Below are 55,601 nucleotides of genomic sequence, written 5' to 3'. Positions count from 1 at the left end.
GTTCGTGGCATCGGTGATGCCGCCCAGGCCCACCTCGATGACGGCCACGTTGACCGGCTGGTCAGCGAAAATGGCGAAGCCCAGGATGGTGAGGCATTCAAAGTACGTCAGCCAAGGCCGGCCCTCGGCTTCCAGTTCCGCGTCAACGATCTGCAGGTAGGGCCGGATCTCGTCCCAGATCCGCACAAAGGTCTCATCAGGCACAGGGTGGCCGTCGATGCTGATCCGCTCGGTGACCTTGGACAGGTGCGGGCTGGTGTAGCGTCCCGTACTCAGGCCGTGGGCGCGGAGTACGGACTCAATCATCCGCGACGTCGAGGTCTTGCCGTTGGTTCCTGTCACGTGGATGATCGGGAACGCCTTGTTCGGTTCACCGAGCACGTCCATGGCCCGGAACAGCGGAGCCAGGCGCGGCTCCATCTTGTTTTCCGGCGCCCGGCCCAGCAGTTCCGCGTAGACGCTCTCTACGGAAAATTCGTCAGTCATGGATCAGGCCTCTACTTTTTCGACGGCGACAACCGGTTCGGCGGCGTCCGATGGTTCTGCCGTGAGGTCCACGGTGAGGGTCTCGCCCTTGACCAGTTCGGCGTTCGCCAGTAGGGCCGCCACGACGTTCTGCGCGGCGGTGACCGTGGTTCGGATCCGGTCACTCACGTTGAGCCCGGCGTCCTTGCGCGCCTGCTGGATGGCCCGGACCATGTCGCGTGCCATCCCCTCGGCCTCAAGCTCGGGCGTGACCTCGGTGTTGAGCACCACGAAGCCGCCTCCAGGCAGGACGGCCACGGCCTTGGAGCCGCCGTCACCGCCGTCGGAATCCGCCACTACGGTCTCCAGGGTGTACTCCTGGGGCTCCAGCCGCAGGCCGCCCGCGGTGACTACACCGTCGTCGTCCACTGACCAGTCGCCGGACTTGGCGCCCTTGATGGCAGCCTGGACGTTCTTGCCCAGCCGCGGGCCCGCGGCGCGGGCGTTGACCACCAGCTTCTGCTGGATGCCGAATTCCTCCGGGGACGCGTTCTCGGCGTCGAGCAGGCGGACAGCACGCAGGTTGAGTTCATCGGCGACGACGGCGGCGAAACCATCCAGCGCGCCGGCACCGGGTGCCACCACGGTGAGCTCCTGCAGGGGCAGGCGGACACGGAGGTTGGCTGCCTTGCGGAGCGAGGACCCGGTGGAGCAGATCTGCTGGACGCGGTCCATGGCCTGCACCAGGGACGGGTTTGCCGGGAATAGGTCGGCGTCCGGCCAGTCGGCCAGGTGCACGGAACGGCCGCCGGTGAGGCCGCGCCAGATCTCCTCGGACACGAGCGGCAGCAGCGACGCCGCGGCGCGGGTGACCGTCTCGAGGGCCGCGTAGAGGGCGTCGAAGGCGTCCTTGTCCTCGTCGAAGAACCGCTGCCGGCTGCGGCGGACGTACCAGTTGGTGAGCATGTCCAGGTAGCTGCGCAGCGAATCGCAGGCACCGGAGATGTCATACGAGTCCAGCTGCGCGGTCATATTCCGGACCAGGTCGCCGGTGTTGGCCAGCAGGTACTGGTCCAGTGTGTCGGCGTAGCCGTCGTAGCGCAGCGTGGCGTCGTAGCCGGCGCCACCGTTCGCGGCATTGGTGTACAGGGTGAAGAAGCTGTAGACGTTCCAGAGCGGCAGGATGACCTGGCGGACGCCGTCGCGGATGCCCTGCTCGGTGACGATCAGGTTGCCGCCGCGGAGGATGGGGCTGGACATCAGGAACCAGCGCATGGCGTCGGAGCCGTCGCGGTCCAGGACCTCGGAGACGTCCGGGTAGTTGCGCAGGCTCTTGGACATCTTCTGTCCGTCGGAGCCGAGCACGATGCCATGGCTGATGACATTGCGGAAGGCCGGCCGGTCGAACAGCGCGGTGGAGAGGATGTGCAGCATGTAGAACCAGCCGCGGGTCTGGCCGATGTATTCCACGATGAAGTCCGCCGGGTTGTGCGTGTTGAACCAGGCTTCGTTCTCGAACGGGTAGTGCACCTGGCCGTAGGGCATCGAGCCGGAGTCGAACCAGACATCCAGGACGTCCTCGACGCGGCGCATCACCGACTGGCCCTCTTCCGGGGTGCGGGGGTCGTCCGGGTTGGGCCGGGTGAGCTCGTCGATGAACGGCCGGTGGAGGTCCACCTGGCCGTCCTTGTTCAGCGGCAGCCGGCCGAAGTCGGCCTCGATTTCGGCGAGGGAGCCGTAGACGTCGGTGCGCGGGTATTCGGGATCCGTGGACTGCCACACCGGGATGGGACTGCCCCAGAAGCGGTTGCGGCTGATGGACCAGTCGCGGGCGTTGTCCAGCCACTTGCCGAACTGGCCGTCCTTGACGTTGCCGGGGATCCAGTTGATCTCCTGGTTCAGTTCGGACATCCGGTCCTTGAACTTGGTGACCTCGACGTACCAGGAGGACACGGCGCGGTAGATCAGCGGGTTGCGGCAGCGCCAGCAGTGCGGGTAGCTGTGCTCGTAGCTCGCTTGCCGGACAAGCCGGCCCTGGGCGCGGAGCACCTGGGTGATGGGCTTGTTGGCCTCGAAGACCTGGAGTCCGGCGATGTCGTGGAGGTCGCCGTGCTTGAACAGGGGCAGGAACTTTGCGCCCTCGTCGACGGAGAGCACCACCGGAATGCCGGCTTCTTCGCAGACCTTCTGGTCATCTTCGCCGTAGGCCGGAGCCTGGTGCACGATGCCGGTACCGTCCGTGGTGGTCACGTAATCGGCCACCAGGAAGCGCCAGGCGTTTTCCATGCCGTACTTTTCGTTGTCGGCGAAGTCATCCCAGAGCCGCCGGTACGCCAGGCCCTCCAGCTCAGCACCGGTGTGCGTGGAAACGACCGCCGCTTCGGCGTCCTCGAAGCTGTCGTAGCCGAGGTCTTTCGCGTAGTTGCCCAGCAGGTCTGCCGCCAGCAGGAAGCTGCCCGTCACCGGGGCGTCGGCCGAGGCGGCCTTGACGCCGTTGGGTCCGGCAGGGAGCACCGCGTAGATGATGGAGGGTCCGACGGCGAGCGCGGCGTTGGTGGGCAGCGTCCAGGGCGTGGTGGTCCAGGCGAGGGCCTGGACGCCATCGAGCTCCTTGGACAGCGCGGATTCGCCGGCGATGATGGGGAACGTGACGGTGACCGTCTGGTCCTGGCGGTTCTTGTAGACGTCGTCGTCCATGCGGAGCTCATGGTTTGACAGCGGCGTCTCATCCTTCCAGCAGTACGGCAGGACCCTATAGCCGTTGTATGTCAGGCCCTTGTCGTGCAGCTGTTTGAAGGCCCAGAGGACCGATTCCATGTACTCGACGTTCAGTGTCTTGTAGTCGTTGTCGAAGTCCACCCAGCGTGCCTGGCGGGTGACGTAGCTGCGCCATTCGTCGGCGTACTTCATGACGGAGGCCCGGCAGGCGTCGTTGAACTTGTCGATGCCCATGGCTTCGATCTGGGTCTTGTCCGTCATGCCCAGCTGCTTCATGGCCTCGAGTTCGGCAGGCAGGCCGTGGGTGTCCCAGCCGAACCGGCGCTCGACCCGCTTGCCGCGCTGGGTCTGGTAGCGGCCCACCAGGTCCTTGGCGTAACCGGTCAGGAGGTGGCCGTAGTGCGGCAGGCCGTTGGCGAACGGTGGGCCGTCGTAGAACACGAATTCGTTGCTGCCCGGCTCGCCGCCGGGGGCGTCGGCACTGCGCTGGTCGATGCTGGCCTGGAAAGTGCCGTCCTGGTCCCAGTACTTCAGGATGCGCTCTTCGATCTCCGGGAACTTCACGGAGGCGGAAACGCCGGCATTGCCGCTGGCTGGGGTGCTGGAAGCTGAGGCCTTGGGGTAAAACGTCATGTTCGACATCCTGGGTTGGGCGCGGTGAACCTCCGGCGCAGGCCGGCTGTTCCGTTCAGGATGCGAGGACGGCGTCCGTGCCGCCCTGGGACTGCACGCTCACCGCGGTACCACCTCACTTACCGGCGCTGCGTGTCCCTCACGGAACGGGCGCCGCACCGGCCTCTCGTTAACTGCTGTGACGGGCTTACCCGTCCGGTTCTACTGACGCGGCCGGCCCTGGACGGGCGGCAGCGGGTTCTTCCGGAAGCTCACCGGTGATTGCCGGGTCATAGCCACTGGCCAGTCTACTATTTCCGCCGTGTCCAGTGCCATTCCGGAGCCTGGGGCGCGGCTGCACCGCGTTTGGGCTCTGCGATAGGGTCGATTTACGGAGATTTCTGACAGGGGGACCAGATATGAACCGAATTGTTCTGGCCACTGCGGCCGTCGTCATGGCTGCCTCGTTGGCGTCGTGTTCCACACCGGAGGCCAAACAGCCGCCAGCTGATGGTGGGACGTTCGACACGATTGACGACCTGAAGGATGCCGTGGAATTAGCCGGGCTGTCGTGCCCCGAGCTGGTGCTCCACAATGACGCCAAGTATTCCGCTTCGTCGGGAAGCTGTGGAGAACTTCTGTCCCTGGCCGTTTACGGCAGCGATGCTTCCTTGGAGACGCAGCTCGATTTTTGGAAGCCCATCGGCCAACGGGCAATTAATGTCGGCAAGAACTGGACGGTTGTCAGCGAAGACTCCAAACTCATTCAACGGAAATTGGGCGGCACAGTCTTCCGGACCGGGCAGTAGGCCCAAGCTCATAATCCATCGCGGGGCTGACCGTGGCGGGCATGTTGCCTAGACTCGCTCCATGACAGCTTCGAAGCGTTCCGCAGGGGCCGCGCGTGCGGCTGCGGCGTGCCGGTGGCTGTTCCTTCCCGTGGCACTTCCGGTGGCGGCGGTTTCGGCCGTCCGCGCCGTACCCGCCGACTGGCCGGTGCTCGGGGTGCAGCTGGTGGCCTTCACGCCGTGGTTCGCCGTCCCCGGAGCGGCCGCAGTTGTCCTGGCCTTCGCCGGGCGACGCCGCTGGCAGCAGGTTGTGGGAGCCGTCCTGCTGGGATGCCAGGCGCTGTGGCTTTTTCCGTTGGACATTCGGGAGCCTGCGGCCGAGGCAGCGGCGCCAGTCCCGCTGGTTGCCATGACCATCAACGCGGAACTGGGCGGTGCGGACGCATCCGGCATCGTGGGGATGGTCCGTGACCGGCACGTGGACCTGCTCGCGGTGGAGGAATACACACCCGCACTGGAACGGAAGCTTACCGAGGCTGGACTGGACCAACTGCTCCCCCACCGGGTTGCCCATGCCAGGGAGGGCGCAGGCGGCGCCGCCGTTTACTCCACGTACAAGCTCAAGGAGGCCGGCGTTCTCCCCGGAACGCAATTCACCATGCCCGTGGCCCGCCTCGAACTGGCCGATGGCAGCGGGACGTCGCTGCGGATAGTAGCCGTCCACACCTTGGCACCCGTAGGCGACGCCCTCCAGCAATGGCGCAGCGACCTCGCTGCCGTGGGGAGAGTGGACAACGGCGCCGGTCCGCTGCTGCTGGCCGGCGACTTCAACGCCACCTATGACCACCACGAATTCCGGTCGCTGCTGGCGGGTACCGGGGGCAGCCGGACCCTCGTGGACGTGGCCGCGTCCCTTGGAAGCAGGCTCGTGCCCACCTGGCCGATGCGCGGCTACCGGCTGCCCGGCATCACGCTGGACCATCTGGTGACCAGCCCGGACATCCGGGGCTCGAACTATTCGGTCCAGCGGGTTCCGGGAACTGACCATGCGGCGGTGGTGGCCACCCTGCACATCAAGGGTTCCTAGCCCTTCCGGATCAGTTTGTGGGTTGCGGCCTGCGCCACCGGCCGGATGACGATCTGGTCCAGGTTGACGTGGTGCGGAGCGGAGACGGCGTACCGGACCACGTCTGCCACATCCGCGGCGGTCAGCGGCTTCTCCACCCCCTGGTAGACCTTCCCGGCGGCCTGCGCATCGCCCAGGCGGTTAAGCGCGAATTCCTCGGTCTGCACCAGGCCCGGCGCCACCTCGATGACGCGCACGTTGTGCTCCGCTTCCTCCAGGCGGAGGGCACTTGTCAAGGCGTGCTGGCCGAACTTGGCCGCGTTGTACCCTCCGCCACCCTCGTAGGCGTCCAGGCCCGCCGTGGAAGTCAGGTTGAGCACTGTTCCCCGGCCGGTGGCGCGGAGCATCGGCAGGAAGGCGCGGGTGAGCTTCATCGTTCCAAGGACGTTGACCCGGAACATCCACTCCCAGTCGGCGGTGCTGGCGGCGCCCACCTTGTCCGCCCCGCGAGCGCCGCCGGCGATGTTGATGAGCGTATCGATCCCGCCCGCCTCGGTGACCCGGGCGAGAAGCCGGGACACGTCGTCGTCCTCTGCGATGTCAGCAGGGATCGCGACGGCGCCCGTCTCCCCTGCCAGTGCGGCGAGGCGGTCGGCGCGGCGTGCGACGGCGAAGACCGTCCAGCCGTCCGCGCGCAGGGCGCGGACCGTCGCTTCCCCGATTCCGCTGCTCGCGCCGGTCACCAGTGCTGCCTTTTTCTGCAAGTCCTCAGTCATGGCACAACCCTAACGGGACCAGCGGGGAACGTCCGGAAACGTAACCACAGCCGGGCCCGGGGTGGTCGGACCGCGCGTCCGGAAGCAGTGCCGGGGAACGGTGCCGCCCGGGCTGCACGAGGTTGGTTGGGTGGGATCGGAGCGGGCATGAAAGAATTGCCCAATGGCTGAAGACATGCAGGGTACAGACACGCCCACCACCGCCCCCATCAACGTTCCGGACAAGCCGGCCCTCGAAGGCCTCGAAGCCGCACTCACCCGGCGCTGGCTGTCCGAAGGAACCTACAAGTTCAACCCCGACACCACCCGGGAGCAGGTCTACTCGATCGACACTCCCCCGCCCACCGCATCGGGCTCCCTGCATGTGGGGCACATGTTCTCCTTCACCCAGACGGACGTGCAGGCGCGCTACATGCGCATGACGGGCAAGAACGTCTTCTACCCCATGGGCTGGGACGACAACGGCCTGCCCACCGAGCGCCGGGTGCAGAACTACTACGGCGTGCGGTGCGACCCCGCCATTCCGTACAACGCCGACTACCGGCCGCCGGCCCAGCCCGCCAAGAACCAGCGGGACTTCGATGTCGTGTCCCGCCAGAACTTCATCGAACTCTGCGAGGAACTCGCCGTGGAGGACGAGAAGGTCTTCGAGAACCTGTTCCAGACGTTGGGGCTGTCCGTTGACTGGGACCTGACCTACCGCACCATCGATGACACCTCCCGTGCCGTGTCCCAGCGCGCCTTCCTGGCCAACCTGGCCGCCGGGGACGCGTACATGGCCGAGGCCCCCACACTGTGGGACGTCACGTTCCGCACGGCCGTGGCCCAGGCGGAACTGGAGGACCGGGAAGTCGCGGGCGCCTACTACCGCTACCCCTTCTTCACCGAAGACGGCGAAAAGATCTTCATCGAGACCACGCGTCCGGAATTGCTGGCCGCATGCGCCGCCCTGGTGGCAAATCCCGACGACGAGCGGTACCAGCCGCTGTTCGGCAAGACCGTGACGTCGCCGCTGTTCGGCGTCGAACTGGAAGTCAAAGCCCACCCGCTGGCTAAGGCGGACAAGGGCTCGGGTATCGCCATGGTTTGCACTTTCGGCGACTTGACCGACGTCACCTGGTGGCGCGAACTGCAGCTGCCCACGCGCGCCATTATGGGCCGTGACGGCCGCATCATCGCCGAGACCCCTGAGTGGATCACCAGCGAGTCCGGCAAGGAAGCGTACGCCGCGATTGCCGGCAAGACCGCCTTCTCCGCGAAGGAGGCCGTGGTGGAACTGCTCAAGGAAGCTGACCTGCTGGACGGCGAACCCAAGAAGATCACCCACCCGGTGAACTTCTTCGAAAAGGGCGACAAGCCGCTGGAAGTGGTGACCTCCCGCCAGTGGTACATCCGCAACGGAGGCCGCGATGAGGACCGCCGCGAACGCCTGATCGGCCGGGGCAAGGAGATCGACTTCCACCCGTCCTTCATGCGCTCCCGCTACGAGAACTGGATCGCCGGCCTGAACGGCGACTGGCTGGTCTCCCGGCAGCGCTTCTTCGGCGTGCCCATTCCCGTCTGGTACCCGCTGGACGGGCAAGGCAACCCGGACTACGACAACCCCGTCCTCCCCTCGGATGACATGCTCCCCGTGGACCCGGCAGCGGACGCCGCCCCGGGATTCGAGGAAGCCCAGCGTGACCAGCCCAACGGCTTCACCGGCGATGCCGATGTCCTGGACACGTGGGCCACGTCATCCCTGACCCCGCAGATCGTGGGCGGCTGGAGCCGGGACGAGGACCTGTTCGCGAAGGTGTACCCGTTCGACCTCCGCCCCCAGGGCCATGACATCATCCGTACCTGGCTGTTCTCCTCTGCGGTGCGCGCCGACGCCCTACAGAAGAGTGCGCCCTGGAAGCACGCCGCCATTTCCGGCTGGATCCTGGACCCGGACCGCAAGAAGATGTCCAAGTCCAAGGGCAACGTGGTGGTCCCCACCGATGTGCTGAATGAGTACGGCTCGGATGCCGTCCGTTACTGGGCTGCCTCGGCGCGGCTCGGGGCCGATACCGCGTACGAGATCGCGCAGATGAAGATCGGCCGGCGCCTGGCCATCAAGCTGCTGAACGCCTCCAAGTTCGTGCTGAACCTGGGTGCCACCGAAAACTCCGTCCTCTCGGACGACCTTTCGGTGCTGACCAACCCCTTGGACCGGGCATTGCTGGCCCAGCTGGCGAATGTCGTCAGCCAGTCCACAAAGGCGTTTGAGAACTACGACTACGCCCGCGCCCTGCAGCTCACGGAATCGTTCTTCTGGCAGTTCACGGACGACTACGTGGAACTGATCAAGGACCGTGCCTACGGAGCGGCAGGCGAATCCGAGCAGGAATCGGTGCTGGCGGCGCTGGCTACCACCCTGGACGCCCTGCTGCGGCTCTTTGGCCCCTTCCTTCCGTTCGCCACGGAGGAAGTGTGGAGCTGGTGGCGCACGGGCTCCGTGCACCGGGCCGCGTGGCCTTCGGCACTGGAGATTCCCGGCGGTGATACCACCATGCTGGCAACAGTGGGGACCGCGCTCAGCGGTGTCCGCAAGGCCAAGTCCGAGGCGAAGGTCAAGCAGCGGACGGAGGTGCTATCCGCCACGATCACCGCTGCGGAGTCACTGACGGCGCAGCTGCAGGCCGGGCTGGCGGATTTGAAGGCGGCGTCGAACGCCCGGGAAATTATCTTGGTGGTGGGTGACGGGGACCTCGCGGTGACCGATGTTGCCCTGGCCGCGAGCGACGAGCCCGCCAAGGCCTGACCGGCCGGCCGCCGGCCCTGCGCGCAGCGGCCCGTTTTGGGCAAAGGGGAAGCCCCATCAGCGTTTTGCCGTTGGTGGGGCTTCGACTTTCGGCCATCTGGTGACGTTTTTCCAATGGTCTGGCAGGATCCGCTGAATTTCCAGGTCTTACTACACCGTCACTGGTAGCTTGCATTCGACTTCGCCGATGGCTGCGTCGAAATTGCATATCACTGAATCTTTGGTTCCTGCGTCCCGCTTCTTGCGAAGTGGGTAAGATCCATTGTTCTCCCGGGCCGGCCCACGTGCAAGGGCCCCGGGAGAACTACTGTGGTGTAGTTCTCCCGGGGCCCTTGGCGCGCGTCCGCTCAGGCGTGCTTAGTCGAATTCGGGGCTTTCCGTGCGGCTGCGCTTGAGCTCGAAGAAGTGCGGGTACCCGGCGATTGCCGTGGTGGCGTCCCACAGTTTGCCCGCTACCTCGCCGCGGGGAATGCGGGTCAGCACGGGTCCGAAGAACGCTGTTCCGTTGAAGGCGACCACCGGGGTTCCGACATCCTGGCCCACCAGGGAAATGCCTTCCTCGTGGCTGGCCCGGAGTAGGGCGTCATAGGCGTCAGTGGTTGCGGCGTCGGCCAGGGACTCCGGGAGGCCGCATTCCGCGAGGGCCTTGGCAATAACTTCCGAGCGGTCCTTCTCGCCACGGTCGTGAATCAGGGTTCCCATGGCATCATAAAGCGGCTTGATGACCTGGGGGCCATGCTCTTCCCGGGCGGCAATGATCACGCGGACCATGCCCCAGGCGTTGTCCATGGATTCCCGGTAGGCCGGCTCAAGGTCGCGGCCCTCGTTCAGCACGGCCAAGCTCATCACGTGCCATTCGGTCTCGATGTCGCGGACGGATTCCACCTCGCCGATCCAGCGGGACGTAATCCAGGCGAACGGGCACAGGGGGTCGAACCAGAAGTCGGCTTTGTTCTTGGCGGGTGAAGTCACGGAGTCCTCTCGGTCAGGCAGACTTGCGGCGCTTGGCCGCGTGCGGAATCAGGGTGGGTTCGGCGCCCCGCAGCACCACGTCTTCGGTGATGACCACGCTGGCCACGTCCTCGCGGCTTGGCAGATCGAACATCACCGGAAGCAGGACTTCCTCCAGGATGGCACGGAGTCCGCGGGCGCCGGTCCCGCGCTCAAGGGCCTGCTCCGCGATGGCATCCAGGGCGGTGTCGTCGAACATCAGCTCAACGCCATCGATCTGGAACATCTTCTGGTACTGCTTCACCAGGGCGTTCTTGGGGGTCGAGAGAATCTGGATCAGGGCGTCACGGTCCAGGTTGGAGACCGTGGTGATGACGGGAAGCCTGCCGATGAATTCGGGGATCAGTCCGAACTTCAGCAGGTCCTCCGGCATGACCTCGCCGTACGAGTCAACCTTCTTGCTGGCCTCGTTGAGGGGGGCCCCGAAGCCGATGCCCTTGCGCCCGGAGCGGGAGCCGATGATCTCTTCCAGCCCGGCGAACGCACCGGCCACAATGAACAGGACGTTCGTGGTGTCGATCTGGATGAATTCCTGGTGCGGATGCTTCCGGCCGCCCTGCGGTGGCACCGACGCCACCGTGCCTTCCAGGATTTTCAGGAGGGCCTGCTGGACGCCCTCGCCGGACACGTCCCGGGTGATGGAAGGGTTTTCGCTCTTGCGCGAGATCTTGTCGATTTCATCTATGTAGATGATGCCCTGCTCGGCCTTCTTGACGTCGTAGTCAGCGGCCTGGATGAGCTTGAGGAGGATGTTCTCCACGTCTTCGCCGACGTAGCCGGCCTCGGTGAGTGCGGTTGCATCTGCCACGGCGAACGGGACGTTCAGGCGCCGGGCAAGTGTCTGCGCAAGGTAGGTCTTGCCACAGCCGGTGGGTCCGATGAGGAGGATGTTTGATTTGGCGATTTCGACGTCGTCGTGGTGCCCGGCGTCGCCAAGGCTCCCGGACTTGGGCGCGTGCCCGGCCTGGATTCGCTTGTAGTGGTTGTAGACCGCGACGGCGAGGGAACGCTTGGCGGGCTCCTGGCCAATGACGTATTCCTGCAGGAAGTCGAAGATCTCCCGCGGTTTGGGAAGTTCGAAGCTGCCGAGGTCCGCGACCTCGGCGAGTTCCTCTTCAATGATTTCGTTGCACAACTCGATGCATTCATCGCAGATGTAGACACCGGGCCCGGCAATGAGCTTGCGGACCTGCTTCTGGCTCTTTCCGCAGAAAGAGCACTTCAGCAGATCAGTGCTCTCGCCAATCCGAGCCATATGTGAACCCCTTAGTATCCTGCTGCCAGGCAGCCCTGCGCCATTGCTGAAAAATCGTTCCCGGCCAGCGGAGGCCGGATTGTGACATCTTCCACTCTAGGTCACATTCGACGCCAAGGGTGGAATGAAAAGGCCGGTGCGGCCAAATGAATCTGGCCTGCACCGGCTTTCCGGATTGTTACCGGGTGATCGCCTGGGGTTTGATCTTGCGGGAATCAAGGACCTGGTCGATGAGCCCGTAGGTCTGGGCTTCAGCGGCAGTGAGGATCTTGTCGCGCTCGATGTCGTTGTTGACCTGCTCGGACGTGCGTCCGGAGTGGTGGGCGAGGGTGTCCTCCAGCCAGGAGCGCATGCGCATGACCTCTGCAGCCTGGATCTCCAGGTCGGAAGCCTGGCCGCCCTGGCCGCCGGACAGTGCCGGCTGGTGGATCAGGACGCGGGCGTTGGGCAGGGCCAGCCGCTTGCCGGGGGTACCGGCCGCCAGAAGCACGGCGGCCGCGCTGGCGGCCTGGCCCAGGCAGACAGTCTGGATCTCGGGGCGGATGTACTGCATGGTGTCATAGATGGCCGTCATGGCAGTGAACGAGCCGCCGGGCGAATTGATGTACAGGGTGATGTCGCGGTCCGGGTCCGTTGACTCCAGGACCAACAGCTGGGCCATGATGTCGTCAGCCGATGCGTCGTCCACCTGGACGCCGAGGAAGATGATGCGGTCCTCGAAGAGCTTGGTGTACGGGTCCTGGCGCTTGAAGCCGTAGGGCGTGCGTTCCTCGAACTGAGGCAGGACGTAGCGGCTGGACGGAAGATTCCCGGCGGACCACCCGAAGTTGTAGTTCATTGTGTTTGCTCCTGATCGAAGGGGTTCTGGATGCCGGTTAGTTCTGGGAGGCTGATTCGCCGGAGGAGGAGTTGGACGTTCCGCCGCCGCCGGAGACCGAGCCGGCATGCGCGGCGATCTTGTCGAAGAATCCGTATTCAAGGGCCTCGGTGGCGGTGAACCACTTGTCGCGGTCGTTGTCCTTGAGGATGGTCTCAACAGTCTGGCCGGTCTGCTCCGCGGTCAGTTCCGCCATGACCTTCTTCATGTGCAGGATGAGCTCGGCCTGGATCTTGATGTCCGAGGCGGTGCCGCCGATGCCGCCGGAGGGCTGGTGCATCAGGACGCGTGCGTTCGGCGTGGCGTAGCGCTTGCCCTTGGTGCCGGAGGACAAGAGGAACTGGCCCATGGAGGCTGCCAGGCCGGTGGCCACGGTGACGACGTCGTTGGGAATGAACTGCATGGTGTCGTAGATGGCCATGCCTGCCGTGACGGAACCGCCGGGCGAGTTGATGTAGAGGTAGATGTCCTTTTCCGGATTCTCGGCGGACAGCAGCAGCAGCTGCGAGCAGATTGCGTTGGCGTTGTCGTCACGCACCTCCGAGCCCAGCCAGATGATCCGCTCCTTGAGGAGGCGGTTGTAAATGTAGTTGTCCTGGGCTGCAGGATCGACGGTCGCCATCCGGGGGGCCTCTGAGTGCTGTGACATGTTTATTTACCTCTCACTGGTGACGGTGACATCACTGAAAATCACTACTTGGACACTAACCGGTTTCCCGGACGATTTGTTCGCGCACTCACTGCTGTTCGCTGACGGCGCACGATCGGAGAACGGCGCACGCCCCGGTTTCCGGACCAACGCGAACGGCCCCCGGATCGGAAGGATCCAGGGGCCGTTGGCTGCGGGCGGGAAGGACTATGCCTTGGCCTCGGCAGTGGTTTCCTCTGCCTCGCCAACGTCAGTTCCGGCCGCTTCGGTGGCGTCGTCAGCAGCTTCCGCAGCGGGAGCTTCCTCGCCGCCGGGACGGACGAAGTCGCTCAGGTCAACAGCTTTGCCCTCGGTGTCGGTCACCGTGGCCTGGCCGAGGACGACGGCCAGTGCCTTGCGGCGGCGGACCTCGGAAACCATCATGGGGACCTGGCCGCTCTGATCGATGATCTGGGCAAACTGGTTGGGGTCCATGCCGTACTGGCTGGCGGTGGTGACGATGTAGTCGATCAGCTCGTTCTGGCTGACGTTGACTTCTTCCTTCTCGGCAATGGCGTCAAGGATGATTTCGTTCTGGAAGGCGCGGGCCGTATTGGCCTTGACCTCGGCGCGGTGCTCTTCGGTGTCGTGCTCACCGTCTCCGTGGCCGTTGCCCTCCTGGAAGTGGGCTTCGAGCTGCTCCTCCACCACCGAGTCGGGAACGGGGACCTCAACCAGCTCGACGAGCTTGTCCAGGACCTTGTCGCGGGCTTCTACACCCTGCTCAACGATCTTGGAGTCGGCAGCCTGCTTGGCCAGGTCCTCGCGGAGCTCGGCGAGGGTGTCGAATTCGGAGGCCAGCTGGGCGAAGTCATCGTTCGCTTCGGGCAGTTCGCGTTCCTTGACGGCCTTCACGACAACCTTGACCTGGGCGGCTTCGCCGGCGTGGTCGCCACCGACCAGGGTGGTGTCGAAGATGGCATCTTCATCCGCGCTGAGCCCGGTGACGGCCTCGTCCATGCCCTCGAGCATGGTGCCTGCGCCCACCTGGTAGGACAGGCCCGCAGCGGAGTCAACCTCTTCGCCGTCGATCGTGGCGGTGATGTCGATGGTCAGGAAGTCGCCGTCGGCAGCGGGACGGTCAACGGACTTGAGGGTGCCGAAGCGGCCGCGCAGCTCGTCAAGGGCCTTGTCGACGTCGGCTTCGGAGGATTCCGCGGCGGCAACCTGGACCTCGATGCCGGCGTAGTCCGGGAGCTCGATTTCGGGGCGGACGTCAACCTCGGCGGCGAACTTGAGGCCACCATCGGTTGCGGAGGGGTCCGGCACCTCGGTGATCTCCACCTCGGGACGGCTCAGGGGGTGGATGCCGGATTCCTGCACGGCAGCCTGATACCAGCCGTTGAGGCCGTCGTTGATGGCGGTCTCCAGGACGTAGCCGCGGCCGACGCGCTGGTCGATGAGCTTGGCGGGAACCTTGCCCTTGCGGAACCCGGGGACCTGGATCTGCGACGCAACGGTCTTGTAGGCCGAGTCGATGCTGGGCTTCAGTTCCTCAAAGGGGACCTCAACATTGAGCTTGACCCGCGTGGGGGTGAGGTTCTCGACAGCGCTCTTCACGGTCTAAGTACTCCTGGGTTGTGGGATGGGTTTCTGCAAACGCAATAGATGTCCAGGCCTGCTGGTCCTGGCCGCAGAGTCGGGGTGACAGGATTTGAACCTGCGACTTCCTGCTCCCAAAGCAGGCGCTCTAGCCAAGCTGAGCTACACCCCGTAAGTGCACAGGCAAGTCTACGGTGATACGCGTCGCGAATGCACATTTGACACGTAGGCCATGGATTAGGTTTAGTTGTATCCGGCTTCAACAGCCAGCCCGGAGTTTCCGCGAAAAGCGGATCTTCCTTCGGGGACGTAGCTTAATGGTAAAGCCTCAGTCTTCCAAACTGATTACGCGGGTTCGATTCCCGTCGTCCCCTCCGCGAACGTAAAAAGGCCCCTCTTTCGAGGGGCCTTTTTGTGTTTATACATCTGCCGGCTAGAACCATCGTGGGGCACTTTGGCGGCGTCTGCGGGAACAACGTACGACGACGGGCGGCGTGTCCGTGTCAAAGTGCCCCGTTTTGCGCGTGGCGGCAGTGGCCCGGCTAATCCCGGGGCTGCTGGCAGGAGGGGCACCAGTAGAGGTTCCGCCCCACGAGGTCGGCGACGAGCACGACGGTCCGGCACACCCTGCAGGGAAGGCCCTGCCGCTTATAGACGAAGTGGACGTCCTCGCCGACGGGGAAGTGCGGGCTCTTGGGCGGCACGGGGCTCCCGGCTGCGGCGGCCTTGGCGGCGGTGGTGCCGTTGAGGGTCCAGTACTTCGGCGGCGTGGTGATGATCCGCCCGTCGGTGACGCCATCGGCCATGACGCTGACGACGTCGCGCCACAGCTTCCGGGCATCGCTGTCCGGGAGGGCGCCGCCGGGAAGCCAGGGATCCAGCCGGCGCCGGAACAGCACTTCGGCGCGGTAGACGTTGCCTACCCCGGCAATGATCTTCTGGTCCATAAGCAGCGCTGCCAGCGGCGTCTTCCGGGCACGAAGGTTCGCAGCGAACCGGCCTGCGTCGCCGCGAAGGTTCCGCAGCGGATCCGGCCCAAGCCGCGCCAGGACGGCGTCGGCCTCGGCGGCGGTGATGGTTTCGCAGGTGGTTGCTCCGCGCAGATCCGCCCAGCCGTGACTCCCGGCCAGCCTGACACGGACGGCCCCTACCGGCGCTGGCGGACCATCGTAAGGTGCGCCGCCGTCGTCGTCCCCGTCAGCGAAGGCTTCCCGCTCCCCCACCCGGCGGGGCGCGCCGATGCTGGAGGCGCCGGCGAAGGTGCTGTCGCCGCCGAAGCTCCAGGCACCGTACAGGCCGAGGTGGACGTGCAGCACCAGTGCGTTGTCAAAGTGCAGGAAGAGGTGCTTGCCATGCGCCTCGGCGGCGACGAGGGTGTGCCCGTCGAGCAGGGCAGCTCCCCCGGCGAACCTGCCTTGGGGACTGGAGACGGCGAGGGTTTCGCCGAGGAAGACGTCGCCGAACTGCCGGGCGAGCCGGCGGACCGAATGTCCCTCAGGCACTACTCGATGACCTCGCCCGTGGCCTCGTAGGCTGCGATCTTGCCGATGCGGCGGACATGGCGCTCATCGTTGCTGAACGGCTCGGCCAGGAAGGCCTCGATCAGTTCGGTGGCTTCTTCCACCGAGTGCTGGCGTCCGCCCACGGCGACGACATTCGCGTCGTTGTGCTCGCGGGCCAGTGTGGCGGTGGAGAGGTTCCACGCCAGGGCGGCACGCACGCCCTTGACCTTGTTCGCGGCAATTTGCTCACCGTTTCCGGAACCGCCCAGCACGATTCCCAGGGCGTGCACGCCGGCCTGCTGGTCAGCAACCACCGCGAGGGCGGCGTTGATGCAGAACGAAGGGTAGTCGTCCTGGGCGTCGTAGACCTTGGGCCCGTGGTCCACCACCTCGTATCCCTTGCCTGTCAGGTGGGACACCAGATGGGCGCTGAGCTCCATGCCGGCGTGGTCGGTGGCGATGTGGACCCGCGGGAAGGCAGGGGAAGTTGTCACGAGCAAGATCCGTTCGGTTCGGGGGGCTGGCAGGCCGGCCGGGTGGGGGCCGGAACAACACCGATAAGGATACTAGGACTGCCGGGGTCAGGACTCCGGCTGCCCCGAGGCCGCCGGCGGGCCGCCGTCGGGCCGGGCCCTGGCCGCCACCCGGGTCAGGACATCGGCCAGCCGCGCCGCCGAAGCCTGGGTGCCGCCGCTCACGGCGAGCCGCTGGCCGTCCGTCTTGCTCACGACGACGGCGGGCCCGCTGCTGACGAGCATGGCCGCGGTGCCCCGGTGGTGCCGGTAGCCCCACCCGCCGTAATCCGCGGCCCTCACCTCGGCTGCGCTGGCGGCCGAAATGGATCCGGCGGGGACATCCATGACAGGTACTACACCGGCAAGCAGGACCTTCAGGCCGCGGCGGTCGGCCTTGACGCGGGCGAAAAGAAACGCCGCGCCGACGGCGGCCAGGAGGACCAGGAGGATCCCCAGCCACGGCACCACGACGGCGAGGAGCGCCGCCGGAAACAGCGAGGCGATCCCGATCATGACGAAGACCGAACTCCGGGCGTGCACCCACAACCGGAACGTGTCCAGGGCGAGATCCGGGTCCGTTTCATTGGCGATGGCTGTCTGCAGGGCACGGTCGTCATCCGGGGACCACTGCCGGTCAGCCTTGTAGACCATGGCCATGGTGACGCCCAGGGAAACGGCGGCACCGCTTCCAAGGGCCAGGACGGTCATGTCCACGCGTGACTGCCGGGCGTCAGCCAGCCCAACCTGGCCGATGAGTCCTGCCGCCAGGGCCGAGGTAATGAAAAGGCTGAGGAAGAACCCGACCCCCATCATGATCCGGCGCATCAGCACGGGCCGGCCCAGGGGTACCGCCTGCAGCAGGACCAGCCAGCCGGCAATGACAATCGCTGCTGCCCCGGCGCCCACGTAGGCGCCGAACGGGGCAAAGGCTGCACCGCCGTCGTCAGTCCAGCGCACCGCGACCGGGTCCGGAAGGTCCGGGCGGAGCAGCCAAGCGCAGAAGGCGAAGGCGGCGGCGAGCGCGACGGGGAACCCGACGGCAAAGCGCAGGGCCTTGGCATCCACCGAATCCAGCAGCTTTCCCATGTAACCAACGCTACCCCTGCCGCCGCCTCCGGAAATCTCCTGGCCGGGGCCGCGGCGCGCTGTGACCCGGGCAACTTGCCAAGGACCGCAAGGATGAAAGAATGCAGCAGAGTGCCGGAACCGGGACCACCGGCCGGCAACCGAAACTTCTCTGGAGGCCCTCCTTTGCCAGGAATGAACCTGACGCGCACCGAAGCCCGTGAGCGCGCAGAACTGATCACCGCCGAGTCCTACGATGTCAGCCTGGACCTGACCCGCGGCGGAGAGGTCTTCGGCAGCTCCACCACCGTGAAATTTGCGGCTTCGCCGGGATCGTCCAGCTTCATTGACGCCGTAACCCGGACCGTGCACAGCGTGACCCTTAACGGCCGTGCCCTCGATCCCGCAACGGTGTCCGACGGCGTGCGGATCCAGCTGCCCGGCCTGGAGGAGCACAACGAGCTGACCGTCGTGGCCGACATGCCCTACATGAACACCGGCGAAGGCCTGCACCGCTTCGTGGATCCGGTGGACAACGAGGTCTACCTGTACACCCAGTTCGAGGTTCCGGATTCGCGCCGGATGTTCGCCGTCTTCGAGCAGCCCGACCTGAAGGCAACCTTCGCGTTTACGGTCACGGCCCCCTCCCACTGGGATGTCATCTCCAACTCCCCCACCCCGGAGCCGGCGCAGGCCCCGGCTGCAGAAGACGGCGGAGCCCGGTCCGTATGGGCATTTGCGCCCACCCCGCGCCTGTCCTCCTACGTCACCGCCCTGATCGCCGGGCCGTACCAGTGCGTCCGCAGCGAAGTGACCAGCTCGGACGGCCGTGTCATCCCGCTCGGGGTGTTCGCGCGGAAGTCCCTGATGCAGTACCTGGACGCGGAGAACATTTTCGAGCTCACGCGGCAAGGGTTCGGGTTCTTCGAAGCACAATTCGGCTGCCCCTACCCGTTCGAAAAGTACGACCAGCTGTTCGTGCCGGAATTCAATGCCGGCGCCATGGAGAACGCCGGCGCGGTGACCATCCTGGAGGGCTACGTCTTCCGCAGCAAGGTCACCGGCGCGCAGATCGAGCGGCGCGCCATCACGGTGCTCCACGAACTGGCGCACATGTGGTTCGGGGACCTGGTGACCATGCGGTGGTGGAACGACCTCTGGCTCAACGAGTCCTTTGCCGAGTACATGTCCCACCTGGCGGCCGTGGAGGCCACGTCCTTCACCAGCGCCTGGACCACGTTCGCTTCGGTGGAGAAGTCGTGGGCGTACCGCCAGGACCAGCTGCCCACCACGCACCCCATCTTCGCGGAGATCAACGACCTGCAGGATGTCGAGGTCAACTTCGACGGCATCACCTACGCCAAGGGCGCCTCGGTGCTCCGGCAGCTGGTTGCCTGGGTGGGCCCCGAGCAGTTCATGGCCGGTGTCCGGGAGTACTTCGCGAAGCACTCGTGGCGCAACACCGAGCTGCGCGACCTGCTGGTGGAGCTGGAGAAGGCCAGCGGACGCGACCTTGACGGCTGGGGCCGGCAGTGGCTGGAGACGGCCGGCGTCAACACCCTCACCCCCGAGCTGGACGTGGACTCCGACGGGACGCTGAAGACCCTCAGTATCGTGCAGTCCGCGGTTCCCGAATGGCCCACCCTCCGGCCACACCGCCTTGCCGTGGGGTTCTACAACCTCAACGACGCCGGGAAGCTGGAGCGGGTGCACCGCGAGGAACTGGATGTCGACGGCGAACGCACCGATGTGCCGGGCGTCGCCGGCCTGGCGCAGCCGGACCTGATCCTCGTCAACGACGACGACCTCGCCTACGCCAAGGTGCGGCTGGACCCGAAGTCCCTGGCCACCGCCACCGCACACCTCAAGGACTTTGAAGCCAGCCTGCCCCGGACCCTCGTCTGGAATTCGGCGTGGGACGCGGCCCGGGACGGACAGGCTCCGGCCCGGAAATACGTGGAGCTGATCCTGGCCAACGTCGCCGCGGAGACGGATTCCTCCGTCATCCTGGTCCAGCTCCGCCAGCTGGCCACCACCTTGAACTTCTACGTGGCGGAAGAACACCGCGAAGCCACCGCGGTCGCGGCCGTGGACCGGTTGTGGGAGCTGGCTTCAGAGGTTCCCGGCGGTTCCGACGCGCAACTGCAGTTTGTAAAGTCCTTTGCCCTCCTGGCCCGCAGCGCGTCCCAGCTGGACCGGGTGGCGGGCCTGCTGGACGGGTCTGCCGCATTGGCCGGGCTGGCCGTTGACCAGGACCTCCGCTGGGAGCTCGTGGCGTCACTGGTGGCCGGAGGCCGGATGGGGCAGGACGGCATCGACGCCGAGCTGGCGCGGGACAACACATCCAGCGGACAGAACGCCGCCGCCCTGGCAAAGGCTGCGCTTCCCACCGCGGAGGCGAAAGCCGCCGCCTGGGAGTCGATCGTGGTCAGGGGCGAGCTTTCCAACGCGCTGCAGGGCTCGGCCGTGGCGGGCTTCATGCGGGTCCGGGACCGGTCGCTGCTGGAGCCGTATGCGGAGAAGTATTTTGCGGCCGTGCCGGGAATCGTGGCAACCCGGACACACGCACTCGCCCAGCAGATCGTCGTCGGGCTCTACCCGGCGCTGCTGACCACGCAGGCCACCATCGACCAAACTGACACCTTCCTGGCGTCGCTGCCGGCGGAAAGCGCCGCGCTGCGGCGGATGATGCTGGAAAACCGCGACGGCGTCGCCCGGGCCCTGCGCGCACGTGCCGCCGACGTGCTCCCGGACGGGAGCGCCGGGTGAGCCTCGACGTACACGAGTACTCGCTGACGGTCCAATGGACCGGCAACCGGGGTGAGGGCACGTCGTCGTACCGAAGCTACTCCCGTGACCATGACGTGCTCATCCCGGGCCTGCCGGTTCTGAAAGGCTCGGCGGACCCGACATTCCACGGGGACCGGGAGCGGTACAACCCGGAACAGCTCCTCCTGGCCGCGCTGGCGCAATGCCACATGCTGTCCTACCTGCATGTGGCAGTGAAACACGGCGTGGTGGTCACTGGCTATCGGGACGAGGCATCCGGGCTGATGCGGCTCAACCGCGACCGCAGCGGCCAGTTCGAACAGGTGACACTGCACCCCAGGGTCACGGTGGCCGACGCCGGCCAGGTTGACCTGGCTGCCGGACTCCACCATGAGGCGAACCAGGTCTGCTTCATTGCCCGCAGCGTGAATTTCCCTGTGGAGCACCAGCCCATCACGGTCGCCGGCTAGGCACCGCCCCGGTGGAGCGTGTTGACGAGCCGCTGCTCCACCGGGGGCGGAAGGCCGGCCTTGCGGGGCCGGTCCAGCCCGCGGGCGCGCTCATCATCCAGGGTGTCCGCCAAGGTTTCCTGCCAGGGCCGCAGCGCCATACCTGCGGCCCTGGCGGCCTTGTTGCTGCGGGCCATGAAGCCCTCATGCCCCGGCGGGAGCCAGAGCGGCAACGACTCCGGGCCTGACCAGTAGTTGACGCCCTGAGCCACCAGCCATTCTCCGGCGGCGGTGGCCGGGGCGCCACGGTGGCCGGCCGTTTCGCGGCAGGCGGCGAGCACATCGCCGAAGGACACCTGCTCCCCACAGGCGTTCAGGGCACCGGTGGTGCCCTGTCCGGCCGCGGCCAGGATCCAGGCAGCCAGGTCCCGGACATCAATGGCCTGGGTGGGGTGGGCTGCAATATCCGGGACCAGCACTGGCCCTTGGTTCCGGGCGAAGCGGGCAGGCCAGTAACCGTAACGGTCGGAGGGGTCGCCGGGACCACTGATCAGGCCGGCGCGGCACAGATGGGCGTTGCCGGCAGTCGCCTCAAGGGTGGCTGCCTCGATGGCCACCTTGGACTCTCCGTAGTTTTCCGGAGCGGACGGGGTGCCCCCGGCCAGCGCCGGAAGGAGGGCAGCATCTTCCGCAGCCCCTGGAACGGAGTGGTCCGCGTAAGCTGAGCAGCTGGAAACGAAAGTCCAGTGCCCAGACCGGGCGGCCAGCGCCTCGAGGGCGTCGCGGGCAGGTTCAGGGTCCCGCGCCACCTCGATCACGGCGTCCCACTCGCGCTTCACCTGGGCATATGCCGCAGCCCCGCTGGAACGGTCGGCCTTCACCCATGCCGCGCCGGGCGGCGGTTCAGCAGTTGCGCCCCGGGCCAGGCATGTCACGCCATGTCCGGCGGATATCGCCTGCCTGGCAATTTCCCGTGAGAGGAAGGCCGTACCGCCGAGGATGAGAATGCGCATTGCTCCACGCTACGGCGCTAGGGTTGAAAGAGAACAGCGCAATCCCCCAAGGAGCTATTTCCACCCATGGTCAGTATGTTGTCGATCATTCCCCCCGCCACAACGCAACCCGATGGCATAAGCATCCCGGGCATCGTGATCAGCCTCGGCATCGGCGTGGCCTTCTGGCTCGTGGCCACGTTCATCATCTCGCGGATCACCAGGCGCATCGCTGCCGGAAGCAATTTCTTCAAGAAGCCCATGTTTAAATGGGTGGCGCCGGCGATCCGTGCCTTGGACCATGAGAGGCGGGTGCAGCGCGCCGAAACCATCGGCTCCCTGCTGAACAGCGTGGTGGGTGTGCTGGTGGTCATCATCACCGGCATGTACGTGCTGCAGAACCTGGATATCAACATCGCTCCCCTGCTGACCAGCGTGGGAATCCTGGGTGTCGCCATCGGCTTCGGCGCCCAGCAGTTGATCCGCGACTTCCTGTCCGGGATCTTCATCACCATTGAAGACCAGTACGGCATCGGCGATGTCATCGAAACCAGCGAAGTGGTGGGCGTGGTGGAGTCCATGGGGCTCCGGATCACCCGCGTCCGCTCTGACGACGGCGCCATCTGGTACCTGCGCAACGGTGAGATCCTGCGCGTGGGGAACCGGTCGCAGGGCCGTTACCTGCCGCTGCATGAGTCCGACGACGGCACCACAGACCAGGCCTCGGCGCATGTGGAGACCAAGAAGACCGACCAGAAAGCCGGTGAATAGCATGACGCTTCCCATCGAGCCGCGCCCTGGTATCCCGGGCCCCCTCCAGCCGCAGCGGCCCCAGCTGATGCAGAATGACCCTTTCAGCCAGCCGGCGTACACCGACAGTTTCTACGATGCAGTGGGTGGGCACGAGACATTCGTGAAGCTCATCGACGTTTTCTACGACGGCGTCGCCACCGATCCGCTGCTGCGGCCGATGTACCCGGAGGAGGACCTGGCCCCGGCAAAGCGCAGATTCCTGATGTTCCTGGAACAGTACTGGGGCGGGCCCACAACCTACGGTGAGGAGCGCGGGCATCCCCGCCTGCGGATGCGGCACATGCCCTTCAAAGTCACACCCGAGGCAAAGGACCGGTGGCTGTTCCACATGCGCGCGGCCGTGGACGCCCTGGACCTGCCCCCGTTGTATGAGGGAACGCTGTGGGAGTACATGGAGCGGGCGGCGCTGTCCATGGTGAACAGTCCCACCGGCGCCTGATGCCGGCCCGTCAGGGGCCTGGGATTACAGGAGGCCGCTGCCGGTTCGTGCCAGGACGTGCCCGCGCGGACCACTGAGCCGGAACCACCGGCCGGCACGGTAGAGCGCCTGGTCCCCATCAGCGAGGAAGCCCAGGGCGAGGGCTGCGAAGGCGGCACCGGCCGGCAGGCCGGAGTGGTCCAGTTCCCGCCCCCACACGGCAGCCCGGGCATTGTTTACGATCAGGGCGCCGGGTTTGTCCGGCACAATGCCGGCCACTTCGCCGATGCCGGCTTCGGCGGCCTCCCGCAGGCGGGCATCGCTGATGGAGCCCAGCGGCTCCCATCCGCCCCGCGGGGCGCCAACCCCGGTCCAGGATTCGGTGACGGTGGTGGGCGGAACCGGCAGCTCGACGTCGGACTCTCCGGCGCGGGCCAGCCGGTCCAGGACAGCCGCCAACGTCACTGTGACGTCCGTTGCGGACGGATCCGCCAGCGCCATGGTGCGCAGGCCCAGGATGGTGGGGGTCGATTCACCAAGCAGCCGGGGCCGCAAAACGCAGACGTAGGCCGCCAGGACGGAACCGGCGGCCTGGAGCCGGATGGCGCCGTCGTCAATGGCTTTGGCACGGGTGGCGAACGTCTTCAGGTCCGCAAGATCCCTGGGGTCGGCGAAACGGAAGGACGAAGTGAGGAGATCAGACACACCAAGAACACTACCGGCTGCGCGCCGGTTGAGTGGTTCCGCGGGCGCCGTCTAGAGTCGGACCATGACTGAAGCCGAAGCCGGACCGCTGGCGCCGCCCAGTGGCGATCCCACCTCATCGCTGATCGAACTGCTGGACCTTGGCGATCTTGAAGGTGCCCGGACGGACGAGGACATCTTCCTTGGCCCCTCCCAGCGGCAGCCGCACCACCGGGTATTCGGCGGCCAGGTGCTGGCGCAGTCGCTCGTCGCCTCGACCAGGACCGTTGATCCGGATCGGTTGGTCCACTCGATGCACGGGTACTTCCTGCGGCCCGGCGATGCCAACAAACCCATCACGTTCGGTGTGGAGCGGCTCCGGGACGGCAGGTCGTTTTCCGCCAGGCGCGTCCACGCATACCAGGACGGGGTGCCCATCCTGTCCATGATTGCTTCCTTCCAGGTCGAAGCCGAGGGGATCGACCACTCTTCCGTGATGCCGGCGGGGATCCCGGATCCGGAGTCGCTTCCCAGCACGGCGGACCTGCTGGGAAAGTTTGACCATCCCGTGGCCCGGCATTGGGCGTACGAGCGGCCCTTCGATATCAGGCACGTTGACCCTGCGCTGTACGTTTCGGCAACCGGACCGCGCGAGGCGCGCAACGCCGTGTGGATGAAGACCCTTGGGCCCGTGCCGGACAACCCCAACCTGCACCGTGCAGCCTTGGCCTACGCCAGCGACTACACCCTCCTCGAGTCAATCCTCCGGAGGCATGGGCTGAGCTGGATCACCCCAGGGATGAACGTTGCCAGCCTGGACCACGCCATGTGGTGGCACCGTCCGGCGCGGGTGGACGACTGGCTGCTTTATGTCCAGGAGTCCCCCAGCGCCCAAGGTGCCCGCGGACTGGCCACCGGCAAGATCTTCAACCGGGAAGGCCAGCACGTCGCCTCCGTGGCCCAGGAGGGCATGGTGCGGGTCCCCGCCGACACGGATGAGTCGCACAAGAATCAGGGGTGACGACATAAGGCCGGCGCCCTGGGGCGCCGGCCTTATGTTCACTCCGTGGTTGTTCCCGCCGCGGAGTCCCGCCAAGCAGTCGCTAGTCGCGGGTCAGGCGGCGGTGGGTCACACGGTGCGGCTTGGCCGCGTCGGGGCCCAGGCGCTCCACCTTGTTCTCCTCATAGGATTCGAAGTTGCCCTCGAACCAGTACCACTTGGAGGGGCTTTCCTCGTCACCTTCGTAGGCGAGGATGTGGGTGGCCACCCGGTCAAGGAACCACCGGTCGTGGGAAACGACCACTGCACAGCCGGGGAACTCCAGCAGGGCATTTTCAAGGCTGCTGAGGGTTTCAACGTCGAGGTCGTTGGTGGGCTCATCGAGGAGCAGCAGGTTACCGCCCTGCTTCAGGGTCAGGGCCAGGTTCAACCGGTTCCGTTCACCACCGGACAGGACGCCGGCCTTCTTCTGCTGGTCCGGGCCCTTGAAGCCGAAGGCAGCAACGTATGCGCGGGACGGCATCTCCACATGGCCAACCTGGATGAAGTCCAGCCCGTCGGAGACAACCTCCCACAGGGTCTTGTTGGGGTCGATGCCGCCGCGGCTCTGGTCCGCGTAGGAGATCTTAACCGATTCACCGATCTTCAGGTCGCCGCCGTCGAGCGGTTCCAGTCCCACGATGGTCTTGAACAGCGTGGTCTTGCCAACACCGTTGGGGCCGATGACGCCCACGATGCCGTTGCGCGGCAGGCTGAAGGACAGCCCGTCGATCAGGGTCCGGTCCTCAAAGCCCTTCTGCAGGTTTTTGGCCTCCAGCACCACGCCACCGAGGCGGGGTCCCGGCGGGATCTGGATCTCTTCGAAGTCGAGCTTGCGGGTGCGGTCGGCTTCCGCGGCCATTTCCTCATACCGGGCCAGGCGTGCCTTCGACTTGGTCTGGCGGCCTTTGGCGTTGGAGCGGACCCAATCAAGTTCTTCCGCAAGGCGCTTGGCCTGCTTGGCGTCCTTCTTGCCCTGGATCTCAAGGCGGGCGCGCTTCTTCTCCAGGTAGGTGGAGTAGTTGCCTTCGTAGGGGTAGAGGTGGCCGCGGTCCACCTCGGCGATCCATTCGGCCACGTGGTCCAGGAAGTAGCGGTCGTGGGTGACGGCGAGGACTGCGCCCGGGTAGCTCGACAGGTGCTGCTCAAGCCACAGCACGCTCTCGGCATCCAGGTGGTTGGTGGGCTCGTCGAGGAGCAGCAGGTCCGGCTTCTGGAGCAGGAGCTTGCAGAGGGCTACACGGCGGCGCTCACCACCGGAAAGGTTGGTGACATCGGCGTCGGCCGGCGGGCAGCGGAGGGCGTCCATGGCCTGCTCGAGCTGGGAATCGAGGTCCCAGGCGTCGGCGGCGTCAATGGCTTCCTGCAGCTTGCCCATCTCTTCGAGGAGGGTGTCGTAATCGGCGTCCGGGTTGGCCATTTCCTCGGAGATCTCATTGAAGCGCTGGATCTTGCCGTAGATCTCGCCGACACCTTCCTGGACGTTGCCCAGGACAGTCTTTTCCTCGTTGAGTGGCGGCTCCTGGAGCAGGATGCCCACGCTGTACCCGGGGCTGAGCCTGGCCTCGCCGTTTGAGGGCGTGTCCAGTCCGGCCATGATCTTGAGGATGGTGGACTTACCGGCACCGTTGGGGCCCACAACACCAATCTTGGCGCCCGGGAAGAAGGACATGCTTACGTCATCAAGGATGAGTTTTTCGCCAACGGCCTTGCGGGCCTTGGTCATTGTGTAGATAAATTCCGCCATAGTCTCAAATCTAGTGGGTCGGCGGGCAGATCTCACATTTGCCGGGGTCCTCCGGCCCGATCAGGACCCGACGAAGCACTTCCCGCTGGCGAGGACGGGCAGGACCGTGACAGTCACCGCTCCTTCACGGACCTGGCCGATGACGCAGTCCTTGCCTTGCAGCACTGCGGCCTCGATGGCGTCGGCTTCCAGCCCGGTGGGCGTGCGGCTTTGCGAGACCTGGAGCACCCCGGGGGCGATGCCTGCCCCCGTCAAAGCATCGCTTACCTGGCCGGTGGCAGGTTTTGGTGCCGCTGCGGCCAACTTGGTCAGGGCGTCTGTGACTGTCCGCTTCACCGTCTCAGTGGCTGCGGCATCCGCGGCAGGCGACGAACTTCCGGAGGTGTCCGCCAGTGCGCCGCTGTTGCCATCACCGCGGGTTGTTGGAGCCGAAGGCCGGGCAGAGGGTGCCTGGGTGGGCGGGCCGGCAGTTGACGGCGCCGGGCCGGCGACCTGGTCCATGGTTGGTTCGTTGGATGCCGGACCGGCAACGCACCCTGTCAAGAGTGTTGCCAGGACGGCGCACGCCAGCGCCGCACCGGCCCGGGTGTTCTGCCGGTGGAAGGGAGTGTGCCGCATGGTGCCATTCTGCCATGGCCCTGTTGGCGGACGGGCGGTGGGCGGCCGGGGGGTGCCGCCGTTCCGCCCGTCCGGGACTGGAGGGGAAGCGCTGAAGAGTGATTCGTAGTTCCTAGACTCCTGCGAGTTCCCCCGTTTCGAGGTCGAGTGAGGCCAGGGCACCGTCGTTGTCCTGGATCAGGAGCGCGGCACGGTCCTCATCGTCCGGATGGTCGTCCTCCCTGTCCTCCGGTTCATCCTGGAGTTGATCGATGCCGGATTGGAGCCCCTGATCGGATGCCGGCGGTTGCTCCACAAGCGAGAGCGCCGGCCGTGACGATGTCCGGATGAAATTGGCCGAGCCCAGGGACAGGTCATGCCCCACAGTGTCCGCGTCGATGACGGTGGAGTGGTAGACGCGCCCGTCTTTCTCCCAGGTACGGATCTTCAGCTTGCCAACCACGATGACCGGCTGGCCCTTCCTGATGCTGCATCCAAGGGTTCCTGCGAGTTGGCGGTACCCCTGGACCGTGAACCAGTTGGTGTGCCCGTCCTGCCAGGTTTTGGATTCCCGGTCAAAACGGCGGCTGGTGGAACCGACGCGGAAAGAGGCCGTGGCCACTCCCCCCGGCGTGGTGGAACTCGTTATCTCGGTGGCCACGAAGCCCCGGATGGTGATCGTTTCGCTCATCTCTTCGTCCTGTCTCAATGGTGGCGCCCTTTGCAGGCATGACCAGCATTGCGCCGGATAGCGGCAGGAAGGAGGGACGGGCCGGCGTATGTGGACAAAACGGGTCCAGGCGCCGCTGTGGAGGGGCAGTGGGTGCTCGATGACAGCGCCGGCACCTCCGGCAAGGTAAACTTTTTCAGGCGCCGGCATACAGGCCGGAACCCGATGCCTCAGTAGCTCAGGGGATAGAGCAGCGGCCTTCTAATCCGCCGGTCGGGGGTTCGATTCCCTCCTGGGGCACCCTGCCAACGCCCCGGTCTTCGGACCGGGGCGTTTCTGCTTAAACCCGGGCTAGGCCTGCAGCCGGTGCGGCGCTTCGACGAGCGACCGGATGACACTGCCGGCGGCGCCCAGCAGGGCCCCCGACTCCCCCACGGCCGAGACCGACACCTGGCCGGCCGCGTACTTGCCCGGCGCGTACTTCTCCAGGCTGTCCAGCAGCGGACCGCGCAGCCACGGTTCCAGGACAGCGAAGTGGCCTCCGAGTACGACAGAGGAAATATTGACCACCCGTGCCGTCGAGGCGAGCGCTATGCCCAGGCAGCGCGCCGCGCGTTCGACGGCGGCCAGCGCCCCCGGCCGCCCGGCGTCAAGTGCCTGCAGGAGAGCGGACATGGAGGCCGAGCGTGAACTGCCGGATCCGATCCCGGCAGCATCGAAGATGGCATCCTGGCCTGCCACGGTTTCCAGGCACCCGGTCCCGCCACACGAGCATCGGCCGCCGCCGGGCTCCACCACGATATGCCCCACTTCGCCGGCATGGCCCCCAGGGCCGGTGAAGAGTTCGGACCCGATCACCAGGCCGCCACCTACCCCCACCTCGCCGGAGACAAAGAGGAAATCCGAGGCTCCTTCCGGCCGGTGCCGCAGCTCGGCCAGGGCGGCGGCATTGGCTTCGTTGAAGAGTGCAACTCCGAGCGGCGCTTCGGGCAGCACGGCACCAAGGTCCAGTTCTACGTTGGCCCATCCCAGGTTGGGCGCCGTGAGCACCCGCGCCGCGGCAGGATCCACCAGCCCGGGCACGGCCAGTCCGCCACCGAGGACTTCAACCCCCTGCTCCCCCGCCGCGCTCCGGACCCTGGCGGCCAGGACGGCGAGCGCAGCCATGACCGGCCCGTCCATGCTGTTGCGGTTGTCCCGCTCCTGCACCTCCCGGACCAGCACGGCGCCGGCCAGGTCAACAACTGCGGCGGAAATGTAGTCCACGTTGATCTCCATCCCCATGACCGCCCGTCCCGGGTTGAGTTCCAGCCCGACACCCGGCCGGCCCCGCCCCTGCGGGTTCAAGCCGATTTCGCGGACGATGCCGGCGTCCAGGAGATCCAGCACCAGGCTGGAGACAGATGCCTTCGTCAGGCCGGTCACGGCGGCCAGTTGGGCACGGCTGGGATGGACCCCAAACGGGAACTCGGCGATGGCCCCAAGGACCAGGGCAAGGTTGCTGCGCCGGACGTCCCCCACGCTTCCGGGAGTCGTCCCCCCAGGTCCCGCCACCACAGGCGCCGGCATCACCATTACAACGCTCCTCAGTCAGCCCACAAGTCCGGGCCCACCGCCATGAGGCTCGCCGGACCCTTGACCCCACCCTACGTCCCCTCATATAGTTCAGGCAATGAACTAAAGCTTCGCAATCCCGCGGAGCACACGACCGCAAGGACGCATCATGACTCTTTCCCCCACCCCCGCTGACAAATTCACTTTCGGCCTGTGGACCGTGGGCTGGACCGGCGCCGACCCGTTCGGCGTGGCCACCCGTGCCGCCCTCGATCCGGTGGAAGCAGTCCACCGGCTCAGCGAACTGGGCGCCTACGGCATCACCTTCCACGACAACGACCTCATTCCCTTCGATGCCACGGCTTCCGAGCGGGAGCTGATCCTGAAGAACTTCCGCGCAGCCCTGGCTGAAACCGGACTGAAGGTTCCGATGGTCACCACCAACCTGTTCAGCCACCCGGTCTTCAAGGACGGCGGCTTCACCTCCAACGACCGCTCCATCCGCCGCTTCGCCCTGTCAAAGGTCCTGCGCAACATCGACCTCGCCGCGGAGTTCGGCGCCGAGACCTTCGTCATGTGGGGCGGCCGGGAAGGCAGCGAATACGACGGGTCCAAGGACCTCGCCGCTGCCCTGGACCGGATGAAGGAAGGCGTGGATACGGCAGCGGGCTACATCAAGGACAAGGGCTACAACCTGCGCATCGCCCTGGAGCCCAAGCCCAACGAACCCCGCGGCGACATCTTCCTGCCCACCGTGGGCCACGGCCTGGCCTTCATCGCCCAGCTGGAACACGGCGACATTGTGGGCCTGAACCCGGAGACCGGCCACGAGCAGATGGCCGGGCTGAACTTCACCCACGGCATCGCCCAGGCGCTCTGGGCCGGAAAGCTCTTCCACATCGACCTCAACGGACAGCGCGGCATCAAGTACGACCAGGACCTCGTCTTCGGCCACGGCGACCTCACCAGCGCCTTCTTCACCGTGGACCTGCTCGAAAACGGCTTCCCGGGCGGCGGCCCGAAGTACAACGGCCCGCGCCACTTCGACTACAAGCCCTCCCGCACCGACGGCTACGACGGCGTCTGGGAATCCGCGAAGGCCAACATGTCCATGTACCTGCTGCTCAAGGAACGCGCCCTGGCCTTCCGCGCCAACGCGGACGTCCAGGAAGCCCTCAAGGCCTCCGGCGTCTTCGAACTCGGCGAACCCACGCTCAAGGCCGGCGAAAGCACCGCGGACCTGCTCGCTGACACCGCCTCCTTCGAGGACTTCGACGCCGAAAAGGCCGCCGAGCGCTCCTTCGCGTTCGTCCGCCTCAACCAGCTTGCCATCGAACACCTCCTGGGCGCCCGGTAGGCCATGGCACTCGTCGCAGGGATCGACAGTTCCACCCAGTCCTGCAAAGTAGTGGTCCGCGACGCGGAGACCGGCGAGCTGGTCCGTCAAGGCCGCGCCGGCCATCCCGACGGCACCGAGGTCCATCCGGACCACTGGTGGACGGCGCTGCAGAAGGCGGTTGCCGAAGCCGGCGGCCTGGATGACGTGGCCGCCATCTCCGTTGGCGGCCAGCAGCACGGCATGGTGTGCCTCGACGCAGACGGCGCGGTTGTCCGCCCTGCACTGCTGTGGAACGACACCCGCAGCGCCGGGGCGGCTGCTGAGCTCATCAAAGGCGCCGGCGGCGGGGACCCCGTGGCCGGCGCCCGGTACTGGGCCGGCGCCACGGGCACCGTCCCGGTGGCCTCGCTGACCATAACCAAGCTGCGCTGGCTGGCGGAGAACGAACCGGACAACGCCGCAAAGGTGGCTGCCGTGTGCCTCCCGCACGACTGGCTGACCTGGCGGCTCGCCGGTTTTGGCCCGGGCAGCGGCGGGGAAGGCCTGGCGGCGCTGGCAACGGACCGCTCGGATGCCTCCGGCACCGGGTACTACTCGACGGCGGAGGGCAGGTACCTGCCGGACGTCCTGGCAGCGGCGCTGGGACATGTCCCGGCCCTCCCCAAGGTCCTCGGCCCCCTGGAGCCGGCGGGCCGGACCCCCGCAGGCAGCATGCTCGCCGCAGGTGCCGGGGACAACGCGGCGGCTGCGCTCGGCGCCGGAGCGGAACTGGGCGACGTCGTTATGTCCTTAGGCACCTCCGGCACCGTCTTTGCCATTTCGGACACGCCTGCGGCAGATGCATCGGGGCTGGTGGCGGGCTTCGCCGACGCTGCCGGGCACTACCTTCCGCTGGTGTGCACATTGAACGCCGCGCGGGTTTTCGATGCCACGGCCGCCCTGCTGGGGGTGGACCTGGCAGAGTTCAACAGGCTGGCACTGTCCGCTGAACCGGGCGCCGGAGGGCTGACCTTGGTCCCCTACTTCGACGGGGAGCGGACACCCAACCTGCCGGACGCCACCGGCTCCCTGCATGGCATCACGCGGGCCAACTACACCCCCGCCAACCTGGCGCGCGCCGCCGTCGAAGGCGTGGTCTGTTCCTTGGCCGACGGCTTGGCAGCGCTGCAGGACCAGGGCGTGGCCGCCCGGCGGATCCTCCTTGTGGGCGGCGGCGCCCAGTCCCACGCGGTCCAGGACGTCGCAGCGCGCCTGCTCGGAACCCGCGTCACGGTTCCCCGGCCGGGCGAGTATGTCGCGGATGGAGCGGCCCGCCAGGCCGCCGCGGCACTCACCGGACATTTCCCCGCGTGGGCGTCGGACGCCGTCGACCTCCCCGGGGCAACGGACGACGCCGGTGTGCTGGCCCGGTACCGCCGGCTCGCGTCGGCTTACGCCTAAGACGGTCCGCAACACCAGGAAGGACCCGGACCGCTCTGCAGCGGTCCGGGTCCTTCCATGTGGGGCGCGCGTCCTTCCATGTGGGGCGCGCTCCTGCCTGCGGAAAACGTCGGCAGGAGCCCGAGGTTTGTATCAGGTCAGGCGAACGGGAGGACGAGCTCCGCGTACCGCTCCTTGACCGTGGCCAGGACGGTGTTGCCGTCCGTATCCCAGATCTCCTGGTTGAAAATCTCCACCTCGATGTCTCCGGTATAGCCGGCGTCCCGCACCCAGGTGCCGATCGTTGCGAAGTCCACCACGCCGTCGCCCATGTACCCGCGGGACAGCAGCGGGTCCGCGGCGATGGGCATGTTGAAGTCACACACTTGGTAGGAGGCGATCCGGTTTTCCCGGCCCGCGCGCGCAATCTGAGCCTTCAGTTCCGGGTCCCACCAGACATGGAACGTGTCCACGGCGACGCCCACCGTTGAGGCGTCGAACGGCGCTGCGAGGTCCAGCGCCTGCCCCAGGGTGGAGATCAGGGCACGGTCCGCCGCATACATCGGGTGCAGCGGCTCCAGGACCAGGCGGACGCCGTGTTCTGCAGCGAACGGGACCAGGTCCGCGAGCCTGTCGGCAACGCGCTGCCGCGCTGCCACGACGTCCTTCTCCCCCGGGGCAAGGCCACCGACCACCAGGAACAGTTCCCGGGTATCCAGGGCCACGGCTTCAAGGATCGCTGCCCGGTTGTCCGCGAGTGTGGCCGCCTGGCCTTCGGCGTCAGCCGCGGTGAGGAACCCGCCGCGGCACAGTGAGGACACGCGCAGGCCGGCGTCCTTGATCAGGCGGGCTGCCTTGTCCAGGCCTGCTTCCGCCACGCGGTCCCGCCAGGGGCCGATCGAGGGAATGCCGGCGTTGACGCACCCTTCCACGACCTGGGCGAGCGTCCACTTCTTGGTGGTGGCGCTGTTGATGGAAAGGCGCGCGAAGTTGCTCATACTCCCACCCCGTTGATGCGCAGGTAGTCGGACATCCGGAAGGCGGCCAGTGCGGGGTCCTTCAGCAGTCCGGCCTGGTCCGCCAGTTCAAAGGTCCTGGCCAGGTGGCAGACCGAGCGGCCGGAGTGCAGGCCGCCCACCATCTGGAAGCCCGGCTGCTTGCCGTTGAGCCAGGACATGAAGGCGATGCCCGTCTTGTAGTAGAACGTGGGGGCGCTGAAGATGTGCTTGCCCAGTTCGCGGGTGGAGTCGAGGATTTCGCGGGCTTTGGCGGCGTTGCCGGCGTCGTAGTTCTGCAGGGCCACCGAGGCGGCGGGGTAGATTGCCGCGAAGATGCCCAGCAGGGCGTCGGAGTGGTGGCTGCCGTCGCCGTCGATGAGTTCCGGGTAGTTGAAGTCGTCGCCGGTGTAGAGCCGGACGCCTTCGGGCAGGGCTGCGCGCAAGGCCACCTCGTGGCTCGCGTCGAGCAGCGAGACCTTGACGCCGTCAACCTTGGCCGCGTTGTCCTTGATGAGGCCGAGGAACGTTTCGGTGGCCGTGGCAACGTCATCCGATCCCCAGTAGCCGGCGAGGGCGGGATCGAACATGGTGCCCAGCCAGTGCAGGATGACCGGCTGGTCCACTTCCTGCAGGAGGGTGGAGTACACGTTCAGGTAGTCTTCCGGGCCGCGGGCCACCTTCGCCAGGGCGCGGGATGCCATGAGGATGACCTTGGGTCCGGCCTCGGTGACGACGGCGATTTGCTCGCGGTAGGCCTCCAGGACGGCCTTGATGCCGGCCTCGCCGGAGGGCAGGGCGTCGATGTCGAGCTGGTCGGTGCCTGCACCGCAGGAAACCAGGTCGCGAACGGACTTGCCCGCGGTTGCCGCATTGCCGGCCGAAACCACGGAGGCGGCTTCGACGCCCGTGCGTTTAATGAGCTGCTGGGTGGCGGCCCAGTCCAGGCCCATGCCACGCTGGGCGGTGTCCATGGCGTCGGCCACGCCGAGGCCATAGGACCAGAGCTCGTGGCGGTAGGCCATGGTGGCGTCCCAGTCCAGCCGTGCCGGGGCACCCGGGGTATTGTCGGCGAGCACTTCAGGGATGACGTGGGCAGCCGCGTACGCCCGGCGCGCGGTCAGGGGTGCCGTGGGGCGGCCCCAGGCGGCGCCGCCCTGCAGCCGGTATTCCCTGGTGCCGCCGTCTTCGGAGGGAAGGATGAGGGAAGTCATTAGAGGGTGATCTCCGGGATGTCGATGGTGCGGCGTTCGTCGTTGGACTGCAGGCCCAGCTCGGCGAGCTGGACGCCGCGGGCGGCGGAGAGCAGGCCGAAGCGGTGTTCGCGGCCGGCGACGACGTCGCGGAGGAATTCCTCCCACTGCAGCTTGAAGCCGTTGTCCAACTCGGCGTTGGCGGGTACTTCCTGCCACTGGTCGCGGAACGATTCGGTGACCGGAAGGTCCGGGTTCCAGACCGGCTTGGGAGTGTGGGCGCGCTGCTGGGCGACGCACTTGTTCAGGCCGGCAACAGCCGAACCATGGGTGCCGTCCACCTGGAATTCCACCAGTTCGTCGCGGTATACCCGGACGGCCCAGGAGGAGTTGATCTGGCCGATAACCTCGTCCCCGGCCGGTGTCTCGAGTTCGAAGATGCCGTAGGAGGCGTCATCGGCAGTGGCCTTGTACTCCTTGCCGGCCTCGTCCCAGCGTGCCGGGATGTGGGTGGCGGTCTTGGCGTTGACGCTCTTGACCTTGCCGATGATGCCTTCCAGCACGTAGTTCCAGTGGCAGAACATGTCGGTGGTCATGCCGCCGCCGTCTTCCTTGCGGTAGTTCCAGGACGGACGCTGGGCCGCCTGGACGTCGCCCTCGAAGACCCAGTAGCCAAATTCGCCGCGGATGGACAGGATGCGGCCGAAGAAGCCTTCGTCCACCAGCCGGCGGAGCTTGACCAGGCCGGGGAGGTACAGCTTGTCGTGGACAACACCGGCGGTGACGCCGGCTTCCTTGCCGATGCGCGCCAGTTCGATGGCCTCCTCCAGGGTTTCGGCCGTCGGCTTCTCCGTGAAGATGTGCTTGCCGGCCAGCATGGCCTTCTTGAGGGTGGCGGCGCGCAGGCTGGTCATGGAAGCGTCGAAGACGACGTCCACAGTGGGGTCGTTGATCACGGCGTCCAGGTCCGTGGTCCACTCGGACACCTTGTGCTTTTCCGCCAGCTCGCGGATTTTGGCCTCATTGCGGCCCACCAGGATGGGCTCAACCTGGACGCGCGTGCCGTCTTCCAGGGTGAAGCCGCCGGCGTCGCGGATGGGCAGGATGGACCGCAGCAGGTGCTGGCGGTAGCCCATGCGGCCGGTGATGCCGTTCATGGCAATACGGATCGTTTTAGTTTCGAAGCCCATGTGTCCTCCACGGTGAGTGAGCAAGGTGTACTCAAGACGAATCGGGAAAGCGCATTCCCTCTGTTTCCATGATGCACCGCGCCGTTCCGCTTGGCAAGCGCTTTCCGGAAGTAGTTTGAACTGTCATAATGTCCTTACCCTTTGAGCCCGCCCCGACCACCAGGAGATGCTGTGGCTGCTAGTACCCTTACCGAGGTTGCCCGCCTCGCCGGCGTCTCGCCTGCCACGGCCTCACGCGTGTTGAACGGCTCAGCCCGGACCCCCGGCAAGGACATTGCCGAGCGCGTCCGCCAGGCGGCAGATTCACTGGGCTATATCCCCAACGCGCAGGCCCAGGGCCTCGCGAAATCCAGCTCCGGACTCATCGGCCTGATTGTCCACGACATCGCCGACCCGTATTTCGCCGCCATTGCCCGCGGCGTGCAGGATGCCGCACGGGAACAGCGGAAAATGGTGCTCCTCGCCACCACCGGGGGCGGACCTGCGGAGGAAAAGGAAGCCGTGGCGGCTTTCGCTGCCCGCCGTGCAGATTCGATCGTGATCGCCGGCTCCCGGTCCTGCCGGACAGAGGACCGGGAAGGCAACGCGCAGCTGGCCGCAGAACTCGACCGGTACTGCCGCAATGGCGGCAGGGTGGCAGTGGTGGGGCATGCAGTGGTGGGTGCCATCGCATTGGAGGGTTACCACGTCGTCGAAGTCCCCAACCAGGAGCTTGCGGGCCGGTTGGCCACGGAACTGGCCGCCGGCTGGGACGGCGATTTTGTGATTATCGGCGGTCCCGAAGGCCTGTACACCTCTGATGACCGGATCCGCGGCTTCCAGGACGGCCTGGCCCGGGCCGGGCGCCGGCCGGCAGAGGTGCTCAGGAGCGCCTTCAACCGCGCCGGCGGCTACGAGGCCGGCCTGCAACTGGCCGCACGTATCAAGGCAGCCTCGGCGGCGGATTCAGCCGCTCCGAAGATGTGCATTTTCGCGGTGAACGACGTGATGGCGATCGGCGCCGCAGCAGCCCTTCGGTCCGAGGGTCTGCGGATCCCCCGCGACGCCTCAATCGCCGGTTTTGATGACATCGAAACGCTCCGGGACTTCAGGCCTGCCCTCTCCACCGTCCGCCTGCCGCTGGAAGATATTGGCCGGCTGGCCACCAGGGCCACCCGCCCCCGGCCTGCGGGCGAGGACCAGGAAGCCGGCCCCGCCGAAGCCGTTACCGGAGAGGTCACGCTGCGGCGCAGCACCGAGGCCGCCGCCGTATGATTTCGCGCAGGATCACCGCGCTTCCGGCGCGGGCTGAAGCCGCCGGCCCCCGCCCCGCCATCCTGGTCCTGCCGGGCGGCGGTTACGCGCGGCAGGCGGACCACGAAGCGGAGCCGGTCGCGGAATGGCTCGCAACGCTGGGTATCCACGCTTTCGTCCTGCGCTACCGCGTGGCCCCGGACCGCCACCCCGCTCCCCTTGAGGACGCCAAGGCGGCCATGCTCTTCATCCGGAGCGGATCGCACGGCCTCGCCGTGGACCACAAGCGCGTGGGAGTCCTGGGATTCTCGGCCGGCGGCCATTTGGCGGCCACGCTGTCCACGGCGGCAGCCACCGGGAACCGGGGCCTCGACGTCGACGCCGCCGTCCCGGACCTCTCAGTGCTTTGCTACCCGGTGGTGTCACTGGTTCGCGACATGCATCAGGGGTCGGTGGACAACCTCCTCGGCGAGCTGCCGCCGTCGGACCTCCTGGCGGCCCTGTCCGCGGAGCTGAACGTGACGGCCCGGACCCCGCCGGCTTTCCTTTGGCACACCGCGGACGACGACGCAGTCCCGGTGGGCAACAGCCTGGATTACGCCAAGGCGCTGATCGCCGCCGGCGTGCCCGCCGAACTGCATGTCTTCCCGGAGGGGCGGCACGGCCTGGGACTCGCAGCCGGCGAGCCGGGACCCGGACAGTGGACGTCCTTGTGCGCGTCATGGCTGGAACGTGCCGGCTGGGCGGAGCCCACCGCCGAAACAGCCCGGGCCGCAGCAGCTGGCGTTATCTAGTCCCGTCGGCCCACGGCGCGGATGGTCCAGGCCGCCGAGTGGGAGCCGCCCGGCTCAAGGTGGATCAGGTCTGTTCCGGAATTGAAGGCGTCCGGCGGGCAGGTCATGGGCTCAACCGCCAGGCCCAGCCGGTCCGGACCAACAGGCTTGTCCCCCGTGTGTACCTGGACCCAGGGCCACTCAGGCCCCCATTCCAGTTCCACGCCCGTTCCCGACGGATCCAGTACGCGGACGCGCGCCAGCCCGGCTCCGTCGCGGGAGATGCCGGTAAAAGCGTGGTCGATCTTGACCGGCCCCAGCCTGCGCGGGAGGCGGAAGTCGAACGCGTCCTGCTCCACCTGCCGCATGGCCACCGGGAGCAGCCGGTCCGGGGTGACCTCGAGGTAGGTGCCGGCCGGAAGTTCCAGGGACCATTCGTCCAGCGGAGCAGTGCCGGCCACAAGGTAGGGATGGGGGCAAACCCCGTAGGGCGCGGCCCGGATACCGGCGTTGACAGCGGTGACCGTACCTCGGAGGCCGTCACCGGACAGGGAATAGGCGACCGTGAGTTCCAGGTCGCCCGGGTAATCCGGTCCGGCCGGAACGCGGCAGCCGAGCACCGCCCGGTCCGCCGACGCCTCCAGGACGTTCCAGGCCTGATGGATGGCCAGCCCGTGCAGGGCCGACCCGCGCTCCGGCTCGTTGATGGTGGCGGCATAGGACTGGCCGGCGTAGGCGTAGGTGCCGTCGGCCAGCCGGTTGGGCCACGGCGCGCAGATCACGCCCCGGTAGTCCGGAACGCCGCCCTCCGGCCCAAAGCCCACCACCAGGTCCCGATCTTCGTAGCGCAACTCCCGGAGGGAACCGCCGCGGGTGGTCACGACGGCGGTGTAGGGTCCATGGGCGATGCGGACTTCGGTTCCGGTCATGGCGTCCTTCAACGATGAATTTGTTAGCGCTAAACAGCATACGTCATCCTGCCGGGGCCCGGCTCGCTAGAGTTGCTCCATGGAAGCGGCACCCGACCAGTACCTTATCGCCGCCGTCCGGAGCGCGCTGTGGGAGCCGTCCGATCCCGCGCGTGCCGCCGGCGCGCAGGCATACATGAAGTCTTCCTTGCCCTCCCTGGGCGTCAGGGTCCCGGATGTCCGGCGGCTCGCGGCGCAGGTCACGGCAGAGTTTCCGCCGGCATCGGCCGGCGGCTTGCGCGCCACGGTGCTGGAACTGTGGCGCACGTCCGTATTCCGGGAAGAACGCTATGCAGCCATTGACCTGACCGGCAACCCCCTGGTTGCCAAGGACCTGGAGATGCTGCCGGTATACGAGGAAATCATCCGCACCGGGGCGTGGTGGGATTTTGTGGACGGCGTGTCCGGCCGGATCTGCGCCCTGCTGCTGGCGCACCCGGTTGAGATGTCCGCCGTCTTGAGGACGTGGAGCCGCGATCCGGACTTCTGGATTCGACGCGCCAGCATCACGTCCCAGCTTCGGGCGAAGCAGGCCACCGATACGGTGCTGCTTGCCGATGTCATTGTGCCGAACCTGGCGGACCGGGAATTCTTCATCCGCAAAGCGATTGGCTGGGCGCTGCGTGAATTTGCCAAAACGGCACCTGAATGGGTGGAGGAGTTCGTCGCCGGGCATCGGCAGGAGCTGAGTCCGTTGTCCCGCAGGGAGGCCCTGCGCAGGATCGGTGCCGGCGCCGGCCGGCCTTAGCGTCGCCGCCGCTAGATCACGGGACGTTCGACGACGGGCTCGTGCGTCTTGCGGAACAGCCGGCGGGTGCCGGGGTCCCAAAAGATCAGGTACAGCCCAAAGAGCAGGGCCGTCAGCGCCGCCGCAATCCGGGCCAGCAGGAGCGCGAAGCCCAGGTCCTGGGTCTGCAGGTAGGGAAAGACGTCCAGCTGGTCCGAAATTGCGTAGATCATGAAGAACGACACCACGAAGTACAGGGCCTTGACCTGCCAGTCGTTCCGGATGCCCGTCACGGCAAAAAGCGGGATCAGCCACACCACGTACCAGGACTGGATGATGGGGGCCAGCAGGACCACTGCGGCCAGGCCGAGCGTGAGGCGGCGCATCAGGCGGTCATGGTCGCCCTTGAAAATCTGCCAGGCGAGGATGCCCACAGCAAGCAGCTTGCCTGCGTCGAACACCCAGCCGGCCGGGACTGAGCCGTCCAGCCCGAACGCGTTGGCAAGGGACCCCACCACCATGCCAAGCAGGCCCACCGGGGCGTACCAGATGGAGAGGCTGCCGGGGGCGGAAAGCCCGTTGATCCAGCCGAAGCCGAAGCCGTTGACCAGGCTCATCAGGGCCAACACCGCCAGGCTCAGGCCGGCCGTGAGCGCCCAGAACGAAACCTTCCGCAGCCACCCCGCATTCCTGCCCGCCCAGAGGAGGCCGATGAACGGCAGGAAGACGATGGTGATGGGCTTGACGGCGATGGACAGCGTCACCAGCACAATGCCCCGCACTTCCCGCCGGGTCGCAGAGTAATAGAGACCGGCCAGCGCCAGCCCGATCATGAGGGAGTCGTTGTGCACGCTGGCGATGAAGTTGGTCAGGAAAAGCGGGTTGGCCACGGTCAGCCACAGGGCCCTGTGTGGATTGACGCCGTGCAACTCTGCGAGGCGGGGCACGTAGACCACGCAGAGGCCCACGCCGGCCACGGCAACCAGCCGGAACAGCATGATGCAGGCTTCCGGCTGGACGCTGGTAACCCACACGACGAACTGCTCGATCCAGAGGAACAGCTGGCCATAGGGAACCGGAGCTTCGGTCCACTGTTTGTCTGCGCCCAGCTGAAAATAGTTGGACAGGGCGGAGATACCGTTTTCGTAGGGGTTGAACCCTTCCACCATCAGCCGTCCCTGGCCGATGTAGGCATAGACGTCGCGGCTGAACAACGGAACGCTGAACATCATGGGCAACCCCCACGCCACCACAGCCGCCAGGGTGGCGCGCCGGGCTTGATCGCCCCACACCCTGACTTTTTGGCCCAGCCGCAGCCAGGCGCGCACCAGCAGCATTCCCCCTGCCGCGACCAGCACGATGGACAGGGCCACCCCAGGCGCTTCGGTGCGCATCCAGATGAACAGCGGCATGCGGCGGAGTTCGGAAACCGGCGCGAGCCAGCCCACGCCGGCGGAACCGAACATCATGAACACCGACCCCAGGAACCCGGCAAGCAGGGGCGAGCGCGGATTGTCCACCTCGGCACCGCGCGCCGCGGCAGTACCGGCCGCCGCCAACTCCCCCGCTGCGGGCACAGGCGCCGTCATCTCAGGAATGTCCAATCTTCTTGCGTTTCCGCTGTTGCCCTGCGGACCACCAAAGCCGGCCGGGACGTGCTCGAAGGCGGCGGGGCGACCCGCCGCGTACCCGAAATCCTAGCATCGGCCGGGCGTCCGGGAGTGTAACGGTAGGCTGGTCCGGTGCCTATATCTAACGAACGAATCGTCTGGATCGACTGCGAAATGACCGGCCTGGACATCAAGAACGACGCCCTCATCGAGGTGGCAGCCCTGGTCACCGATTCGGAACTGAACATCCTTGGGGACGGTGTCGACGTGGTGATCAAGCCCGAGGACGCCGCCGTCGCGCAGATGTCCGACTTCGTCCGGGACATGCACACCAAGTCCGGTCTCCTGGCGGAACTCCCCCACGGCAAGACCATGGCCGAGGCTGAGGCCGCAGTCATGGAGTACATCTCAGCCTGGGTTCCGGACCCGCGGAAGGCACCGCTCGGCGGCAACTCTGTAGGCACGGACCGGGTATTCCTTTCCCGCGACATGCCCGCCGTCGTGGAGCACCTGCATTACCGGGTGATCGACGTCAGCACCATCAAGGAGCTGTCCCGGCGCTGGTTCGCCCGGGCGTACTTCCAGTCGCCGGCAAAAAAGGGCGGCCACCGCGCACTGGGTGACATCAAGGACTCCATTGACGAACTCCGCTACTACCGCGAGGCGGTGTTCGTGCCTGCCCCCGGCCCCGACAGCGCCACGGCCCAGAAGATCGCCCGGCGCATCACCAGCGACGATGCCGCCGGCGAGTAATCTGCGCCACGTTTGGATGAAATTTTGCCGAAATCGCTGAAAGTGGACAAAGCACCCCTTCCGAGCAGGTAAGCTATTTGAGTTGCGTTTCCAGGGAGCCGGTAACACGGAAAGCCCTTGAAGCTCATGGTGGGCGTAGCTCAGTTGGCAGAGCGCCTGGTTGTGGTCCAGGAGGTCGCGGGTTCAACCCCCGTCGCTCACCCTCACGGGGCGGCACTTGCAGCCGTCAACAAAGGAGGCCGCACCGGATATCCGGTGCGGCCTCCTTTGTCGTGTCCCACCAAGATACGTGCAGGGATGCCGGCGGCGCCGGCCCCGAAGCCGAAGGACTAACGAAATGACCGTTCTGCCGATCACCATCTGGGGCGAGCCCGTACTGCACCGCCGGGCGGCGGAAGTCGAAGTTTTCGACGACGAACTGCGCACCCTCATCGCCGACATGTTCGAAACCAACGCCGCCGCCAACGGCGTGGGCCTTGCTGCACCGCAAGTCGGCGTCGGCAAGCGGATCTTCGTCTACAAGTACGCCAACGACGACGGCGCTCCCCCCACCGGGGTACTGGTGAATCCTGTCCTGACCCTGTCCAAGGTCTCCGGCGCCGCCCCGGACCCGGACGAGGAAGAAGAGGGCTGCCTGTCCTTCCCGGGTGAGCAGTATCCGCTCAAGCGGGCCGAGTGGGCCCGCGTGGAAGGCTTCGACGGTTATGGCGAACCGGTGAAGTTCGAGGCTACGGGCTGGTTTGCCAGGGTCATCCAGCATGAGTTCGACCACTTGGACGGCAAGCTGTACGTCAACCGGTTGATGGACCGCTACTCCCGCAAGGCCCTCAAGCAGGCCAAGAAGAACGGGTGGGGTGTTCCGGGGCTGACCTGGATGCCCGGCGTCGATCCCGATCCGTTCGGTCACTAGGCGGTTCCCGTACCGCCGCTTAGCGGGCGGTCATCGTCTGCTGCCCGGGGCAGGACGCCAGTACCTGTTTCATGGCGTCCTTCTCAGCCGCGGTTACCCACAGACCGTAAGCGGCCTTGACAGAGATCTGCCGGGCCACGTAGTGGCAGCGGATCGCGGTATTTTTCGGCAGCCACGTTGCGGCGTCCCCTGCGCTCTTTTGCTGGTTGGCCTGCCCGTCAGCAGCTATGAGGTTCAGAGGATCGTTGGCCAGGCTCTGGCGTTCCTTGGGCGTCAGCCCCTGCGCACCCTTTTGCCAGGCGTCGCCCAATGCCACCACATGGTCAATTTGCACCGCACTGCTGGTCTCGGCGCCACGGCGGAATTCCACAACCTGTCCGGTATACGGTTCCTGGAAATGGCCGCCCGTTACCTTGCACGTTGAGCCTTCGGTGAACACCACATCGGCAAGGTCGCGCCGCAGGATGTCGTTCCTGGTATCGCAGCCGTTGCGGTCCACATCCAGCCATGCCTGGCCGAAAGCCTCGCGGCTGTAGCCGGTATTCGGTGCCCTGCCCTTCACGGCCAAACCGTCAAGGGCAGAGAGGGCAGTCCCCGGGGGCACGGGGTTGGGCTCCGCCACCGGTTTCATCCAGGCGGCATCGAAAACCGGTGCCGCCGTTGGGCCGCTGGCCGCAGGTCCGGCTGCCGCGAACTGTCCGGCCGTGAAGAACCAGAACAGCGCCGCAATAACGGAAATGGCAACAGCAACCAGCAGCCCCCACGCCTGGCGGGAACGTCGGCGCGCACGGCGGTAGGCGGACCAGCTGACAGTCACGGCTCTGATGCCGGGTGGCTAAAGTGGGGCACCCCAAGAGCCTAGGACAGGGAGCGCGGCCGGCCGCCGATATCCACACTGTTGAGGACGAGTGATGGATCACACGGCCACAGCGCTACTGTTCGCGCGTGACCCGTCGGAGGTCTTCCTCCGCGGTGGCCAGGAGTTCCTCGAGCTGGCGCACGCGCTTCTCGCTGGCGTCCCCTGCCTGGTGCGCGGCGCGGGCGCCTTCAAGGAGCCTGACAGCTTCCTTGTGGTTGGCCTTGGCCACGTCGAGTGCGTGTTCGAGGGTGGTTTCGTGCTGAAGCGTCGATTCGTTGTCCATGCCACCAGTCTGGTCCGGTTTCCCGGCTGATTCCAGTGAACCAGCCGGGAATTGGCAGGACGTGTCGCTTTTTGGTCAGACGGCGATCGCGGCGAGGGCGGCCGCGCTTTCCTTGGCAGGGAACGACGGCGGGTTCACGCCGGCCATTTCCTCCATGACCCGGACCACCTGGCAGCTGTAGCCGAATTCGTTGTCGTACCAGACGTAGAGGACCAGGTTCTTGTCGGTGGACACCGTGGCCAGGCCGTCAACAATGCCGGCGCGGCGGGAGCCCACGAAGTCGGTGGAGACAACTTCAGGCGAGTCGATGTAGTCGATCTGCTTGCGCAGGTCCGAGTGCAGCGACATCTCGCGCAGGTAATTGTTCACCTCATCCTTGGTGGTGCCGTTCTCCAGGCTGAGATTCAGGATGGCCAGCGAGACGTCCGGGGTGGGGACGCGGATGGAGCTGCCGGTCAGTTTGCCCAGGAGCTCGGGCAGGGCCTTGGCCACCGCCTTGGCGGCACCGGTTTCGGTGATGACCATGTTCAGCGCGGCGGAACGGCCACGGCGGTCGCCCTTGTGGAAGTTGTCGATCAGGTTCTGGTCGTTGGTGAAGGAGTGCACGGTTTCCACGTGCCCGTGGACCACGCCGAACTTGTCGTTGATGGCCTTCAGGACCGGAGTGATGGCGTTGGTGGTGCAGGAGGCCGCGGAGACGATCCGGTCCGAATCGTTGATGTCCCGGTGGTTGATGCCGTGGACGATGTTCTTCAGTTCGCCCTTGCCCGGAGCCGTCAGCAGGACGCGGGCAACGCCCTTGCTCTGGAGGTGCTGGGACAGCCCCTCGGCATCGCGCCAGCGGCCCGTGTTGTCCACCACCAGCGCGTTGTTGATGCCGTAGGCCGTGTAGTCGATGGTGGCGGGGTCGTTCGAGTAGATCACCTGGATACGGACACCGTTGGCCGTGATGGTGTTGGCTTCTTCGTCGACCCGGATGGTGCCCTCGAAGGAACCGTGGACGGAGTCCCGCCGGAGCAGGCTGGCCCGCTTGGAAAGGTCGTTGTCGGAACCGCGGCGAACCACGATGGCACGCAGGCGCAGGCCGTGGCCGCCGCCGGCCTTTTCGATCAGGAGGCGTGCCAGGAGCCGTCCGATGCGGCCGAATCCGTAGAGCACCACATCCGTGCTGGTGCGCTCGTCACCGCCACGCTTGCCAACGATCTCGGCGAGTTCGGCGCGGAGGAACTCTTCAAGGGTGGCTCCGTTGCCCTCTTCCTTGAACTTCTGATTAAGGCGGGCGATGTCAATCGCGGCAGCGCCCAGTTCCAGCCCGGCCAGGGTGTTCAGCAGCGGCGCCGTGTCCTCCAGGAGCAGTTCGTCCTTGCTCATCCGGCGCGCGAAGCGGTGTGCCTTGAGGATGTTCATGGTGGACTTATTGATCAGGCTCCGGCCGTGGATGCTGGTCACCACGTTGTTTTCGCGGTACAGCCTGCCGATCACCGGGATCATGGCCTCGGCGAGGGCCTCCCGGCCCATCCACGTATCAAGACAAGAATCAGACGTCTGGCTCACAGAAATACCTTCCTCGGTTCAGCCGTGTACGTCCTCGTACACAGATGTAGGCCACCTGATGATGTCCAGGGGCACCGGCACCTGCAGGGGTCGACCCCCAGGCACCTGGATCGCGTGCAAAGAAAAACCGCCGGTTGCGAACGCAACTTTCGGCGGTAGAACTCCTGCGTCCGGTATCCATTCTAATTTGGCGCAGCTCCCCGATCACGCCTGCGCTGCGTGAAATCACTCACACGGGCCGGCGCAGCTCTCAGTTATGGACGGCGGAGTACAGGTTCAGGCTGGCGGAAAAGACCACCCAGGCGAAGTACGGCAACATCAGGAGCCCGGCGGTGGCGTCGATCGGACCGAACCGGACGATCAGGAACGCCAGGGTCGCGGCCAGGGAACAGATGACCAGAAGCGCCGCCCACAGGGCAGCGGTACCTGCCATGGGGTACATCGCGAAGAACGTCACCGGCCACGCGGCGTTAAGCAGAAGCTGGACGGCGTAACCGGCCAGGGCCGGCCCTTTCAATCGGCCCTTGCGCCAAACCAGCCAGGCCGCGGCCGCAACTCCGATGTACAGCACCATCCAGGTGATCCGGAACATCAGCGGCGGCGGCATCCACGGCGCTTTGAGCGAGCCGGCATACCAGCCGCTGGAATTGAGGATGATGGGGATCGAGGCCAGCACCCAGGCCGCAGCCGACAGTCCAAGGAACCCGGCAAGGGCGAGAATCCGGGAACGCAGGCCGGGCAGCCTTCCGGCCGTCCCGGCGGCCGGCCGGACATCAGTAATAACGGGCACGGTCCAGCATCCCCAACACAGCGCCCAAGGTCAAACCCGGTTTTGCGGATGGGACAGCCGGTACGCCGGGTTCTGTTCTCCCCTGCCGTTGCCGGCAAGGGAGCGACGGCCATCCATCTACGAGTACCGTTGCCGGCACCCTCCAGCGGCTTACCCGGACACTCGGGCGGGCAGCCCTCGAACGTGTCCTGTCTAGCCTTGCTCCGGGTGGGGTTTACCTAGCCTTCCCGGTCACCCGGGAAGCTGGTGGTCTCTTACACCACCGTTTCACCCTTACCTGCGCTTTCCGGCGAAGGCCGGAAAGGCAGGCGGTCTGTTTTCTGTGGCACTGGCCTGCGGGTTACCCCGAGTGGGCGTTACCCACCACCCTGCCCTGCGGAGCCCGGACGTTCCTCGAGCCACTTGCGTGGCGCGCGGCCGTCTGGCTGTCCCATCCGGGTCCAGTCTACCGGCGCCCCCGACCGCTTTTGTCGCCGGTAGGATCGGACGGTGCTGATTCTGCTTCCCCCTTCCGAAGGAAAGACACCCGCGCGCCGCGGGTCCGCCGTCGACTGGCCCTCGCTGAGTTTCCCGGAGCTCAATCCGTCCCGCGCCAAGGTCCTGGAGGCGCTGGGAACGGTCAGCGCGCACCAGGACGCCCTCGCCTTGCTGGGCGTGGGTCCCTCGCTGCGGGACGACGTCGAACGCAACACGCGGCTCCACGCCGAGCCTGCCGCCCCGGCCCACAGCATCTATTCAGGAGTCCTGTACGACGCCTTGGGATACCGGAGCCTGACGCCCGCGCAGCGGCGCAAGGCGGACGCCTCAGTGCTGGTGGTTTCCGCGCTGTGGGGGGCCCTTCGCTTTGGCGACAGCGTCCCCGCCTACCGGCTTTCGATGGGGACGGCATTGCCCGACGTCGGCCGGCTGGCTCCGTTCTGGAGGGCACAGTTGGATGACACGCTGGGCCGTGCCGCCGAGGACCACCTGGTGGTTGACTGCCGTTCCAGCACCTATGCGGCCGCGTGGGCGGCGCCGCCGGAGCAGACCGTCACGGTCAATGTGTTCACGGAGGCTGCCGGCGTGCGGAAAGTGGTGAGCCATTTCGCCAAGCACACTCGGGGCGAACTGGCGCGGCACCTGCTGGTACGCCGCGGAAAAGCCCCGGCCGCGGCCTCGGACCTGTTGAAGGTGACGCGCGAAAAATGGGACGCAGAGCTGGTGCCGGGCACGGCACGCAAGCCCCATGCCCTGAACATTATCCTGCCCGGCTGACCCGGCGGCGGTTCAGGACCATTCGTCCGAACGGACCAGGATGGCGCCGGAGTCCGGGCAGAACACGATCTCATCCGCCGCGGCCGCCTTGATCGCAGCGAGGTCGCCGGGGCTTAGCTTCATGCCCGATGCCTCCGATGTCCCGTGGAACAGCCGCGCGGCGCCCACGCCCCGCTTGGCGAGGGTCTTTTCGTAAACGGCCAGCATGCCCGTATCCAGGCCTGCGGCGAATTCGGCGCGCCGGGCCACGAGCCCTGAAGCCTCGGCGGCAACCTCGGCGAGGGCAGCATCCAACTCGGCCCGGATAGTGCCAAACGAGCCCTGGATGTCATCGACGATCTGCTGCTGGGCTGCCTGCCGTTCCCGCAACGTATCCAGCCGCTCCAGGATTTCCAGTTCCACGTCCTCGAGGTCGGAGCGCCGCTTGTTGAGCGAGACAATGTCCTTCTGCAGGGCCACCAGGTCCTTCGAAAGCCCGGTGCCGCTGTTGAGCCGGGCTTCGTCGCGTTCGATGCGCGACGCGACCTGTTCGACGTCGGCTTCCGCCCGCTTGAGCGCGGCTTCGGCATCGTGCACCGCCACCTTGGCAGCACCCAGTTCTCCGTTGGCCACGGACAGTGCCGCTTCGAGGTCCTTGATGCGGGGATCATTTTCAAGGGTGCGCCGGCGGTTGGTGAGGCCGGTCAGCCTGGCGTCCAGTCCTTGCAGTTCGAGCAACTTCAACTGTTCCGCCGGTGCTGCCTTCGCCACTGTTACCTCCGCTTGGTCCTTTCCGGCCCTGGGCCGGGCACCTTACCGGCGCTTCCTAGACTCTATCGCCTGGGCTGCACCGCTGCCTCGCTGCCGGCCTCAGCCCGGAGTGAGGATGAAGTCCCACGGATCGCTGTTGGTGGTGCTGACCCGGATCTCCAGCTCGTGCCCCTGGTCCGCCAGGACGTTGCCCAGGGCTGCCGCGGCGGCCGGCAACCACAGCCATTCACTGGCAAAGTGCGAGACGTCCACCAGGTACGGCCGGCCGTTGAGGGCCGCCTCGCGGGCCTCTGATGCGGGGTGGTGGCGAAGGTCGGCAGTCACATACACGTCCGCGTTGCTGGCCCTGACCTCGTTGAACAGGGAGTCCCCGGCGCCGCCGCACACGGCAATCCGCCGCACCAGCCCGTCCTTGTCACCGGAAACGCGCACACCCCCCGCAACTGACGGAAGAATGCCGAACACCCGTGCCGCGAAATCCCCCAGGCTCATCGCGTCCGCCAGGTCGCCCACACGCCCAATGCCTTCCTCCGGCAGCCCGTTGGCCGCCATGGTGAGCGGCGCAACGTCCTGGAGTCCCAGCGCATCCGCCAGCACGTCGGAGACGCCTCCGACGGCGGAGTCCCCGTTGGTGTGCACGGTCAGCAGTGCCGTCCCCGACTCGATGAGCCGGTGGACCGCCCGGCCCTTGGCCGTGGTGGCAGCCACCGACGTGACACCCTTCAGGAGCAGCGGGTGGTGGGTAATGAGGAGCCCGGCACCCCATTCAATGGCTTCTTCAATGACTTCCAGGGTGGGGTCCACCGCGAACATCACCTTGGTGACCGGGGCGGAAGGGTGGCCCGCCACAAGCCCTACCTCGTCCCAGTTCTCCGCCAGCGATTCCGGCCACAGCTCCTCCACGGCAAGAAGCAGTTCGGCCAGGGTGGGAGCCTCGGCCGCACCGCCCCGGGCCGGCGTGTCGGAGGAGGTTTCGGCGTCGTGATCCGCCTGGCCGGTAGCGTCGGTGTCCACAGGTTCCATAGTCTTAGTTTTACCCCATCGCCTTCCCGCCGCCGCATGTTGCGGCGCAGGGTGAAGCCGGCGGGAATCATCCGGCGCCGTCAACCATTGAAGAGGTCATGAAAACTTTTGTTCTTGGCGGGGGCTGCTTCTGGTGCCTCGACGCTGTTTACCAGAAGACCAAGGGCGTCAGCTCGGTGGTGTCAGGCTATACCGGCGGGCACGACCCCCAGCCCGACTACTACTCGGTCTGCAGCGGGACCACAGGCCATGCGGAGGTGGTGGCCGTCACGTTCGACGAGGAGGTCATTCCGGCCGAAGTCATCCTGGACATGTTCTTCGCCCTCCACGATCCCACCACCCTGAACCGCCAGGGATACGACGTCGGCACCCAGTACCGTTCCTCCATGTTCTACGAGACCACGGAAGAGAAGATCCTGTTCGAGGAAGCGATCGAACGCAACCAGGCGCTGTGGAAGCATCCCATCGTCACCGAGGTCAGCCGCCTGCCCCGCTTCCACGTGGCGGAGGAATTCCACCAGGACTACTACGCCAAGCACCCCGAACAGGGGTACTGCCAGGTGATCATCAATCCCAAGCTGGCCAAGGCCAGGAAATATTACTCTGCATGGCTTAACGCTTAGGCACCGTTACGCGGCCTCGTTAGGCTGACCTCAGTATTCACCCCTTAGAGATAGGCGTATGTACATGGCACGGATCTATGACGATGTAACGCAACTGGTCGGCGGGACCCCGCTGGTCCGGTTGAACCGGCTCAGCGAGGGACTGGACGCCACCGTTGCGGTCAAGCTGGAGTTCTACAACCCGGCCAACAGCGTCAAGGACCGTATCGGCGTCGCCATCATCGACGCCGCGGAAAAGTCGGGCGCCCTCAAGCCCGGCGGCACCATCGTCGAGGGTACGTCCGGCAACACGGGGATCGCCCTTGCCATGGTGGGCGCCGCACGCGGCTACAAGGTCATCCTGACCATGCCGGAAACCATGTCCACCGAACGCCGCGTCATGCTCCGTGCCTTTGGCGCCGAGATCGTGCTCACCCCGGGGTCCGAGGGCATGCGCGGCGCCGTGGAAAAGGCCCAGGAGATCGTGGCCAACACCGAGAACTCCATCTGGGCGCAGCAGTTCGCCAACGAAGCCAACCCGGAGATCCACCGCAAGACCACCGCCGAGGAAGTCTGGGAAGACACCGATGGCGCCGTTGACATCTTCGTGGCAGGCATCGGCACCGGCGGAACCATCACCGGCGTCGGACAGGTGCTGAAGGAACGCAAGCCCGGTGTGCAGATCGTGGCCGTGGAGCCCAAGGATTCCGCCATCCTGAACGGCGGCGCCCCCGGCCCGCACAAGATCCAGGGACTGGGCGCCAACTTCATCCCGGAACTGCTGGACACCACCGTCTACGACGAGGTCATCGACGCCACCCTTGAGGACTCGGTCCGCGTCGCCCGCGAGCTCGGCATCAAGGAAGGTATCCTGGGCGGCATCTCCTCGGGAGCGATCGTCTGGGCCGCACTGGAACTGGCCAAGCGCCCGGAAAATGCCGGCAAGCTGATCGTTGCGGTCGTGTGCGACTTCGGTGAGCGTTACATCTCCACCGTGCTCTATGACGACATCCGCGGCTGATCAGTCCGCCATCCGCCCGTTTCCTGTAGAAAGAACTTTGTGGGCTTTTTCGCAAGACTGAAGGAAGACCTCGAGGCCGCCCGGTCCCACGACCCGGCGGCTCGAGGTTCTTTTGAGAACTTTTTCGCCTATTCCGGCCTGCACGCCATCTGGATCCACCGGTTGACGCACCGGCTGTGGCAGAACCCTGCCCTGCGTTTCCCGGCTCGGTTGTTGTCCCAGCTGGGAAGGTCCTGGACCGGTATCGAGATCCATCCCGGTGCCACCATCGGCCGGCGGTTCTTCATCGACCACGGCATGGGGGTGGTGATCGGTGAGACCGCCGAGATCGGCGAGGACGTGATGATCTACCACGGTGTCACGCTGGGCGGGCGGTCCCTGGCACGGATTAAGCGCCACCCCACCATCGGTGACCGCGTGACCATCGGGGCGGGTGCCAAGGTCCTGGGGCCCATCACCATTGGCCGGGACAGCGCCGTGGGCGCCAACGCCGTGGTGGTCAAGGACGCGCCGCCGGAATCGATCGTTACCGGCGTCCCTGCGAAGTGGCGCCACCGGGATGCGCAGCGGGAAACCAAGCCCGCAGTGGATCCGGCCGAGTACGACATCGAATACCATCTCTAACCGTGCTGATCAGGCCTGAGGCCGGTCAGCAAGCGCATGACAACACAAGGCGGGCAGTTTCCGGATCACCGGAAACTGCCCGCCTTGTGCATACCTGCAGCGGAACCTAGTGGGTATCTACTGCTCCGATTTCGGACTTGTCTTCGCCCCAGAGGGTGTGGAACGTACCCTCTGTGTCCACGCGGCCATAGGTGTGGGCGCCGAAGAGGTCGCGCTGGCCCTGGATCAGGGCGGCGGCAACGCGCTTGCGGCGCAGGCCGTCGTAGTACGCCAGCGAGGAGGAGAACACCGGCACCGGGATGCCGAGCTGCACCGCGGTGGCAACTACACGCCGCCATGCCGGGAGGGCGTCGCCAATGGCCTTGGTGAACGCCGGCGCGAACAGCAGGTTTGCCGGCTTCTCATCGGCAGCGTAGGCCTTGGTGATGTCCTTGAGGAGTTCGGCACGGATGATGCAACCCGCGCGCCAGAGGGAGGCGATTTCGTCCAGCTTCAGGTCCCAGCCGTATTCCTTGGCCGCGGAGGTCAGCATGTCCAGGCCCTGTGCGTAGGAAACCAGCTTGGAGGCGTACAGTGCCTGGCGGACATCCTCAACGAACGTCTCCGGGATCTCAACGGTCGCCTCGTTGCCGGCCAGCAGCTCCTGGCCAAGCTTGCGCTGCTCCGCCTGGGAAGAGAGCGCACGGGCGAACACGGACTCTGCGATGCCGGACACGGGGGAACCGAGTTCCAGTGCCGAGATCACGGTCCAGCGTCCGGTGCCCTTCTGGCCCGCGGCGTCGACGACAACGTCCACGAAAGGCTTGCCGGTCTTGGCATCGACGTGGCCCAGGACCTCGGCGGAGATTTCGATCAGGAACGAGGAGAGTTCGCCCTGGTTCCACTCGGAGAAAATCTTTGCCTGCTCGGCCGGTTCGATGCCGGCGCCCGAGCGCAGCAGGTCAAAGGCCTCACCGATGACCTGCATGTCGGCGTATTCGATGCCGTTGTGGACCATCTTGACGAAGTGGCCGGCGCCGTCGGTGCCAATCCACGCGCAGCAGGGCTCGCCGTCGACCTTTGCCGAAATCTTTTCCAGCAGCGGGCCGAGGGCCTTGTATGACTCCTTGGACCCGCCGGGCATGATGGACGGCCCGTTCAGCGCACCCTCTTCGCCGCCGGACACCCCGACGCCCACGAAGTGCAGGTCCTTCTTGGCCAGCGCGGCTTCCCGGCGGCGGGTGTCCTCGTAGTGCGAGTTGCCGGCGTCGATAATGATGTCGCCCGGTTCCAGCAGCGGCTCCAACTGCTCGATCACCGAATCCACCGGCTTTCCGGCCTTGACCATGATCAACACCCGGCGCGGCTTCTCCAGGGAATCGACCAGTTCCTGCAGGGATTCGGTCCGGATGAAATCGCCTTCCGAGCCGTGCTTCTCCAGCAGCGCGTCGGTCTTCTCCACCGACCGGTTGTGCAGGGCAACCGTGAACCCGTTGCGGGCGAGGTTGCGGGCCAGGTTGGCGCCCATCACTGCGAGGCCGGTGACACCGATGTGTGCAGACATCAATAACTCCAATTCATTGTTTGCCCCGGATCCAGGGTTCCGCTGCGGGTTGGGACCCCGGGGCATATCAGGGGGTCGGAATAAAGCATATATATTCTGGCGGTGACGCGAAAGTAACGTCCGCGTCATGAAACCGATTGTGTCGGTGCCAGTCTAGGACCGCCGCCCTCCCCTGTCCCGGCCGTCCCGGGTTGCCGGCAATCCCGCATCCGCCAGCAACTAGGCTTAGCAGCATGACCAGCAGCCTCCACCACCGTGCCATCGAGAACCTGGGCACCCGGATCATCTCAGGGGATCTCCCCGCGGGACACGTCATGCTCGCCGAGCAATTGGAGGATGAACTGAAGGTTTCCCGCTCCGTAATCCGCGAAGCGGTACGCGTCCTGCAGTCCCTGGGCCTGGTGGAAACCACCAAGCGGGTTGGCATCCGGGTGCTGCCCTCAAGCCGCTGGAATCCCTTTGATCCGCAGGTGATCCGGTGGCGGCTGGCCAGCGACGCGCGCGGCGCCCAGCTGCGCTCCCTCGCCGAACTCCGCGCCGCCGTGGAACCTGCAGCTGCCGAACTGGCAGCAGCGAACGCGCCGGCACCGCTGCGCCTGGAACTCGTTGACGTTGCCCGCGCCATGCGGGAAGCCGGCAACAAGGGCGAAGTTGCCCGGTTCCTGGAACTGGACATCCGCTTCCATTCGCTGCTGCTCTCCGGCTCCGGCAACGAAATGTTCGCCAACCTCATGGGGCAGGTGGCCGAAACACTGACGGGCCGGACCGTGCACGGCCTGATGCCGGACCATCCCCACCAGGCCGCCCTGCAGTGGCACGAAGATGTCGCAGAGGCAATCGCCAAGGGCGACGCTCCCGCCGCCCGCGAGGCATCGGACCGGATCATGCGGCGGACCATGTCCCAGATGGCCGACACATGGACGGAGCAACCACGGGTGTTCATCCCCGTCCGGCAGTGACGCTCAGCGGCCTTCCCCGCCGAAGCTCAGAAGCACCTTGCCCGAGCTGGTGGAGTCCTTGGCCACCTCGAATGCGTGCAGGGCATCGGTGAGCGGGAACTGGTGGGTGATGACGGGGTCGATGTGCAGGGTGCCGTCCGCGAGGGCGGTGATCACGTCGTCGATTTCGTCGTTGAAGCGGAAGGAGCCTTTGAGGTCGAGTTCGCGGGTGATGGCCAGGGAGATGGGCACCGGCTGCATGCCGGTGGGCAGCAGCCCGACCATGACCACGGTCCCGCCGCGGACCGCGCCGGTGATGGCTGAGGCCAGGCCGTGGTGGTTGCCGGAGGATTCGATCACGACGTCGGCCTCCACGGGCGCGATCGCTGCGGTGTCCGCGGCGTTGATCACCTCATCGGCCCCGACCGCGCGGGCGATCTGAAGAGGCTTGGGATGGAGGTCCACGGCGGTGATCCGGGCCGCGCCGGCCTGTTTCAGGACTGCGACGGCGAGGGCGCCGATCGGGCCGGAACCGATGACCAGCGCGGTTTTTCCGCGGACGTCTCCGGCCCGGGATACGGCGTGCCAGGCCACGGACGCCGGTTCAATCAATGCTGCGGTCCGCAGGTCCAGTCCCGCCGGTAGCGGGCGGAGCATCCGCACCGGGAGGTTCACGTACCGGCTGAACGCGCCATCCGTATGCGGGTAGCGGGCGGCGCTGCCCAGGTACGTGCACCCCGGGGACAGGTTGGGCCGGTCCGCCGGATAGCGCGCGGCGCCTGGGCCGGGAGTGGCGGGGTGGACGGCGACGGCGGTCCCGGCCACCGGGCCTGCCCCGTTGGCCGCGGCCCGCACCACCGTCCCGGAAATTTCGTGGCCCAGGACCAGCGGCGCCTTCAGGATCGACTCCCCCGCCGCACCGTGCAGCCAGTAATGCAGGTCCGAACCACAAATCCCGCCGAACGCCACCTCCACCACYGCTTCGTCTGCTGCCGGCCGGGGCAGCGGGACCTCATCGATCCGCAGGTCACCGGCGGCATGGGCCACCAGCGCCGGACCCGTGGCCGGCAATTCAAGGTCAAGGGGCGTTGCCATCARACCACCACCGTCATTCCACCATCGATGAAGATGGTCTGCCCGTTCACGAAGTTCGACCCGTCCGAGGCCAGCCACACCACCGGCCCGGCCAGGTCCTCAACSGTGCCCCAGCGGTGGGCGGGCGTCCGGCCCAGGATCCAGGCATTGAACTGCTCATCRTCCACCAGGTTCTGCGTCATCTCCGTATGGATATACCCCGGGGCGATCCCATTGATCTGCARCCCGGACCCGGCCCACTCMGCCGTCATCGCCCGCGTCAGGTTCCGCAACCCGCCCTTCGCCGCCACATACGGGGCGATCGTGGGCCGGGCMAGGTCMGTCTGCACCGAGCAGATGTTGATGATCTTGCCCCGCCCCCGGCCAATCATCCGCCGCGCCGCTTCCCTGCCCACCAGGAACGCGCTGGTCAGGTCCGTGGAAATCACCCGWTCCCAGTCCKYSACGTCCAAATCCAGCATCGGCACCCGGTGCTGGATCCCGGCGTTATTCACCAGGATCTCCAACGGACCCACATTCTCCTCCACCCACGCAAYCCCGCGCGCCGCCTCCGCGTCACCCGTGACGTCGAAGGCGACGCTGTGGATACGGCCGGGCGCATAATCGGAAGCCATCGCGGCCGCGGCATCCTTGAGCCGCTCCCCGTTCACACCGTTCAACACCACTGTTGCGCCGGCATCGGCCAGCGCCCGGGCCAACGCGCTGCCAATCCCCCGACTCGAACCCGTCACCAACGCAACCCGGCCCGACAAATCAAA

At 66.3% G+C, this 55,601-nt stretch carries 51 protein-coding genes, 4 tRNA genes and 1 other RNA gene (1 of these 56 running past the window's edge); 23 read left to right on the top strand and 33 right to left on the bottom strand.

Annotation, left to right across the window (positions count from 1 at the left end; all coding sequences use genetic code 11):
• Both AB4Y79_RS05735 and ileS read right to left on the bottom strand, forming a co-directional pair.
• Positions 1-486 carry the 5' portion of a bifunctional folylpolyglutamate synthase/dihydrofolate synthase gene (locus AB4Y79_RS05735; RefSeq protein WP_441859596.1) on the bottom strand. Its footprint begins 873 nt before the window's first position, so 486 of the gene's 1,359 nt are visible here — the first part of the coding sequence; the start codon lies at positions 484-486; its stop codon lies off the left edge, out of view.
• 3 nt (positions 487-489) lie between these two features.
• Complete coding sequence (gene ileS / locus AB4Y79_RS05730; RefSeq protein ID WP_441859594.1) at positions 490-3,816, bottom strand: isoleucine--tRNA ligase; 3,327 nt, start codon at positions 3,814-3,816, stop codon at positions 490-492.
• A 398-nt stretch (positions 3,817-4,214) separates the two neighbouring features.
• On the opposite strand from ileS, the gene AB4Y79_RS05725 reads away from it, so the two are divergent.
• Complete coding sequence (locus tag AB4Y79_RS05725) at positions 4,215-4,604, top strand: hypothetical protein (RefSeq protein WP_441859592.1); 390 nt, start codon at positions 4,215-4,217, stop codon at positions 4,602-4,604.
• A gap of 61 nt (positions 4,605-4,665) precedes the next feature.
• The gene (locus AB4Y79_RS05720) at positions 4,666-5,670 is read left to right on the top strand and encodes an endonuclease/exonuclease/phosphatase family protein (protein ID WP_441859590.1); all 1,005 of its coding nucleotides are present in this window, start codon (positions 4,666-4,668) and stop codon (positions 5,668-5,670) included.
• Here AB4Y79_RS05720 and AB4Y79_RS05715 read toward each other — a convergent pair.
• Positions 5,667-6,425, bottom strand: a complete 759-nt coding sequence (locus AB4Y79_RS05715) for an SDR family oxidoreductase (protein ID WP_441859588.1) — start codon at positions 6,423-6,425, stop codon at positions 5,667-5,669. The two genes, AB4Y79_RS05720 and AB4Y79_RS05715, sit on opposite strands and share 4 nt — an antisense overlap.
• 163 nt (positions 6,426-6,588) lie before the next feature.
• Between AB4Y79_RS05715 and valS the strand changes: the two genes are divergently transcribed.
• Positions 6,589-9,210, top strand: coding sequence for a valine--tRNA ligase (gene valS / locus AB4Y79_RS05710; protein ID WP_441859586.1), 2,622 nt, complete (start codon positions 6,589-6,591; stop codon positions 9,208-9,210).
• A gap of 357 nt (positions 9,211-9,567) precedes the next feature.
• Here valS and AB4Y79_RS05705 read toward each other — a convergent pair whose 3' ends face one another.
• The 6 genes from AB4Y79_RS05705 to AB4Y79_RS05680 all read right to left on the bottom strand — a co-directional run bounded on the left by AB4Y79_RS05705 (position 9,568) and on the right by AB4Y79_RS05680 (position 14,755).
• A complete protein-coding gene (locus AB4Y79_RS05705) occupies positions 9,568-10,182 on the bottom strand; it encodes a mycothiol-dependent nitroreductase Rv2466c family protein (protein WP_441859584.1) in 615 nt (204 codons plus the stop codon).
• Between the two features lie 13 nt (positions 10,183-10,195).
• Entirely contained in the window at positions 10,196-11,476 is a 1,281-nt protein-coding gene (clpX, locus tag AB4Y79_RS05700; protein WP_441859582.1) for an ATP-dependent Clp protease ATP-binding subunit ClpX, read from the bottom strand.
• A 178-nt stretch (positions 11,477-11,654) separates the two neighbouring features.
• Positions 11,655-12,314, bottom strand: coding sequence for an ATP-dependent Clp protease proteolytic subunit (locus AB4Y79_RS05695; protein WP_308930730.1), 660 nt, complete (start codon positions 12,312-12,314; stop codon positions 11,655-11,657).
• A 37-nt stretch (positions 12,315-12,351) separates the two neighbouring features.
• Positions 12,352-12,975 (bottom strand): ATP-dependent Clp protease proteolytic subunit, encoded by a 624-nt coding sequence (locus AB4Y79_RS05690; protein ID WP_387448842.1) that lies wholly within the window; start codon positions 12,973-12,975, stop codon positions 12,352-12,354.
• Between the two features lie 234 nt (positions 12,976-13,209).
• Positions 13,210-14,601, bottom strand: coding sequence for a trigger factor (gene tig, locus AB4Y79_RS05685; RefSeq protein WP_441859581.1), 1,392 nt, complete (start codon positions 14,599-14,601; stop codon positions 13,210-13,212).
• Positions 14,602-14,680: 79 nt separating this feature from the next.
• Positions 14,681-14,755: transfer RNA gene (locus AB4Y79_RS05680), tRNA-Pro, on the bottom strand.
• A gap of 131 nt (positions 14,756-14,886) precedes the next feature.
• Here AB4Y79_RS05680 and AB4Y79_RS05675 point away from each other — a divergent pair.
• Positions 14,887-14,957 (top strand) — tRNA-Gly (locus AB4Y79_RS05675).
• A 168-nt stretch (positions 14,958-15,125) separates the two neighbouring features.
• Here AB4Y79_RS05675 and AB4Y79_RS05670 read toward each other — a convergent pair.
• From AB4Y79_RS05670 to AB4Y79_RS05660, 3 genes are all read right to left on the bottom strand, one after another.
• Entirely contained in the window at positions 15,126-16,085 is a 960-nt protein-coding gene (locus AB4Y79_RS05670; RefSeq protein WP_441859579.1) for an Fpg/Nei family DNA glycosylase, read from the bottom strand.
• Complete coding sequence (locus AB4Y79_RS05665; protein WP_018761584.1) at positions 16,085-16,579, bottom strand: ribose-5-phosphate isomerase; 495 nt, start codon at positions 16,577-16,579, stop codon at positions 16,085-16,087. Before AB4Y79_RS05665 ends, AB4Y79_RS05670 begins: the two co-directional genes overlap by 1 nt.
• Before the next feature lie 87 nt (positions 16,580-16,666).
• A complete protein-coding gene (locus tag AB4Y79_RS05660) occupies positions 16,667-17,686 on the bottom strand; it encodes a hypothetical protein (protein ID WP_441859578.1) in 1,020 nt (339 codons plus the stop codon).
• A gap of 174 nt (positions 17,687-17,860) precedes the next feature.
• On the opposite strand from AB4Y79_RS05660, the gene pepN reads away from it, so the two are divergent.
• The gene (gene pepN / locus AB4Y79_RS05655; protein ID WP_441859576.1) at positions 17,861-20,434 is read left to right on the top strand and encodes an aminopeptidase N; all 2,574 of its coding nucleotides are present in this window, start codon (positions 17,861-17,863) and stop codon (positions 20,432-20,434) included.
• Positions 20,431-20,904, top strand: coding sequence for an OsmC family protein (locus AB4Y79_RS05650; RefSeq protein WP_441859574.1), 474 nt, complete (start codon positions 20,431-20,433; stop codon positions 20,902-20,904). Before pepN ends, AB4Y79_RS05650 begins: the two co-directional genes overlap by 4 nt.
• Here the strand turns inward: AB4Y79_RS05650 and AB4Y79_RS05645 are convergent.
• Positions 20,901-21,896 carry an NAD-dependent epimerase/dehydratase family protein gene (locus AB4Y79_RS05645; RefSeq protein WP_441859573.1) on the bottom strand — a complete coding sequence of 332 codons (996 nt, stop codon included), beginning with the start codon at positions 21,894-21,896 and terminating at the stop codon, positions 20,901-20,903. The two genes, AB4Y79_RS05650 and AB4Y79_RS05645, sit on opposite strands and share 4 nt — an antisense overlap.
• Before the next feature lie 66 nt (positions 21,897-21,962).
• Here AB4Y79_RS05645 and AB4Y79_RS05640 point away from each other — a divergent pair, with 66 nt between their 5' ends.
• Both AB4Y79_RS05640 and AB4Y79_RS05635 read left to right on the top strand, forming a co-directional pair.
• Positions 21,963-22,646 (top strand): mechanosensitive ion channel family protein, encoded by a 684-nt coding sequence (locus tag AB4Y79_RS05640; RefSeq protein ID WP_308930722.1) that lies wholly within the window; start codon positions 21,963-21,965, stop codon positions 22,644-22,646.
• Position 22,647: 1 nt separating this feature from the next.
• Entirely contained in the window at positions 22,648-23,127 is a 480-nt protein-coding gene (locus AB4Y79_RS05635; RefSeq protein ID WP_441859571.1) for a globin, read from the top strand.
• A gap of 24 nt (positions 23,128-23,151) precedes the next feature.
• On the opposite strand, the gene AB4Y79_RS05630 is transcribed toward AB4Y79_RS05635, so the two are convergent.
• Entirely contained in the window at positions 23,152-23,811 is a 660-nt protein-coding gene (locus AB4Y79_RS05630) for a hypothetical protein (protein WP_441859569.1), read from the bottom strand.
• Positions 23,812-23,875: 64 nt separating this feature from the next.
• Between AB4Y79_RS05630 and AB4Y79_RS05625 the strand changes: the two genes are divergently transcribed.
• On the top strand, positions 23,876-24,811 hold the full coding sequence (locus AB4Y79_RS05625; RefSeq protein ID WP_441859567.1) for an acyl-CoA thioesterase: 936 nt from the start codon (positions 23,876-23,878) through the stop codon (positions 24,809-24,811).
• Positions 24,812-24,893: 82 nt separating this feature from the next.
• Here AB4Y79_RS05625 and ettA read toward each other — a convergent pair whose 3' ends face one another.
• The 3 genes from ettA to AB4Y79_RS05610 form a co-directional block, all read right to left on the bottom strand.
• A complete protein-coding gene (ettA, locus tag AB4Y79_RS05620) occupies positions 24,894-26,576 on the bottom strand; it encodes an energy-dependent translational throttle protein EttA (RefSeq protein ID WP_441859565.1) in 1,683 nt (560 codons plus the stop codon).
• A gap of 60 nt (positions 26,577-26,636) precedes the next feature.
• Complete coding sequence (locus AB4Y79_RS05615) at positions 26,637-27,194, bottom strand: DUF6993 domain-containing protein (RefSeq protein ID WP_441859563.1); 558 nt, start codon at positions 27,192-27,194, stop codon at positions 26,637-26,639.
• Between the two features lie 112 nt (positions 27,195-27,306).
• Positions 27,307-27,864 (bottom strand): single-stranded DNA-binding protein, encoded by a 558-nt coding sequence (locus AB4Y79_RS05610; protein ID WP_441859561.1) that lies wholly within the window; start codon positions 27,862-27,864, stop codon positions 27,307-27,309.
• A 206-nt stretch (positions 27,865-28,070) separates the two neighbouring features.
• On the opposite strand from AB4Y79_RS05610, the gene AB4Y79_RS05605 reads away from it, so the two are divergent.
• Positions 28,071-28,143: transfer RNA gene (locus AB4Y79_RS05605), tRNA-Arg, on the top strand.
• 51 nt (positions 28,144-28,194) lie between these two features.
• Here AB4Y79_RS05605 and AB4Y79_RS05600 read toward each other — a convergent pair.
• Positions 28,195-29,418 carry an ROK family protein gene (locus AB4Y79_RS05600; protein ID WP_441859559.1) on the bottom strand — a complete coding sequence of 408 codons (1,224 nt, stop codon included), beginning with the start codon at positions 29,416-29,418 and terminating at the stop codon, positions 28,195-28,197.
• A gap of 148 nt (positions 29,419-29,566) precedes the next feature.
• Between AB4Y79_RS05600 and xylA the strand changes: the two genes are divergently transcribed.
• The gene (gene xylA, locus AB4Y79_RS05595; protein WP_441859557.1) at positions 29,567-30,754 is read left to right on the top strand and encodes a xylose isomerase; all 1,188 of its coding nucleotides are present in this window, start codon (positions 29,567-29,569) and stop codon (positions 30,752-30,754) included.
• Between the two features lie 3 nt (positions 30,755-30,757).
• The gene (gene xylB / locus AB4Y79_RS05590) at positions 30,758-32,176 is read left to right on the top strand and encodes a xylulokinase (RefSeq protein WP_441859555.1); all 1,419 of its coding nucleotides are present in this window, start codon (positions 30,758-30,760) and stop codon (positions 32,174-32,176) included.
• Positions 32,177-32,313: 137 nt separating this feature from the next.
• Here xylB and AB4Y79_RS05585 read toward each other — a convergent pair whose 3' ends face one another.
• The 3 genes from AB4Y79_RS05585 to AB4Y79_RS05575 are packed head-to-tail and all read right to left on the bottom strand — an operon-like array spanning position 32,314 to position 35,533.
• Complete coding sequence (locus AB4Y79_RS05585) at positions 32,314-33,153, bottom strand: sugar phosphate isomerase/epimerase family protein (protein ID WP_441859553.1); 840 nt, start codon at positions 33,151-33,153, stop codon at positions 32,314-32,316.
• Positions 33,150-34,364: a dihydrodipicolinate synthase family protein gene (locus AB4Y79_RS05580; protein ID WP_441859551.1), complete on the bottom strand. Its 1,215-nt coding sequence runs from the start codon at positions 34,362-34,364 to the stop codon at positions 33,150-33,152. Before AB4Y79_RS05580 ends, AB4Y79_RS05585 begins: the two co-directional genes overlap by 4 nt.
• On the bottom strand, positions 34,364-35,533 hold the full coding sequence (locus AB4Y79_RS05575) for a Gfo/Idh/MocA family protein (RefSeq protein WP_441859549.1): 1,170 nt from the start codon (positions 35,531-35,533) through the stop codon (positions 34,364-34,366). Before AB4Y79_RS05575 ends, AB4Y79_RS05580 begins: the two co-directional genes overlap by 1 nt.
• 171 nt (positions 35,534-35,704) lie before the next feature.
• Here AB4Y79_RS05575 and AB4Y79_RS05570 point away from each other — a divergent pair, with 171 nt between their 5' ends.
• Entirely contained in the window at positions 35,705-36,787 is a 1,083-nt protein-coding gene (locus AB4Y79_RS05570; protein ID WP_441859547.1) for a LacI family DNA-binding transcriptional regulator, read from the top strand.
• On the top strand, positions 36,784-37,560 hold the full coding sequence (locus AB4Y79_RS05565) for an alpha/beta hydrolase (RefSeq protein WP_441859545.1): 777 nt from the start codon (positions 36,784-36,786) through the stop codon (positions 37,558-37,560). Before AB4Y79_RS05570 ends, AB4Y79_RS05565 begins: the two co-directional genes overlap by 4 nt.
• Here the strand turns inward: AB4Y79_RS05565 and AB4Y79_RS05560 are convergent.
• Positions 37,557-38,468 carry an aldose 1-epimerase family protein gene (locus AB4Y79_RS05560; RefSeq protein ID WP_441859543.1) on the bottom strand — a complete coding sequence of 304 codons (912 nt, stop codon included), beginning with the start codon at positions 38,466-38,468 and terminating at the stop codon, positions 37,557-37,559. The genes AB4Y79_RS05565 and AB4Y79_RS05560 overlap by 4 nt on opposite strands.
• Before the next feature lie 79 nt (positions 38,469-38,547).
• Here AB4Y79_RS05560 and AB4Y79_RS05555 point away from each other — a divergent pair, with 79 nt between their 5' ends.
• Positions 38,548-39,255: a DNA alkylation repair protein gene (locus AB4Y79_RS05555; RefSeq protein ID WP_441859542.1), complete on the top strand. Its 708-nt coding sequence runs from the start codon at positions 38,548-38,550 to the stop codon at positions 39,253-39,255.
• Positions 39,256-39,266: 11 nt separating this feature from the next.
• Here the strand turns inward: AB4Y79_RS05555 and mptB are convergent, their stop codons facing one another.
• The gene (gene mptB / locus AB4Y79_RS05550) at positions 39,267-40,823 is read right to left on the bottom strand and encodes a polyprenol phosphomannose-dependent alpha 1,6 mannosyltransferase MptB (RefSeq protein WP_441859540.1); all 1,557 of its coding nucleotides are present in this window, start codon (positions 40,821-40,823) and stop codon (positions 39,267-39,269) included.
• A 153-nt stretch (positions 40,824-40,976) separates the two neighbouring features.
• On the opposite strand from mptB, the gene orn reads away from it, so the two are divergent.
• From orn to def, 3 genes are all read left to right on the top strand, one after another.
• On the top strand, positions 40,977-41,597 hold the full coding sequence (gene orn / locus AB4Y79_RS05545) for an oligoribonuclease (protein ID WP_308930706.1): 621 nt from the start codon (positions 40,977-40,979) through the stop codon (positions 41,595-41,597).
• A gap of 129 nt (positions 41,598-41,726) precedes the next feature.
• A tRNA-His gene (locus AB4Y79_RS05540) sits at positions 41,727-41,799 on the top strand.
• A 135-nt stretch (positions 41,800-41,934) separates the two neighbouring features.
• Positions 41,935-42,507 carry a peptide deformylase gene (def, locus tag AB4Y79_RS05535; RefSeq protein WP_308930705.1) on the top strand — a complete coding sequence of 191 codons (573 nt, stop codon included), beginning with the start codon at positions 41,935-41,937 and terminating at the stop codon, positions 42,505-42,507.
• Between the two features lie 19 nt (positions 42,508-42,526).
• On the opposite strand, the gene AB4Y79_RS05530 is transcribed toward def, so the two are convergent.
• From AB4Y79_RS05530 to rnpB, 5 genes are all read right to left on the bottom strand, one after another.
• A complete protein-coding gene (locus AB4Y79_RS05530) occupies positions 42,527-43,324 on the bottom strand; it encodes an HNH endonuclease family protein (RefSeq protein ID WP_441859538.1) in 798 nt (265 codons plus the stop codon).
• Between the two features lie 115 nt (positions 43,325-43,439).
• The gene (locus AB4Y79_RS05525) at positions 43,440-43,649 is read right to left on the bottom strand and encodes a hypothetical protein (protein WP_308930703.1); all 210 of its coding nucleotides are present in this window, start codon (positions 43,647-43,649) and stop codon (positions 43,440-43,442) included.
• A 75-nt stretch (positions 43,650-43,724) separates the two neighbouring features.
• Positions 43,725-45,203 carry a glyceraldehyde-3-phosphate dehydrogenase gene (locus tag AB4Y79_RS05520; RefSeq protein WP_308930702.1) on the bottom strand — a complete coding sequence of 493 codons (1,479 nt, stop codon included), beginning with the start codon at positions 45,201-45,203 and terminating at the stop codon, positions 43,725-43,727.
• Positions 45,204-45,453: 250 nt separating this feature from the next.
• On the bottom strand, positions 45,454-45,993 hold the full coding sequence (locus AB4Y79_RS05515) for a TspO/MBR family protein (protein WP_441859536.1): 540 nt from the start codon (positions 45,991-45,993) through the stop codon (positions 45,454-45,456).
• 45 nt (positions 45,994-46,038) lie between these two features.
• Positions 46,039-46,426, bottom strand: an RNA gene (gene rnpB, locus AB4Y79_RS05510) — RNase P RNA component class A.
• A 56-nt stretch (positions 46,427-46,482) separates the two neighbouring features.
• Between rnpB and AB4Y79_RS05505 the strand changes: the two genes are divergently transcribed.
• The gene (locus AB4Y79_RS05505) at positions 46,483-47,247 is read left to right on the top strand and encodes a YaaA family protein (protein WP_441859534.1); all 765 of its coding nucleotides are present in this window, start codon (positions 46,483-46,485) and stop codon (positions 47,245-47,247) included.
• A gap of 12 nt (positions 47,248-47,259) precedes the next feature.
• Here AB4Y79_RS05505 and AB4Y79_RS05500 read toward each other — a convergent pair whose 3' ends face one another.
• Positions 47,260-47,997 (bottom strand): zinc ribbon domain-containing protein, encoded by a 738-nt coding sequence (locus AB4Y79_RS05500; protein ID WP_308930699.1) that lies wholly within the window; start codon positions 47,995-47,997, stop codon positions 47,260-47,262.
• 99 nt (positions 47,998-48,096) lie between these two features.
• Entirely contained in the window at positions 48,097-49,020 is a 924-nt protein-coding gene (locus tag AB4Y79_RS05495) for a Nif3-like dinuclear metal center hexameric protein (protein WP_441859532.1), read from the bottom strand.
• 98 nt (positions 49,021-49,118) lie between these two features.
• Here AB4Y79_RS05495 and msrA point away from each other — a divergent pair, with 98 nt between their 5' ends.
• The 3 genes from msrA (at position 49,119) to epsC (ending at position 51,267) form a co-directional block, all read left to right on the top strand.
• Positions 49,119-49,643 (top strand): peptide-methionine (S)-S-oxide reductase MsrA, encoded by a 525-nt coding sequence (gene msrA, locus AB4Y79_RS05490; protein WP_441859530.1) that lies wholly within the window; start codon positions 49,119-49,121, stop codon positions 49,641-49,643.
• Between the two features lie 64 nt (positions 49,644-49,707).
• Positions 49,708-50,643, top strand: coding sequence for a cysteine synthase A (cysK, locus tag AB4Y79_RS05485; protein ID WP_441859528.1), 936 nt, complete (start codon positions 49,708-49,710; stop codon positions 50,641-50,643).
• 39 nt (positions 50,644-50,682) lie between these two features.
• Complete coding sequence (gene epsC / locus AB4Y79_RS05480; RefSeq protein WP_441859526.1) at positions 50,683-51,267, top strand: serine O-acetyltransferase EpsC; 585 nt, start codon at positions 50,683-50,685, stop codon at positions 51,265-51,267.
• A 106-nt stretch (positions 51,268-51,373) separates the two neighbouring features.
• Here epsC and gndA read toward each other — a convergent pair whose 3' ends face one another.
• A complete protein-coding gene (gene gndA / locus AB4Y79_RS05475) occupies positions 51,374-52,810 on the bottom strand; it encodes an NADP-dependent phosphogluconate dehydrogenase (RefSeq protein WP_441859525.1) in 1,437 nt (478 codons plus the stop codon).
• Positions 52,811-53,043: 233 nt separating this feature from the next.
• Between gndA and AB4Y79_RS05470 the strand changes: the two genes are divergently transcribed.
• Positions 53,044-53,769: a FadR/GntR family transcriptional regulator gene (locus AB4Y79_RS05470; RefSeq protein ID WP_441859523.1), complete on the top strand. Its 726-nt coding sequence runs from the start codon at positions 53,044-53,046 to the stop codon at positions 53,767-53,769.
• Positions 53,770-53,772: 3 nt separating this feature from the next.
• Here AB4Y79_RS05470 and AB4Y79_RS05465 read toward each other — a convergent pair whose 3' ends face one another.
• Complete coding sequence (locus AB4Y79_RS05465; RefSeq protein ID WP_441859521.1) at positions 53,773-54,843, bottom strand: L-idonate 5-dehydrogenase; 1,071 nt, start codon at positions 54,841-54,843, stop codon at positions 53,773-53,775.
• A partial coding sequence (locus tag AB4Y79_RS05460) for an SDR family oxidoreductase (protein WP_441859519.1) occupies positions 54,843-55,601 on the bottom strand: 759 nt, incomplete at its 5' end. The genes AB4Y79_RS05460 and AB4Y79_RS05465, both read right to left, overlap by 1 nt.

The organism is Pseudarthrobacter sp. YAF2 (assembly GCF_052113345.1).
GTDB lineage: Bacteria > Actinomycetota > Actinomycetes > Actinomycetales > Micrococcaceae > Arthrobacter.
The sequence above is the reverse complement of the archived record's forward strand: the minus strand, read 5'-3'. Positions and strand labels throughout refer to the sequence as shown.

What these genes read in the sequence shown, in the direction of transcription:
- AB4Y79_RS05625 (WP_441859567.1), top strand. Translation starts at nt 23,876, where the DNA reads ATGACTGAAGCCGAAGCCGGACCGCTGGCGCCGCCCAGTGGCGATCCC.
- AB4Y79_RS05695 (WP_308930730.1), bottom strand. Translation starts at nt 12,314, where the DNA reads ATGAACTACAACTTCGGGTGGTCCGCCGGGAATCTTCCGTCCAGCCGC.
- AB4Y79_RS05575 (WP_441859549.1), bottom strand. Translation starts at nt 35,533, where the DNA reads ATGGGCTTCGAAACTAAAACGATCCGTATTGCCATGAACGGCATCACC.
- AB4Y79_RS05645 (WP_441859573.1), bottom strand. Translation starts at nt 21,896, where the DNA reads ATGCGCATTCTCATCCTCGGCGGTACGGCCTTCCTCTCACGGGAAATT.
- AB4Y79_RS05565 (WP_441859545.1), top strand. Translation starts at nt 36,784, where the DNA reads ATGATTTCGCGCAGGATCACCGCGCTTCCGGCGCGGGCTGAAGCCGCC.
- valS (WP_441859586.1), top strand. Translation starts at nt 6,589, where the DNA reads ATGGCTGAAGACATGCAGGGTACAGACACGCCCACCACCGCCCCCATC.
- AB4Y79_RS05585 (WP_441859553.1), bottom strand. Translation starts at nt 33,153, where the DNA reads ATGAGCAACTTCGCGCGCCTTTCCATCAACAGCGCCACCACCAAGAAG.
- cysK (WP_441859528.1), top strand. Translation starts at nt 49,708, where the DNA reads ATGGCACGGATCTATGACGATGTAACGCAACTGGTCGGCGGGACCCCG.
- xylB (WP_441859555.1), top strand. Translation starts at nt 30,758, where the DNA reads ATGGCACTCGTCGCAGGGATCGACAGTTCCACCCAGTCCTGCAAAGTA.
- AB4Y79_RS05470 (WP_441859523.1), top strand. Translation starts at nt 53,044, where the DNA reads ATGACCAGCAGCCTCCACCACCGTGCCATCGAGAACCTGGGCACCCGG.
- xylA (WP_441859557.1), top strand. Translation starts at nt 29,567, where the DNA reads ATGACTCTTTCCCCCACCCCCGCTGACAAATTCACTTTCGGCCTGTGG.
- AB4Y79_RS05495 (WP_441859532.1), bottom strand. Translation starts at nt 49,020, where the DNA reads ATGGAACCTGTGGACACCGACGCTACCGGCCAGGCGGATCACGACGCC.
- AB4Y79_RS05600 (WP_441859559.1), bottom strand. Translation starts at nt 29,418, where the DNA reads ATGGTGATGCCGGCGCCTGTGGTGGCGGGACCTGGGGGGACGACTCCC.
- def (WP_308930705.1), top strand. Translation starts at nt 41,935, where the DNA reads ATGACCGTTCTGCCGATCACCATCTGGGGCGAGCCCGTACTGCACCGC.
- AB4Y79_RS05725 (WP_441859592.1), top strand. Translation starts at nt 4,215, where the DNA reads ATGAACCGAATTGTTCTGGCCACTGCGGCCGTCGTCATGGCTGCCTCG.
- AB4Y79_RS05690 (WP_387448842.1), bottom strand. Translation starts at nt 12,975, where the DNA reads ATGGCGACCGTCGATCCTGCAGCCCAGGACAACTACATTTACAACCGC.
- AB4Y79_RS05580 (WP_441859551.1), bottom strand. Translation starts at nt 34,364, where the DNA reads ATGACTTCCCTCATCCTTCCCTCCGAAGACGGCGGCACCAGGGAATAC.
- AB4Y79_RS05640 (WP_308930722.1), top strand. Translation starts at nt 21,963, where the DNA reads ATGGTCAGTATGTTGTCGATCATTCCCCCCGCCACAACGCAACCCGAT.
- clpX (WP_441859582.1), bottom strand. Translation starts at nt 11,476, where the DNA reads ATGGCTCGGATTGGCGAGAGCACTGATCTGCTGAAGTGCTCTTTCTGC.
- pepN (WP_441859576.1), top strand. Translation starts at nt 17,861, where the DNA reads ATGAACCTGACGCGCACCGAAGCCCGTGAGCGCGCAGAACTGATCACC.
- msrA (WP_441859530.1), top strand. Translation starts at nt 49,119, where the DNA reads ATGAAAACTTTTGTTCTTGGCGGGGGCTGCTTCTGGTGCCTCGACGCT.
- AB4Y79_RS05660 (WP_441859578.1), bottom strand. Translation starts at nt 17,686, where the DNA reads ATGGGAAAGCTGCTGGATTCGGTGGATGCCAAGGCCCTGCGCTTTGCC.
- AB4Y79_RS05720 (WP_441859590.1), top strand. Translation starts at nt 4,666, where the DNA reads ATGACAGCTTCGAAGCGTTCCGCAGGGGCCGCGCGTGCGGCTGCGGCG.
- mptB (WP_441859540.1), bottom strand. Translation starts at nt 40,823, where the DNA reads ATGACGGCGCCTGTGCCCGCAGCGGGGGAGTTGGCGGCGGCCGGTACT.
- gndA (WP_441859525.1), bottom strand. Translation starts at nt 52,810, where the DNA reads ATGTCTGCACACATCGGTGTCACCGGCCTCGCAGTGATGGGCGCCAAC.
- AB4Y79_RS05715 (WP_441859588.1), bottom strand. Translation starts at nt 6,425, where the DNA reads ATGACTGAGGACTTGCAGAAAAAGGCAGCACTGGTGACCGGCGCGAGC.
- ileS (WP_441859594.1), bottom strand. Translation starts at nt 3,816, where the DNA reads ATGACGTTTTACCCCAAGGCCTCAGCTTCCAGCACCCCAGCCAGCGGC.
- AB4Y79_RS05560 (WP_441859543.1), bottom strand. Translation starts at nt 38,468, where the DNA reads ATGACCGGAACCGAAGTCCGCATCGCCCATGGACCCTACACCGCCGTC.
- AB4Y79_RS05610 (WP_441859561.1), bottom strand. Translation starts at nt 27,864, where the DNA reads ATGAGCGAAACGATCACCATCCGGGGCTTCGTGGCCACCGAGATAACG.
- AB4Y79_RS05525 (WP_308930703.1), bottom strand. Translation starts at nt 43,649, where the DNA reads ATGGACAACGAATCGACGCTTCAGCACGAAACCACCCTCGAACACGCA.
- ettA (WP_441859565.1), bottom strand. Translation starts at nt 26,576, where the DNA reads ATGGCGGAATTTATCTACACAATGACCAAGGCCCGCAAGGCCGTTGGC.
- AB4Y79_RS05555 (WP_441859542.1), top strand. Translation starts at nt 38,548, where the DNA reads ATGGAAGCGGCACCCGACCAGTACCTTATCGCCGCCGTCCGGAGCGCG.
- AB4Y79_RS05635 (WP_441859571.1), top strand. Translation starts at nt 22,648, where the DNA reads ATGACGCTTCCCATCGAGCCGCGCCCTGGTATCCCGGGCCCCCTCCAG.
- AB4Y79_RS05615 (WP_441859563.1), bottom strand. Translation starts at nt 27,194, where the DNA reads ATGCGGCACACTCCCTTCCACCGGCAGAACACCCGGGCCGGTGCGGCG.